This window comes from Streptomyces sp. NPDC021080 (genome assembly GCF_044333225.1).
Lineage (GTDB): Bacteria > Actinomycetota > Actinomycetes > Streptomycetales > Streptomycetaceae > Streptomyces.
In genome coordinates, this window is record NZ_JBIRQM010000019.1 from 114,494 (window position 1) to 171,481 (window position 56,988).

The following is a 56,988-nucleotide window of genomic DNA, read 5'->3' on the forward strand; positions in this document are numbered from 1 at the left end:
CGGTGCCACCTACCGGGAAATGGGGCGGTACGAGGAATCTCTGACTGACCTCAACCGCACCATCGAACTCGACCCCCAAGACAGCTGGTACTTCTCCCAGCGCGGCATCATCTACCGGCAACTGAGCCGGTACGAGGAAGCCCTGACCGACCTCAACCGCGCCATTGAACTCAAACCCGACCACGAATGGGCCATCAGCCAACGCGGCGCCACCTACGGGGAAATGGGCCGGTACGAGGAAGCCCTGACCGACTTCAACCGTGCCATTGAACTCAAACCCGACTACGAATGGGCCATCAGCCAACGCGGCATCATCTACCGGCTACTGAGCCGGTACGAGGAAGCCCTGACCGACTTCAACCGCGCCATTGAACTCAAACCCGACTACGAATGGGCCATCGCCCAACGCTGCATCATCTACCGGCAACTAAGCTGGCATGAGGAAGCCTTGACTGACCTCAACCGCGCCATCGAACTCGACCCCCAAGACAGCTGGAAATTCGCCCAGCGTGGCGTCACCTACCGGGAAATGGGGCGGTATGAGGAATCTCTGACTGACCTCAACCGCGCCATCGAACTCGACCCCGAAGACAGCTGGAACATCTCCCAACGTGGCATCACCTACCAGAAAGTGAACCGGTACGAGGAAGCTCTCGCTGACCTCAACCGCGCCATCGAACTCGACCCTCAAGACGGCTGGAATTTCCACCAAATAGGGATCCTTCGCCATCTGATGGGTGACCCAATTTGGCAGCCTCCCATTGATCGCGCCATCGAACTGTTTACTCTCGATGCACTTGGTACGGGGCCTGTAGCAGTTAATGCGAAGGGTAACCTATTCATTTCCTCGTGTGTCATGTTGCGGCTGGATGCCGCAGATCGACACCTAACAGATTTTCTAAATGGTCCAATATCCAGCGAATTCGTGAAAGAGGCACTCAGGGACCTGGAAGAGCTTCGAGCCGTGATCCCGTCCCTCGAAGAATCCACCGTGATATTTCGAAATCGACTCCTGGCTGCCGCTCAAGCGATAGCCGCCAACACCACATTCCCGAGTCTTCCACGTTGAGTCAGTGCTGGGCTTCATCATGGCCCACCGGCGACTGACCGACTGGCCACGTGCTAGCGGTGCTGTGGGCCGCCGTGGAGCAGTCGGAACCGACGACGGCGACCGCCGGGGAGGCGTCGTTGCTCGATGCTCTTAGCTTCCCAAGCTAAGGGTTCCGGCCATCGTCACGGTCCGGCCGTGGCCGCTTGCTCTGGTCGACGAAAAGCCCGCGATTGCGTGGCTGGGGCCGGTGGGGGTGCAGCGAGGCATACGCGTGCGTGTTCGGCCGGCGCACCCGCCGTCGTGGCTGACTGTCGTCGGCTGAGCTTCGTGCCACTGCCATGCCACAAGCAGGGGTCAGCCACGGTCAACAGGAGTGTCTGGCAGTCGAGTTTCCGGCAACCTGACGAGGTATCGAAGCCCCAGCTCAGCGGCACGATCCGCCCGCCTCTCTCCTAATGCGGTGGTCAACGCGCCCGCGCCCTTCGCGTGCCAGGCCCGGCGGGAAGCCGCAGGGAACACCGGCAGCCGCAGCAAGTGGGTTGCCACCACCGGAACAGCGAAAACGCACGTCGCCAGGATTCCCCAACCGGGGAGGGCGGTGGGCCGAGGTGGTGCCGTTGGTCGGAGGTCAATAGGCCAGATCGAGGTAGCTCTGCACTACAAGCCCGAAAGCAACGAAGAAGAGGCCAACCGCCTGTTCCCGCAAACCGCGAATCGTTGCCCCCTTTGACTCTTCGTCGCGAGCGGTGAGGCGAGCCTGGAGGTCGTCGCCGATCTTCTGGTCTTCCCGCTCTCGCGCTTTCGTCTCTCGCCCCAGGTCGTACTGCACGTCCTGGGCCAGTCTGAAGACACGATTCAGACGTTCCTCGACCGCGGCCTTGAAGGCGTCGGCATCCTGCGCAGGGTCAGCCAAGGGCCCGAACGTGACGATGCCCCGAGCGCTTCCCGTGAAGTTGATCTCCATGGCCGTGCCGAGACCATAAACGACTGCCGGTCGTGGGCGTCCGAGGATGCGACGGCAAAGGCTTTTGAAGCCGGTCCAAAGTCGTCGGACTACTCCGAGCACGGTCGCCAGAACAGTGGCGAAGAAGCGCTCGCCCTCAGCTGCGACGTCCTTGAACGTGTTGGATAGGCCAACGGCCGCCATAAACAGACCGCCAACCTGCGCCGCGATGCTGACAAGCGTTGCCGCAGTTTTGAACACCTGGCCATCATCGATCTTGCACGATGATCAAATGTGCTGATTGCGCAAACTGCTGAAGAGGTAGAGCTGATGGGGCTGAGACTGGTCGGCCGATGGACTCCTTGCGGCCAGTTGCTTGGGTACTTTGACGATGAGACGCCAACCCCGTAGGGCGACGCACCACAGTCGCACCAGGCTGAGCGGGAGACAGTGGGGACTCACGGTGAAAGCAGTCGCGTCCGACGAGGTGGCAGCCCAACGTTTGCCCAGTTCAACGCCCGAACCAGCAGTCAGTGATCGCAGCTTCCCAAGCTGATGGTGAGCGACAGGCGAACCAGGGCGCCGGCAAGCTCTCTCACTACGCCCGCGGCCCGTGGGCATCCCTACGGTTGGCCACGACATGCCGCGCGATCGTGGACAAGCCCAGCTCACGATCCTCGTCAATCACAAGCCAACCCTTGTCCACGAGCGATTGCAGCACTGGGTGAATTTCTTCACCCAGATCCTTCGCTAGGTCGTCATCCGTGGGGGAGAGGCCATCGTGGACGAGGCTCGCCATGTGGAACACGACGGCTTCCTCTCCCGCGGTGATGTTGAAGTCCATGACGTGAAGGTATGCGAGCCCCTTGGCCGCAACACGTCGAGAGCCCTGTCCTCACGGGCCGGCCGTCACTGCTTGCTCTGGTCGACGGCACCGACAGCGTGGCTGAGGCCCGTGGGGGTGCAGCGAGGCCACGCGCGCGTGGTCGGTCCATGCACCGCCGTCGTGGCTGACTGGTTTCGGCTGAGGTTCAGGCGGGGCGGGTCGAGGTGTCGCCGGCGGTCGAGCGCGCCACGGCTGGGCCGTCCCTGGGCCGTCCGAGGCTGGTCAAGGCCGACCAATGGCGACCGACAGTGACAAGCGAGCTACAGGGGCCAACAACAGAGCCCCAGGTCACAGCCCCCCGACCGAACGCGTTTCCCCCGAGGGGTAGCCGTCAGGCAAGATGGGGTGCTTCTTTCCGCACGGCTCCCCAGGGACCGGCACCTCCTCAAGCTCCGGTGGCTAGGCTCGGGTTTGCGAGCGAAGACACCCGACTCGTAGGGAACCACCGAGTTCGCCTTGCACCTGTGGTTTTGGCTCTGGCCTAGCTCTGATCGAGCAACTCACGGCACAGCGGGCCGAACTTCTCGACGCATTGCTCGGAATCGTTGTTCGCTTGCAAAGCCCTGCCCCACGCCGCATCCCGAAGCTCGGGGGGACCGCTGTGCGCTGCATGCAAGGCGTTCTTCCAAGCTCCGATACGGAAGTAGGCATTCATGGCAGCGTCCGCTATGGGCTCCGGCCCCTCCAACGTCACCAAGGTTGCCGCCTCCTCCAGCTGTCCGCATGCAGCCTTCAACTCATCGAATCCTTGGTAGACGTCACTGGCGTCTGTGCGAGCGGCTTCATGGGCCGTGTTGGCGGCGCGGAGCGCCGCTCCGGCCCGGATAAGGAACAGGCTGTATGCGTCCCTACGCAATTGACGACGCCACTGCTCGTGCTGGTTTCGCCTCTGGTCCCGTCCCGTGACACGCGCGGCACCTATGGTCCCCAGGACGCCGATGAGTCCTCCAACGACTGCACCCGCAAGGGTGTAGATCCCTTCGCTCATATGCACCATTGAAGCTGCAGCAGCCAAGGTTTGCTGCATGACCCCCGAACACGGCCTATACGGCCGCCTTGAGCGAACCGGCAGGAGTATGCCCTGAGCTTCGGTGTGAAACTCGCCCTCGGCGCGGTGTCGCGCCGGGGAAAGATCGTGGCGTGTGTGCCTACTGCCCCTTGCTGTGAGTGTCTAACTGCGTGACAACGCTGACAGACAGCGGCGGACATCCACGCACACCTGCGGACCATCACAGCAGGTGAGAGGCACAACGACCCAAGGTCGAGCGCCCACCCAAGTTGCTTCGGGACGAAGAGGTCCGACCGCATGCCGTCCGTGCAGTAGTCGGCTGTCTGCCTCGTATCCGTCCTGAAAGCCGGGCCGTCTCTGGACCGTCGGAGGGCGGCCCACGGTGACCAACAACGACCGGGGACGGCCGCTCGAGCGCAGGTCACCGGCGCCACGGCGGGGATCGTCCGAGGGGCGCCCGGCGCCGAATAAGTTCCTGCGCAACAAGCGCCAGGAGTGGGACGAGCCCCGCTCTTAGGTGACCGCCTGCAAGCTGCGGAAAGCCCTGCCCATGCTGTAGACGCGGAGTGGGGCGGGAGCGGCTTCAAGAGCCGACGGCCCGTGGGAGCCAACCGAGGCGTCCGACGACGGACGAGCACGGACCGCCGCGGACAGTGGCAGCGCTCCGCAGCAGGTCAGCCCGGGCTCCCCGACCCTCCTTCCTCAGCCCCCCGTTAGCCCCGCCTTAAAGGCACCATAAGGATCTCTGTCAGCCGCCTCCAGCAGGCGATTTCGCGGTTTCTTGGGGCTAGTTTTCTGATCACCCCCCACGGGATCCCCGCACGGAGCGTCGTGCGGGGCTCGCCCCACGCCCCAGGACCGTTCGAGGAGTTCCCCATGTCCGCACGCCGCAAGGCTGCAGGCGTCGCCGTCCTCGGCATCGCCCCGCTCGCCCTGTCCGCGCTGGCCGCGGTGCCGGCCTCGGCGCACGGCTCGATGGGGGACCCGGTGAGCCGGGTGTCCCAGTGTTATGCGGAGGGCCCGGAGAACCCCAGGTCGGATGCCTGCAAGGCGGCCGTCGCGGCGGGCGGCACCCAGGCGCTCTACGACTGGAACGGCATCCGCATCGGTGACGCGAACGGGCGGCACCAGGAGCTGATCCCGGACGGCAAGCTGTGCAGTGCCGGGAACGCCGAGTTCAAGGGGCTCGACCTGGCGCGCTCCGACTGGCCCGCGACGAGCGTGAGCAGTGGCCCGTACACCTTCAAGTACCGGGTGACGGCGCCCCACAAGGGCACGTTCAAGGTCTACATCACGAAGTCGGGCTACGACCCGTCGCAGCCGCCGGCCTGGGGCGACCTCGACCTGACGCACCCGGTCGCGACGGCCACCGACCCGGTGGCCTCGGGCGGCTTCTACACGTTCTCGGGCACCCTCCCGAAGCGCTCCGGCAAGCAGTTGCTGTACGCGGTCTGGCAGCGCTCGGACAGCCCGGAGGCCTTCTACTCCTGCTCCGATGTCGCGTTCGGCGGCGCGGGCGGCGAGAAGGGCGCGGGCGGCAGCGCTCCCGCGCCGAGCGCCTCGGCTCCTTCCGAGAAGCAGATCGAGGACGGCAGCGACAAGTCGACCGTGGAACACCACGGCCACGGTGACGACGACGCCGGCACCTCGGCGGAGCCGGCCGCGAGCGCGGACACCGCCGGGACGGCCGAGGACAGCGAGTCGGCCGGACCGGCCGGGGAGACCCAGGCCACCGCCGGTACCGCGAAGTCCGCCGGATCCGCGGACTCCTCGGGGAACCTTCCGGAAGCCGCCGGTTCCCCGCAGGGTCTCGCCGAGACCGGCCAGGACTCCTCCACCTCGTACGTCGCGATCGGCGGTGCCGCCGCACTGGCGCTCGGTGCCGCGGCGCTGTTCGCCTCGGTGCGCCGGCGGGCGACGCCGGGCGGTGGCGGGCGGCGCGGGCGCTAGGGCCTGGGAACCGACGACTCCGGGGGCTGACCGGCGGCTCAGGCCGGACAGCCCCCGGCGGCGTGATCCGCCGTTCGCGTTCCGCAGACACGCGGAACACGGACGGACGGACGATCACGCCGGCGTGCTCGGGCGGACGACCATGGACGAGTCGTCCGCCGAGCCGGTCAGCTGAACACGGACGCGCAGGTGGTGGTGGACGCGTGCGCCGGGTCGAGCGCGTTCGCCACCTCGTGGTACGCGATCCGGTCGAAGATCCCGATGGCCACGTGCTCGGAGAGGTCGAGCCCGCAGAGGTTCTGCAGCAGGACGTTGTGGACGTCGGAGCCGCTCAGGAACTCCGACTGGTACGGCGTGACCACCTCGTCGTACTTGGTGGCGATGACCGTGTAGTGGACACCGGGGACGGTGTCGCCGCCCGCGTTGAGTTTGGTCAGGAACGCGGAGCCGGCGATCTGGTCCGCGAGTCCCGGGGTCGCCGCGGACAGCAGGTCCTTGGCCCCCGGGAAGTACGGGAGCAGGTTGGTGAGTCCGTTGAGGGTCGTGCCGTGGTTGTCGGGGGCGATGCCGACGAGGGCGTTCACCTTGGCCGCTCCACCGAGGAACTTGAGGTAGTAGCGGGGCATCATGCCGCCCTGCGAGTGACCCACCAGGTCGACCTTGGCGGCGCCGGTCGCGGCGAGCACCTTGTCGACGAACACCTGGAGCTGCCCGGCCGACTTGTCGATGGGGCCGAGGCCGTTGAAGAGCGGGACGCCGGGCAGCTGCCCGTAGTCGAGGGAGAAGACGCAGTACCCGCGGCTGGTCAGGTAGGGGGCGAGGGCCAGCCAGTTGTCGACGGAGTTCCCGAAGGTGCCGTGGACGAGCACGACGGGGCGCGGGTGCGTGGAGGAGGGCTTGCAGGAGTAGTTGTTCCAGCCACTGCTGGGGGCGGAATCAGCTTGTGCTGTGGCGGCGGGGAGGACTGCGACCGTGGCGGTCAGGAGCAGCGCGGCCAGGGGTCTGAGCACTCGCTTCCAGGGCAGCATCGAGTGATCTCCTTGCGGCTCAAGGGAGTTGTGGGGGTGTACGCCCTGTGATCCGGATCACGAGGATGCTGTTCACTCCTCAAGTTACGGTCGAGTAGCAGATGTGTGAAGTTACGCGTCAGTAAAAACTTCCAGTGCTAACCAGGGCAGTCGTGACCGGTGACGGAACGTCACCAGGTGGGTCTGATGGGACCGTAGGGCGCGATGCTCGCCAAAAGCGTGCGCAACGCGCGCATTTCACTCTCTCCCAGCACTTCGGCCCATGCCCCCACGGCATCCGCGGCCGCCTCCTCCGCCGCCCGGGTGCAGGCCCACCCGAGTTCGGTGAGCACGACGAGCCGGGCCCGCGCGTCCCCGGGGTGCGGCCGCCGCTCGACGTACCCCTTGCGGACGAGCTCCTCGACGAGCTGACTGGCGGCCTGCTTGGTGACGCCCAGATGCGCGGCGATCTCGGTGGCCGTCGCCCCGTCCGGCGCGAGCCGCGCGAAGGTGAAGCCGTGCGCGGGCCGGACCCCCTCGAACCCGCGGGCGACGACGCCCTCGTGGATGCGTTGCGTCAGCTCACCGGCGGCGGCGAGCAGGGCGGCGGACAGGGCGATGGCCTCGGAGTTCTGCACGCACGCATTGAAACACCCTTGACTATTCGGTCAAGCTGCTTGACCATCGTTGCGAAGCAAGTAGTCAAGCAGCTTGACCATATTCCGAGCGCTTGGCCGGCCCCATCGACCCTGGAGGCACCCGTGCCCGTCGTCCGTTCGTCCGAAGCCGTCACCCACGAGGTCCACGGCGCCCGTTTCGTCTCGTACGCCGCTCCCCGCAGCGGCAGCAAGGAGTTGTGCGCCTGGCGCGCGGAGATCCCCGCGGGGCATCGGGCTCCCGTGCACACCGTCAACCGCGAGGAGATCTTCCTCCTCCTCTCCGGCGAACTGCTGGTCACGCTCGACGGCCACACCGAGCGGATCACCGCGGGCGACACCGTGATCATTACCCCGGGCGCGACCCTCGGTATAGAGAATCCGACCCGGGAGAGCGCGCTCTCCTGGGTCACCACGTCCATCGGCCTCCAGGCGGAACTGGCCGACGGCTCGACCCTCACACCGCCCTGGGCGAACTAGGGGTGCCCTGAGCCCGCCCGGAAAGAACGTCCCGCGGCCGACGTGCCTCACGGCGAGGATCAGCGTGCGGCAGACCTCCTCCAGGGAACGCAGCCGGGTGCCGGGTTCCTCGGCCGCGGAGAACAGGGCGTGGCGGCGCCAGGATGGGTCCAACTCTCCTTGGAGGAAGGGGTGTTCGGCAGGTCCGGACGCCGAAAGCCGTCAGCCGACCTGGGCACTGAAAGCCGTCGGCCGGTCCGGGCGCCGAAAGCCGTCAGCCGGTCCGGGCGCTGAAAGCCGTCGGCCGGTCCGGGCGCTGAGGGCCGTCAGTCGATCCGGGCTCCGAAGGCCCCGGACTCGGATGCGTCCGGCTACTCGGATCCGGCTCCGGACCCTGGCCCGTCCGACCGCTCGGACCCGGACCCGGACACGTCCGACCGCTCGGCCCCGGGCGCCTCCCGGGGGCCGGGCGTCCGCCCGGCCCCCGTCGCGTCCTGTCCCGGCCGGGCCACCGCCGGCCGCTCCGGCTGCGACGGGGCCGGGGCCGGCGGCTGTCCCGACTGGGCCCGTTCCAGGAAGCGCAGCAGCTCCACCGGGAAGGGCAGGACGAGGGTGGAGTTCTTCTCGGCCGCGACGGCCACCACCGTCTGCAGCAGGCGCAGTTGGAGCGCGGCCGGCTGTTCCGACATCACCCCGGCGGCCTCGGCGAGCTTCTTGGAGGCCTGGAGTTCCGCGTCCGCGTTGATGACCCGGGCCCTGCGCTCGCGGTCGGCCTCGGCCTGGCGGGCCATGGACCGCTTCATCGTCTCCGGCAGCGACACGTCCTTGATCTCGACCCGGTCGATCTGCACGCCCCAGCCGATCGCCGGGCTGTCGATCATCAACTCCAGCCCCTGGTTGAGCTTTTCGCGGCTGGAGAGCAGGTCGTCCAGATCGCTCTTGCCGATGATCGACCGCAGCGAGGTCTGCGCCATCTGCGAGACCGCGAAGCGGTAGTCCTCGACCTGGATGACCGCGTCGGCCGCGTCCACCACCCGGAAGTAGACGACCGCGTCGACGCGGACGGTGACGTTGTCCCGGGTGATGCCCTCCTGCGCGGGAACCGGCATGGTGACGATCTGCATGTTGACCTTGCGCAACCGGTCCACGAAGGGAACGACCATGGTGAAGCCGGGGCGGCGCACCTCGGGGCGCAGCTTGCCGAGCCGCAGCACCACGCCCCGTTCGTACTGTTTGACGACGCGGGCGGCGGCCATCGTGTAGACCGCTCCGACGGACACGGCGGAGACTCCCGCCGCCACCAGTTCCTCGACCATCACGGCCCCCCAGGGTCCGACGTGGCGCACCGGGCGTGTACAGCGTGCGCTTCGAAGGTAGCCCCGTCACCGGTACAAGAGCGAGCCCCCGCACGCCGGTTGCGTGCGGGGGCTCGCCCGCTGATCCGCCTGCCATGGGTCCGGTCGCGCGGAATCCCGTGGGGGGTGCCGGCTCCGCGGGTCGACGAGTCGCCTAAGGGCCGGTCCGTCGCGCGACCGGACGGTCAGCCGACGCTCACGCCGTAGTAGCTGAGCGCCTCGGTGACCGGCTGGAAGAAGGTCGTGCCGCCGGAGGTGCAGTTGCCGCTGCCGCCGGAGGTCAGACCGTAGGCCACGCTGCCGCCGTACAGGGGGCCGCCGCTGTCCCCGCCCTCGGCGCAGACCGTGGTCTGGATCATGCCGTAGACGACGTCACCGCTGCCGTAGTTGACCGTGGCGTTCAGGGCGGTGACCCTGCCGCTGTGCGTACCGGTGGTCGAGCCGCGCCGGTAGACCGTCGTGCCCACGCTGGGCGTGGCCGCGCTGCTGATCGTCTGGCTGCCGACCGCGCTCGGGTGCGCGACCGAGGAGTTGGTGTAGCGGACCAGCGCGAAGTCGTTGGTCGGGAAGCTGTAGCTGACGTTCGTGCCCAGCGTCGTGGTGTGACCCGAGTTGGAGTACCAGGTGGAGGCGACCTCACCGCAGTGGCCGGCGGTCAGGAAGTAGTAGGTGCTCCCGCTGTGCACGTTGAAGCCGAGCGAACAGCGGTAGGAACCGCCGTAGATGGCGTCGCCGCCGGTGATCAGTTTCTTGAAGGTGCCCGGCGTGTGCTTGATGGTGAGCGCGGCCGCGTTGCCGCCCGCGTCCCGCTCGATCTTCGCGATCTCCGCCTTCGAGACCGTGCTGTCGACGGTGACGACCACACGGTTCGTCTTGGCGTCGACCGCCCAGGCGGTGCCCGCGACATCGGACTTGAGCACCGACTGCCGGACGCTGCTCAGCTGGGTCGCGCTGAACGTCTGGGCGTCGGACGCGTTCGCGCTGGGGACCGCGAACGCTGCGGCGGCGACGAGTCCGGTGGTCACGGCGATCAGCCGGCTCCGTCTCGCGATGCCACCGCGGGGGGTTGTGCGCTTGATCCTCACGTTTCATTCCTCCGAAGGGAAGTAAGGGGCCCCATGTCGTGGGGTCGGGGCCCGTGAGGCGCAGCCGGGAGCCGCCCCGTCCGGATTCCGAACAAGGCATGCCCCTGACAAGCGCTGAGGGGGAGTATTCGGCTGCACGACCGACAGGCGCAAGGGTGCCTTTCGGCCGTGCAGCGTTCAACTTGCCCTCATATGAGGGAGGTTGATCATCGGATCACTGGAGGCGCCTGCTTCCCCTCACGCCTTCGGGAGTCCCGGAGACCTCAGGCCAGTCGGCGCTCCCCCGCGGCGACGGCCACGCGCAGCGCATTTCCGGGCGGCGGGAGGGGGCAGACGAAATGGTCGGCGAACGCGCACGGCGGAAGCACGGTCCGGTTGAAGTCCACCGTCGTGCGCCCCTCGGCGTCGGGCGCCGCCGGGCGCAGGAACCGGAAGCGGTAACTGCCGTCCCCGCTGGTGGCGTCGGCGAAGACGGCCCACAGCGAGCCGTCGCTCTCGACCGACACCTGGAGGGTGAGGTCCTGCCCGTCCAGGGTGAAGGCGAGGACTCCGCCGAGGGGCAGCCCGCGGGTCACTCCGTCGGCGTTCTCGACGCGCACGGTACGGCTCTCGCCGTACGGGGTGAACTGTCCGGGCACCGACCAGCGCGCGTCGTACGGGGTCGCCTCGATGCCCGCGAAGGCCTTCCGCGCGGGCGCCTCGGGGTCGTAGCGGCGCACTCCCCAGATCCCCTCGCGCACCAGGACGACGAACCGCCGCTCCCCGCGCCCGACCCGGGCATCGCCGGCCGGTCCGTAGTCGGCGTCCAGCACAATGTCGCCGGTGAAGGGCTTGCCGTCGACCGTGAGACCTTCCTCGGCCACCGCCGTCAGGGCCACCCCGTCGCCCTTGACGGCCCAGTGCCCGGGGATGTCCGGAAGTCGCCCTTCCGGATAGTCCTCGATCCAGTGGGTCGCGGTGAGGGCGAGCGGGCCGTACGGCGCGGACACCGTCGCCACGCGGTGCTCCTGCCAGTGCTTCCAGTCCTCGGATGCGTCCGTCGTCATGTGATCAACCCTTCCATACGGGCTCGATCATGCCGGGGTGCGAGCGCGACGTGGTGCCCGTGTGTCCGGTGCGGAACGCTCCGGCTCCCGCGCCTCACACCCCGCAGTCGCAGCACGAGCAGCACTCACAGCATTCGCAGCACTGGCATGCCTCGCAGCAACTGCAGTCGCAGTCGCAGTCGTTCAGACATCCTTCGCGCTTCTTGCGCGACCACGGACCCTCGTACTCGTCGGCGCAGCACATCTTGCAGGTGCAGCACAGTCCGATGGCGGCGGCGCAGCCGGCCCAGAACCCGCGCCTGCCGGGGGTGGGGGGCTGGAAGGACGGCCCGCCGCCGAAGGGGTTGCCACCACCGGTGTACGGATTCCCGCCGTGCTGAGGCGGCGGCCCGAAGGAGCCCTCGGGCCCGAGCAGGACCGCGGAGCCCGGCAGTCCGAGGAGATCACCGGCCCCGGGAGAGCCGAGAGAGCCGTGCGGTCCGTCCAGTGCGCGCGGTTCGTTCAGTGTGTGCGGAGCGTGCGGTCCGTGCGCTCCGCCCGCCGTGTGCCCGCATCCCGACGTCCCGAAGGCACGGTCCACCGAGCGGCCCAGCTCATGGACGAGCAGCACGTGCGCCAGCCTGCTGTCGGTGAACTCGGCCTCCCGCAGGGCGAGCCGTATGCCGTGCACGGCGTCGTCGGCGAGCCGCCGGGCCTCGATGAGCGAGGTCCCGGTGGCGGAAAGGGGGTTCCAGGCTCCTGACGCGGCGTCGGTCTCCCTGTCCTCCACGGCGTCCAGCAGATGGGCGAGCCGTCCGAAGAGGCGCCCGGCCTCGGCCAGCGGAGCGGCGTTGCCGGGGCGGCCCGCGAGGACGGCGGTGTGCGCGAAGGCGGCGGCGGTGGCGGTCTCGGTGGGTTCCGTCACGGTGAGCAACGGCGTCCCGGGTCCGGCCAGCGCCTCGATCCCGACCTGCCGGTCCACCGCGTCGACGAGCACGGCCGTGTCGAAGCCGACCGCGGATCCCGTACGCGCCCCCGCCCTGCCCCAGCTCGCGGCCACCCGGCGCGCGGCGAGCGCGACCGGCCTGCGCGCGAGGAGGCCGTCCCCGTCGGCGACGTGGTCGCGCACCTTGGCCGAGGCGAGGACCAGCGAGACGGCGGCGGCGAGCCGCGCGCCCTCGCCCTGGGCGACGGAGGCGGTCCGCATGCCGCGCAGCGGACAGGGGCCGGCGGTGCGCCGCCATCCCGTCGCCTTCTCGGCCTGAGCCTCCGTCAGAACCGATATCAGCAGGCCGTCGTAGTTGGTGACCACCCGCGCGAACTGGCCGTGGTCCCCGCGCAGCGCGAGGCACAGCCCGCACAGATGCGCCATCCACTGCGTCTTGAGCCCTTCACCGAGACGGTGGCTGCAGGGCCTCACGATTCCGAACACGACACTCCCCCGTGACCCGTACGACATTGAGGTCGGGCATCGTATCGACCCCTCCCGTTCACCCGTACGCTCCGCCCGTCACCCGGTCGCCGAAAGAAATCATATTTCACTCTCAGTCAGCAGCCTTACCCCGTACGACCCTTGGGGGGCGCGGGCTCTCGACGGATCCGCTGTGCACCAGTACCGTCACGAAACCCCCACGCGGCGTCTATCCACTTGGCGCGACATCCGCATCATGGACGACCATGGGGATGCGGAAGCACGAAAGACCGCTGTGAGAGGAGGCGTCCATGGGATCGGTGCGCAAGGCGAGTGCCTGGCTTGGCCTCGTCGACGACAACGATGACGAGCGTTACTACGACGACGACTACGCCGAGGGTCAGGACTCCGGCGACGCGTGGGTCACCGACCCGCGCGTGAAGGTTGCTTCCGAGACGGCGGAGGAGAAGGGCCGCCGGATCGGCACGGTCACCCCGGACAGCTTCCGGGACGCACGCGGTATCGGCGAACTCTTCCGGGACGGCATCCCGGTCATCATCAACCTCACGTCCATGGAGGCCTCCGACGCCAAGCGCGTGGTGGACTTCGCGGCCGGCCTGACCTTCGGCCTGCGCGGCACCATCGAGCGGGTGGCGACCCGGGTCTTCCTGCTGACCCCGGCACACACGGAGATCATCAGCGGCGAGGCCGCGAGCCGTCAGACGGACGGCTTCTTCAACCAGAGCTGAGGCAGGGCCGCTCGCCGGCCCTGCCTTGCCGGGGCTTCACCCACGGGCCCTTCACCTGAAGGCGTCGAGCCCGGTGAGCGCCTTGCCCAGCACGAGCTGGTGCATCTCGACGGTGCCCTCGTAGGTGAGCACCGACTCCAGGTTCGTGGCGTGCCGCATCACGGGGTACTCCAGCGAGATCCCGTTGGCACCGAGGATGGTGCGCGAGGTCCGGCAGATCTCGATGGCCTCCCGTACGTTGTTGAGCTTGCCGAAGCTGATCTGCTCGGGACGCAGGCGTCCCGCGTCCATGCGGCGGCCCAGGTGGTGGGCGAGCAGGATCCCCTTGTGCAGTTCGACGGCCATGTCGGCGAGTTTGGCCTGGGTGAGCTGGAAGCCGCCGATGGGGCGCCCGAACTGCTCACGCGTGCGCGCGTAGGCGAGGGCGGACTCGAAGCTGGACCGCGCCGCGCCCATGGCGCCCCACACGATTCCGTACCGCGCGTGCGAGAGGCAGCCGAGCGGGCCCTTCAGGCCGACGACGTCGGGCAGGACGGCGTCGGCCGGCAGCCGCACGTCGTCGAGGACGAGCTCACTGGTCACGCTCGCGCGCAGGGACCACTTGTGCTTGATCTCGGGGGCGGAGAACCCGGGTACGTCGGTGGGCACGACGAATCCGCGGATGCCGTCGTCGGTCTGCGCCCAGACGACGGCGACACCGGCGACGGAGCCGTTGGTGATCCACATCTTGCGGCCGTTCAGGACCCAGTCCCCGCCGTCGCGCTTGGCGTGCGTGCGCATGGAGGCGGGGTCGGAGCCGTGGTCGGGCTCGGTCAGTCCGAAGCATCCGATGACCTCGCCGGAGGCCATCCGGGGCAGCCAGGTCTGCTTCTGCTCCTCGCTGCCGAACCGGTGGATGGCGTACATCGCGAGCGAGCCCTGCACCGAGACGAGCGAGCGGATGCCGGAGTCGGCCGCCTCGAGCTCCAGGCAGGCGAGGCCGTACTGCACGGCGCTGGCGCCCGCGCACCCGTACCCCTGGAGCGACATGCCGAGGGCGCCGATCCCGCCGAGTTCGCGTGCCAGTTCCCGGATGCCGGGCAGCTCGCCCTTCTCGTACCAGTCGGCGACGTACGGCAGGACGCGGTCCGCGGCCCAGGCCCGCACGGTGTCGCGGACGGCCAGGTCCTCCGCGTCCAGCAGGTCGTCGATCCCGAGCGGGTCGGCGGGGTCGAAGGACGGCAGCTTCGAGGACGCGGACATACGACAGCCTCCGGCAGGGTGATAACTAGCACCGCTAGTCAATGATCTCGGCCCGACGTTACGACGCGGTGTCCCGCAAGTCCAGGGCACGTCCGCCCACCGCCCGGCCCGCGGGAGTGTCCCGCCCGTCCGGGACATGTCCGCACGCCGCCCGGCCTGCGGACCGGGAGACCTGGGTCCCTATGCGGAGACGCGGGTCTCGGCGGTCCCGGCGACGTCCCTGGGAGTCGGGATGCCGACGGGGCCGGCCGCGGGAACCGGGGTCGCGGCGGGGGCCGGGAGGCCGGCCGGACCGGTCGCCGGAGCCGGGAGGCCGGCGGTGCCCGTCGCGGGGACCTGGCTCGCGGCCGTGTCCGTCGCGGGGTTCCCGCACTCCATGACCCGCGGCAGCCGCAGCGCCATCACGGCGCCCAGCAGCAACAGGCCCGCGCTCACCAGCAGCGTCACATGCAGCCCGTGCACGAAGGAGTCCCGGGCGGCGTGCCGCAGGGCGCCACCGGACGCGCCACCGAGCCGGTCGGCGACCTGGTACGCCTCGCCCAGCGAGTGCCCCGCCGCCGCCGAATCGGCCGCCGGGACCCCGGGGACGGACGCCAGTCCGGGCGCGTACGCCGCGTTCATCACGCTCCCCAGCAGCGCGATCCCTATCCCCGCACCCAGCTGGTACGAGGTCTCTCCGATCGCCGCCGCACCGCCCGACTGCGCCTGCGGCGCCTCGCTCAGCATGGACTCGTACGCCCCGAAGAGCGTGGTCTCCAGGCCGAAGCCGAGCAGCACGAAGCCGAAGAGCAGCAGCCCGGCGTTGTCGTTCGGGCCCATCGCGGTGAGCGTCACCACGGCGGCCGCGGTGAGACAGAACCCGAAGGAGACCATCGCGCGCGGCCCGAACCTGCGCAGCAGCCTCGCCCCCGCGAGACCGGCGGCCATCGCCGCGACGGTGAGCGGCAGCAGCCGCAGGCCGGTCTGGAGCGGCGACAGACCGAGCACGAGCTGCAGGTACTGCGCGGCGATCAGTTCGAGGCCCACCAGGGCGAGCATCGCGAGAACGATGCATCCCACGGACGTGCTGAACGCCGGACGCGCGAACATGCGCAGGTCGACCAGGGGGTGCGCGCGCCGCCGCTGCCGCCGTACGAAGGCGGCCATCAGCACGGCGCCGATGAGCAGGGAGCCGAGAGTGAGGGGGCTGAAGGGCGCCTCGCCGCCGCCCAGGCGCTTGACCCCGAGGACGAGTCCGAACAGGCCGACGGCGGCCATGAGCGCCCCCACCACGTCCCAGGGACCGTCGCGGTCGCCGCGGGACTCGGGCAGCAGCAGCCGTCCGACCGGCAGGCTGACGATCATCAGCGGGATGTTGACGAGGAAGACCGATCCCCACCAGAAGTGTTCGAGGAGGAAGCCGCCGAGCAGCGGTCCGACCGCCGCGCCGACGGCGGCGACGGCGCTCCAGATGCCGATCGCGAGCGCTCGCTCGCGCCGGTCGGGGAAGACCTCGCGCAGGATCGACAGCGTGGCGGGCATGATCATCGCGCCGCCGACGCCGAGCAGGGCCCGGGCGCCTATCAGGAGCTGCGCGTTCCCGGAGAAGGCCGCGATGCCGGAGGCGACGCCGAAGAGGGTGTAACCGAGGAGGAGGACCCGCCGGCGGCCGATCCGGTCGCCGAGCGTGCCGAAGAGGATGAGCAGCGAGGCGCAGACGAGCGGGTAGACGTCGACGATCCAGAGCAGTTCCATCGCGCCGGGCTTGAGGTCCTCGGTGACCGCGGGCACCGCGACATGGAGCACGGTGGCGTCGAGGGCGACCAGCAGCAGGCTGACGCACAGAACGACGAGGACGACCCAGCGGTTGGCACCGGCTCCGGCCTCCCGACGGCATCGCGCTGCGGCCGTGGTCGTCCCGGACATGTACGTACCTCCAGAGATCCCTCGCGTTCTGCGGATCCGCAGGGTGGGGACTCCCTGGGGCTGCGGCCCTGGGAGGGGAATCCCGGGCCCACGCAGCAAAGGCGAGTGAGCCGCCAGCGTACGCGAGTTCCCGCCGGGTACACGTGGCGGACCTCTCACGTTCGCCGACCAGGCATGTGGCGTACGCCACGCCGTACGCATACCGACACGCCGTACGCGACCGGCCGGTTCCGCCCTCTGCCGATAATCGAGCCCGTGACCGATCCGGAGAGTCCCGCCGCGGCGCCCTGCGCGGGTGCCCTGCGCCGAGCCGCGCCCGCCCTGCTGGGGTACGCGGCGGTGCGCGCCCTGGGCCTCGTCGTCCTCGCTCTGTGGAGCGCGGCGAACGGCGGGAGCGCCCACCGGCTGCTGTCGGAGCGCTGGGACTCGCTCTGGTACACCAGGGTCGCCGGGCTCGGGTACGGCTACGAGGTCCGTCTCCCGAACGGTGACGTGCACGCGAACCTCGCGTTCTTCCCGCTGCTGCCCTGGCTGGAGCGGATCGTCCACGCCCTGACGCCGCTGTCGTACGCGGACGCCGGTCTGCTGGTCGCCGCCGTCGCCTCGCTCGCCGCCGCGTGGGGGATCTTCGCGGTCGCCGACCATGTCCACGGCCGCCGGGCCGGGGTGTGCGCGGCGCTGGTGTGGGCGGTGCTTCCGGTCGGCGTCGTGCAGTCGATGGCGTACAGCGAGTCGCTGTTCACGGCGCTCGCCGCGTGGTCGCTGTACGCGGTACTGACCGGCCGCTGGGTGACCGGGGGCCTGCTCGCGGTGTTCGCCGGGCTCACGCGGCCGGTGGGGATCGCCGTGGCCGCGGCCCTGTGGGTGGCGGCGATTACGTCGTTCGTGGGAGAACGCCGTAACGGCGGGAGCACGCCCCGGACGGACGGCGCACGTCCGTGGCGGCGCGCCCTCGCCATGATCATCGCGCCGCTCGGCGCCGCCGGTTACGTGCTGTGGGTGGGACACCGGACGGGCCGGGGCCCGCTCGGCTATCTCGATGTCCAGGCGGGCTGGCGCAACGGCTTCGACGGCGGCTACGCCTTCGGGCGGTTCGTGGCCGAGAAGTTCACCTCGTTCCCGTCCGCCCCGGCCGGTGCCGCTCTGGCCGCCGGGGTCGCGCTGATCCTGTGGCTCTACGTGACATGCGTACGCCAGGGACAGCCGCCGGCCCTCCTGGTCTACACGGGGATCGTCGTCGCGCTCGCCCTGGGCGCGTCGAGCTACTTCGGCTCGAAGCCACGCCTGCTGATGCCCGCCTTCCCCCTCCTGTTCCCGCTCGCCGTGGCTCTGGCCCGGCTGCGTCCCGCCAGGTCAGCGCTGGTCCTCGGGGGCGTCGCGGTGGCCTCGGCGGTGTACGGGGCCTTCTGGCTGAACGGCTCCGGGCCTCCCTGACGGGCCCGCTGGCACCCCGCGCGGGACAGGTGAGCGGGCAAAGAATTCCACACCATCGTTCGGTGAACGAATATAAAAGTGCCATAAACTCGAGGCCTGTCCGTGGTCAATGGAATTGAAGGCTCCGCAGTCCCGGGATTAGCGATTCATTGGAAATGAACATGATCCTGAGAGGAATCCCACATCACATCGTCATCACAAACCGAGTGAATCGGCCTGGAACGCAGCTCACTCGCTGTAACGTCGATTGAGTGCGTACCGAACGAAACCTCACCCGTCTGGACCGGGTCTTCGCCCGGCTGGACCGTGAGCCGGAACGACCGGCCCACATCGATGTGCCGAAGATGAGTCGGCACAGGGTTGTCCTCTTCGCGGCGACCCTGGCCTTCTACCTGGCGATCGTGTGGGCCGTGGCGATCACGTCGTGGCTGGTCCGGTTCGACTGGCAGGTCATGTTCTTCCGGCCCTACCAGCAGTGGCCGGAGATCCACGCGTTCCTCGACTACTACGTGGTGCTGGGCCAGCGCGGCCCCACCGCGGTGATGGTCGCCGCGTGGCTGGGCTGGCGCTCCTGGCGGCAGCACACGCTGCGCCCGCTGCTCACCCTGGGCGCGTCCCTGCTGCTGCTCAACATCACCGTCGGGGCCGCGAAGCTCGGCATGGGCCGTCTCGGCCCGCACTACGCCATCACCATCGGCTCGAACGAGATGGGCCTGGGCGGCGATATATTTCCTTCGGGCCACACCGCCAACGCCGTCGTGACCTGGGGAATCCTGGCCTATCTGGCGTCGACCCCGAGAGCCAGACGCTGGCTCTCGGCGCTGTCCGCCGTGACCTCGCTCGGCGTCGGGCTCACCACCGTGTACCTGGGTACGCACTGGCTGAGCGATGTCCTGCTGGGCTGGGCCGCGGGCCTGCTGATCCTGCTGGCGCTGCCCTGGTGCGAGCCGCTGATCGCCCGCTCCGAGGCCGGGATCTTCGCGCTGCGCGACCTGTGGCGCGACCGTCGCGGCCGCACCGCGCCCGTACCCGCTCCCGCCCCCGTGCCGGTTCTCGCCCCGGCCATGTCCGCGCGGGCCGCCGCGGTGGAGGGCGAACTGCCGGCCCGCGAGACCGTCGCGTCCCGTCCGCCCAGACCCCCCGTCCATCTGGCCCCGGGCCCGCACACCGCCCGCTCGGAGCGCACCCCGGTGACACCGGTGGGCAGCCGCCGCCCGCCGCACCCGGACCGTCCGGCGCGTGCGGCGGCCGGTGCCGCGTCGGCCCGCCCGCTGGCGGGCGGCTGAGAACCGCGGGGCCGGTACGCACACCCTCGCCCCGCACAGCGAAGGCCCCCGGCTCGACGAGCCGGGGGCCTTCGCGCATCGCCGGGCCGCGCTCGCCCGTGGTGCGGCGGGCCGGGCCCGAACGGGCCGCCGTCCGCCGCGGCCGGGCGTTCAGCCCTTCCAGCAGCGCGTCACCGTACCGTCCGTGACCTCGAAGTTCAGCCGCCCCACCAGGTACTCCATGGTGATGATCGCGCCCGGCGGCAACGAGCGGACCGTCGGCCAGCCGTGCTCGTACGCCTGCTCCTGCGCACGGCTCACCTCCAGGCCGACATAGCTCTCCGGACTTTCCTGCGGCTCTGCGGGCGAGGGGGGAATGGGTGCCATGACCGCCACGTTAGGCGGCACGCCCCGGCGGTGGAAGCCCGATCGGCGACGAAGCGTCACCTGTCCCCCGCCGGTCACGCTTCTGTCACAGGATCACGACACGTGTTTCGCCGAACTCCATCACCCGTATGAGGGGTTGCTTCCGCGTTCCGCACGCCTTCGAACGTAATTCGGAGCAGTCGTGCGAGTACCTGGAATAGACCCTCGAAATGTGCGCCGCGGTGCTTCGGCACACGCTCGGCGGCCTTTTCCATTCCGGTCCGCCCCGATTCCGCCACGCGCCGCGGAAGCTGACGCCGCATAGGAAATACACGCTTCGGCCACAGAACCCCCGCACGGCCGGCGCCGGTGCCCGGGACTTCCGCTACTTCACGCGGGCCGCGGCCGGCGACCCCTCGGGCCCCGGTTCCGCGGGCCCCGGATCCTCGGCCCCCGGCCTCTGCAGCGCCCTGGACAACCGGTCCCGGGCCGTCCTCATCGCGTCGCCGAGTTCGGCGGGCTCGAGGACCTCGAACTCAAAGCCCGTCATCATCACGTGGATGACCATGACGTCGAGGCTCGGCGCGCCGGTACGCAGGACACAGCTGTCGCCGCCCTCGGCCTCCAGGGTCCCGGCGGAGGGCGAGATCCGCGCGGCGGCCTCCTCCAGCGGCACCAGCAGCCGGACGACGGCGTGCGTGGCGTACGCGCCGGTGGAGACACCCCTGGAGACGTATTCGGCCAGGTTCTCGGCCGGTGGCGTCCGGGGTGTGAAGCGCGGTCCGTGCGGCGGCCGGGGCGCGATGCGGTCGGCGCGGAACGTGCGCCAGTCGTCGCGCTCGACGTCCCAGGCGACCAGGTACCAGCGGTGCTCGGTGCACACCAGCCGGTACGGCTCGACGGTCCGGCGCGTGGCGGACCCCCCGTGATCGCGGTACTCGAAGCGCAGCCGCTCGCTGTCACGGCAGGCGTTGGCCAGTTCGGTGAGGACGGCCGGGTCCACGGCGGAGGGCTGCGGACCGCGCAGCATCGGCACCGTGAAGGCGTTCAGCGCGCCGACCCTGCGCCGCAGCCGACTCGGCAGGACCTGTTCCAGCTTGGCGAGCGCGCGCACCGAGGACTCGCCGATGCCCTCGACACCCTGCCCGGCCGCCGTCCGCAGCCCGACGGCCACCGCTACGGCCTCGTCGTCGTCCAGGAGCAGCGGCGGCAGCTCGGCCCCCGCGCCGAGCTGGTAGCCGCCGCCCGTGCCCGGGGTGGCGTTGACGGGATAGCCCAGCTCGCGCAGCCGCTCCACGTCACGGCGGACGGTGCGCGCGGTGACGCCGAGGCGCCCCGCGAGGTCCGCGCCGGACCATTCGCGATGGGCCTGCAGCAGTGAGAGCAGGCGCAGCAGTCGTGCGGATGTCTCCAACATGCCGCCGAGTCTTCCAGCGCTTGCGGACAGCGGCTGTCCGCAAGCGCCGACGGACGGCCGCTGTCCGCGAGGAAACGTTCCTCAGGAGCATCTCGCGGGCACCTCAGGGGCACGGGGCTCACGGACGGTAGGCGATCTGCGGTACGTCGAAGCAGTTCGTGTTCATGTCGCCCTGGGTGACCCAGCCCCTGCCGTCGCGCCAGCGGGCGACCGAGAGGCAGGTCCGGCGCGTCTTCGGCGGCTCGGGCAGCCGCTCGAAGGCGACCGGGATCAGCAGCCCGCCCGCGGTGTAGGGCTTGCCCCGGTTCATGAACGCGTCGACGCAGCCCCGGGTGACGCCCGACGGGGCGCAGGACTTCGCCGCGTCCGTGAACCACCGCGCCGCCGCCCATCCCTCCAGCTGCCACTGGGAGTGGGTCGACAGCCCCTTGGTCGCGTCGCGGAACTCCCGTACGGCCCGGTCGCCGACGTCCTCGTAGTTGCGGCTCGAACCCGTGGCCCACAGCGCGTTGCGGCAGCGGGGCGCGCCCTTGTAGTCCTCGGGCACGGTGGACGTCCAGTTCTGGACGTTGGTCACCTTGGCCAGGACATGGGCGCCGACGTCGTCCATGGCCTTGCAGAGCTGGGCGTTGCCATGGGTGTCGAGGGCGTCGAAGACGAGGTCGGCGCCCTGGGCCTTCAGGTCGGCCGCGGCGGCGCGGAAGTCGGGCAGCGCGAAGTCGACCTGTTCGGCGACGACCCGGTAGCCCTCGGTCCTGAGCCCCTGGGTGACGAGCCGGGCGTAGGCGGCGGAGGCAGACTGGTTGTAGGAGACGACGGCGGCGGTGCGGGCGCCGTGGACGCGCTCGAAGTAGCGGTAGACCTCGGTGCCGCCGTAGAGCTCGCCGTTCCAGCCGGGCGTGCCCTCGCGCGGCGCGAGGCTGCCGTAGATCCCGTACAGGTGCGGATAGGTGTCGTACGCGGCGCCGATGGGCTGGCCGCCGATGTCGGGCACGCCCGCGTGGGACACCTGGGGGGCGCCCGCGTAGTCGAGCGCGGTCGTGGCGACGAGGGCGACGACCTTGTCCTCGTCGATCAGCCGGTGCACGCAGGTGCTGTTGCCGACGCCGCTCCCGCCGTCGTCGCACAGCCGCACCTCGACCCGCCGTCCGTCGATGCCTCCGTGGGCGTCGAGCCGGTCGAAGAAGGCCTTCGCCCCGTCCCGCGGTCCGGTGAAGGCGGAGGCTCCGACGGGGCTGGTGGCGCTGGTGATGACGCCGACGCGGATCGGCGCGGCGGATTCCCGGGGCGTGGGCGTGCCACGGTTCTCGAAGGCGCTCTCCGGCAGCCGGCTGCCGCAGGCCGTACCGAGCAGGAGCAGCAGGCCCGCGACGGCGGCGCCGGTCGCTGTGCGCCGCACCGCGGGTCAGCAGCCCGGGACGGGGCTCGACGACCCGTTGCCGCTCAGCTGGACCAGCGCGCAGAGCGTGTTGACGGAGACCTTCCAGGTGCCGTTCTGTTCGACGGCCGTGCCGGAGGCGTTCGGCAGGGCGGTCGCGCCCTTCAGGGTCAGCGTGTACGTCACGTCGGCCTCGGTAGGCGAGGTGAACTCGATCTTGTTCACCGTGGCCTTCACCTGCTGACCGCGCTGGTCGCCGTTGAAGCCCTGCAGCACCGGGGCCATCTGGTCGCCGTTCTCCAGGACGGCCTGCTTCTCCTTCGTGGAGACGGCCGGGTCGAAGAACTTCTCCCAGTTCTGCTTGATCTCCTTCTGGGCCGCCGCGGGGTCGGCCGGAGCCGTGGCGGACGGCGTACTGGTGGACTGCTGTGCCGGAGGTGTGGACGACGCGGAACTCCCGCCGCCGTTGTCGCTGCACGCCGTGAGCGCCGCGGCGAGGACGAGCACCGCCGCCACCGCCACTCCCCTGACGCGTCCCCGCCCGCGATCGCTCCTGACGTTCCCCCGCCTGAGGTCGCTCCCGAGAACCATCTGGCTCACCACCGGGTGTCGGTCCGGGCCAAAAGCGCCCGGTGCTTTCAGGGTCAGCTTCCAGAAGGCATAGTGCAAGCCATCGGCTGACATGGACAGATACCCGACGTGTGGGAGTCCGGATGCGGACAGCTCGGCTGCGGAGCGTGCACCCCGTCCTGTGGGCCGGCTGGGCCGCCCTGGCCGCGGGGGCGGTGCTGTGCGTCATCGGCTGGTACGGCGTCTCGGGCGAGCGGTACGCGGAACGCCAGCTCCCCTACCTGGCCTCCTGCACGGTGCCCGGTGCCGCGCTGATCATCGCCGGCACGGTACTCCTCGCCCACGGCAGGAACGCCTCGGCGGCGGCCCGCGTCGAGGAGCTGTACGGGCTGCTGGTGGCCGCCGGGTCCCGCGACGCGGCGGAACCGGGACCGGCCGGCGCACCGCCCGCGGCCGTGGGCGGCGGCCTCCTCATGGTGCCCGGCGGCACCCTGTACCACCGCGCGGACTGCCCCCTGGTCACCGGCAAACCGGAGACCGTACCGGCCGACTCCCGCGTCCTCGCGAGCGGGGACCTCGGGCCGTGCCCGATCTGCGAACCCGACGCCGAGGACGACCCCGCCCCGGGCGGGCCGCCCTCCCCCGCCTCCGCCGGCCCGCCTCTCGTCGAACGGCCGTCCACGCTCGGCCGCCCGTCCCCGCCCGCCCCAGGACCTCCGTCCCCGCCCGACAGCCCGCCCGACCCCGAACCTCCGTCCACCGGTCCTGACGAGTGATGTCCTCGCTGACGTACGACCTCACGCTCGCCGGTCTCTCGATCGGCTCCGCCGCCGCGCTCACCGGGATCGGGCTGATCGTCACCTACCGGGCCACCGGTGTGCTCAACTTCGCGCACGGGGCGATCGCGATGGTGTGCGCGTACCTGCTGCGCCAGTTCACGGTCGAGTGGGGCTGGCCGCTCGCCCTCGGTGCCTCGGTGACCCTGCTGCTGGTGGCCCCGGCCGTCGGGATGGCCCTGGAGCGCTTCGTGTTCCGGCCGCTGTCCCTGCGCGGCGGCGACCCTGCGCAGACGCTGGTCGCGAGCATCGGGGTCTTCGTGCTGCTGGTCGGCGGGGCGGCGCTCGTGTGGGGCACGGGTGCGCGGGCGGACGCGCCGACGCTGGTGTCGGCGGATCCGTGGGGGCAGCTGGCGGTGGTGGTCGCGCTGGCCGCGGGTGTGGGCGCGGTGACCCGCTGGACCCGCTTCGGCACGGAGCTGCGGGCCGTCGTCGACGACCGCCCGCTGGCGGTGCTCGGCGGCATCGACGCGGACCGGGTGGCCGCGGCGGGCTGGGCCTTCGGCTCCTTCACGGCGGGTCTGACGGGCGTGCTCCTCGCGCCGTACGTGCGGCTCGACCCGTACGGCCTGCCGCTGCTCGTCATCGAGGTGATGGCGGTCGCGGTGGCGGCCCGGATGCGCAGCCTGCCCGTCGCCGTCGTGGTCGCGCTCGGCATCGGCGTCGCCCAGAGCCAGCTGACCCGGCTGCACCCCTCGGGCTGGGCGGAGCCGCTGCTCCTGGCGGTCGGCGCCAACCTCTTCGTGGTCGCGCTGCTCGTCGCCGCGCTCGTCCTGCCCGGCATCGGCGCCCGGGACGCGCTCCCGCGCCCGGCGACGGTCCGCGCGACGGCACCGCCCGGAGCCTGGGCCGTGGCCGTCGTGCTGTTCCTGCTGCCACTGGGGTTCGCGGGCTCGGACCTGCACACGTCGGTGCAGGTGCCCGCCCTGGGCGTCGTCCTGCTGTCGCTGGTCGTGGTCACCGGCCGCGGCGGCCAGATCTCGCTGGGGCAGGCCACGTACGCCGGTCTCGGCGCCCTGTTCACGGCGTTGCTGGCCGCGGGCCGGTTCCCGGGGCTGCCGCGGCTGCCGGAACTGGCCGCGCTGGCGGTGGCCGTGCTCCTGGTCGCCCCGCTCGGTGTGCTGACCGGGTGGCCGGCCATCGGGCGGCACGGCCTGGCGCTCGCGGTGGCCACGTTCGCGGTGGGCGTGGGCGTCAGCCGGTTCGTCTTCGAGCAGCCGTACGCGGTGACCGGACTGTCCCTGGGCCGCCCGGGCGGATTCGGCGGCGACCGCGCGTACTACGTGCTCGAACTCCTGCTGCTGGCCGCCGCCCTGCTCGCCGCGCACACGCTGCGCCGGGGCCGGACGGGCCGCGCCCTGGCCGCCATGCGGGACCACGAGGCGGGCGCGTCGGCGGCGGGCGTCCGGGTCCCGGCCCTGAAACTGACCGCGTTCGTGGTGGGGGCCGCGCTGGCCGCGCTGGGCGGCGGCATGCTCGGGATGGGCCTGCGCGCCTTCGACCCGACCGCGTTCGACCCGGTCCGCAGTCTGCTCTGGTTCGCGGCGGTCGTCGTGCTCGGCGCCGACAGCGTCCTCGGCGCGCTCGTCGCCGCGGCTCTGCTGGTCGGCCTCGACGCGGGGGCCCGCGGCGGGGTGGCGGCCGCCGTGATCGGCCTGCTCGCCGTCCTCGTCGGCCGCTTCCCCGAGGGACCCTACGAGGCCCTGCGCACGGCGGTGTCCCGGCTCCGCCCCGAGCGCCGGGCGGCCCTGACGCCCGTGGGCGCCCGTGCCCGCCGGTATCTCCGTACCGCCGGCGGCGGGCTGCCCGGAACGGTCGGGGCGCCCGCCGCCGGACGCCGGTCCGGCTCCGCGGCCCTGCGCACGACGGCTCCGGGGCACGGCTCCACGGCCTCCCGCACCGTCCCACCGACCGGTGGGCCCGTGGCGGCCGCACCGGCCGCCCCCGGCCGGGGAACCGGCCCCCGCCCGGCCCCCACCGCACGGGCCGGCCCTCACGGCGAAGCCGGACCGCGCCCGCGTCCCGCCGCACCGGCCGCCCCCGGCCCGCACCCGGCGGCCACCGCGCCGGTCGGCGCCGGCCGGGGAAGCGGGCCCCGCCGAGGGGCCGGTGCGAGAAGGCGGGCGGGTGGCGGAGGCGACCGCCGGGGCGGGGCGGGCGGGGAGGCGATGGCCGCCCGGGGGCTGCGCGTCGCCTACGGCGGGTTCACTGCTCTCGACGGGGCGGCGCTCGACGTCCCGGCGGGCCGGATCACCGCGGTCGTGGGGCCCAACGGGGCCGGCAAGAGCACCCTCTTCCACTGTCTCGCGGGGACGCTGCGCCCCTCGGGCGGGCAGGTGCTGTTCGCGGGGCGCGACATCACCCGGCTGGCGGCGCACGCGCGGACGCGGCTGGGGATCGCGCGGACCTTCCAGCAGCTGGCGGTCTTCCCGTCGCTGACCGTGGCCGAGAACGTGCGCGTGGGCGCCGAGCAGGGCCGGGCCTCCGGCCCGGGGGCGACGGAGCGGGCGTTGCGGCTGCTCGGTCTCGACGGGCCGGTGCGGTCCCTGCCCGCGGCGGGGCTGCCGACCGGAACGCTCCGGCGCGTGGAACTGGCCAGGGCGCTCGCCGGGAACCCGGGGGTGCTGCTGCTCGACGAACCCGCGGCCGGCCTCGACACCGGCGAGGTGACCGCGCTGGCCCGGGTGCTGCGGGCGCTCGCCGCGGACGGCATGGCCCTCCTGGTCGTCGAGCACGACCTCGATCTGGTGGCCGACCTGGCGCACACCGTCCACGTCATGGCGGCGGGACGGATCGTCGCCTCGGGGCCCGCCGACCGCGTCCTGGACACGGGGGCCGGCGGATGAGCATCGCCCTGCGCGACGCGCGCGTACGCTACGGCCCCCTGGAGGCCCTGCACGGCGTGAGCCTGGTCGCCCCGGACCCCGGCCTCACCGTGCTGCTGGGCCGCAACGGCTCCGGCCGTACGACCGTGCTGCGCGCCCTCGCCGGGGCCGTGCCGCTGTCGGCCGGTGCCGTCGTCTGGGACGGCGCCGACGTGACGCGGCTGCCCGCGTTCGAGCGGGCCCGGCGCGGGCTGTGCCTGATCCCGGAGCGCCGGGCCGTGTTCGGTTCGCTGACCGTCCGCGAGAACCTGGAGCTCGGGTCGGCCGGCCTCGCGGCCGCCCTGGGGGCCTACCCGCAGCTGGAACCGCTCCTGCCCCGCCGCGCGGGCACCCTCTCCGGCGGTGAACAGCGCATGCTGGCCCTCTCCCGCGCCCTGTCGTCCCGCGCGCGCGTGGTGCTCGTCGACGAACCCGCCCAGGGCATGTCACCGGCGGTCGCGGCCCGGACGTACGCGCTGCTCGGCGCTCTCGGCACGTGCGTGGTGATCGCCGAGCAGCGGCTGCCGCCGGCGCTGCGCGCGCGGGCGGGCCGGACGACGTACGTCCATGAGCTGCGCCGTGGCGCGGTCGTGTTCAGCGGAGAAGCCACCGAGACGGCGGTACGAAGCGGTGGGCCGCCGGGTGCGAGCGGTGGCCCGCCGGGTTCAGGGGCGGGCCGAACAGGGCGGGAGCCCCGGTCCGGGAGGCGCCCGTCGCCTTCGGGATGACGAGCTTGACGCCCTTGGGCAGCCGGTTCGGGCTGCCGCCGATCTTCTTCTTGTTGACGTTGTAGAGCGTCTGCCAGCCGCCTTGCACCCGGTACTTGCGGGCGATCGACGCGAGCGTCTCGCCGGTCTTCACCACGTGGAAGGGGCCCTGCAGGCCGTACGACCGGGAGCACTGGGGCCAAGCCCCCCAGCCCTGTTCGGCCAGGACCTTCTCGGCGACCTTGATCTGCTGGGCGCGGGTGGCGAGATCGGCGCGGGGGGCGTAGGCGAGGCCGCCGAACCGGACCCAGGTGGGCTGCCAGAACTGGAGGCCGCCGTAGAAGCCGTTCCCGGTGTTCGCGTGCCAGCGGCCGCCGCTCTCGCACTGGGCGAGGCAGGTCCAGGGCCACCCGTCGTTCGCGCAGTCGTAGGCCCCCTTGACCTCTCCGGGACCGGGGAGCGGGGGCGGCGCCGCGGCCTGTGCGTCGGCGGGAACGAGGGCGGCCAGTACGGCGGCGACCGCGGCCGCGTACCGCACGCGTCCGCCCGGCAGCCGGGACACGGTGTGCGTGGTCGGCGGAATCCGCCTGGTCGGCATGAAGGACATCGCGCCACGCTAAGCAGCGCGTCCCGCTCACCCGCCGAGCCCGCGCCCGGCGCGCCCAGGGCCCCACCCGGTCGGACGACCGGGTGGGGCCTTGTGCCCGGGACGAGGGGGAGCGTGGCTCAGATGTCGAGCCGCTGCCCGGGCACGATCAGGTCGGGATCACCGCCGATCACGGTCTCGTTGGCGGCGTAGATCTTCCGCCAGGTGGTCCCGTGCCGTGCGGCGATGCCGCTCAGGGTGTCGCCCTCGCGGACGGTGTAGTCGCCCCGGGACGAGCCGCGGCCGACGTGGCCCGCGGAGCGGGCCGGCGTCTTCGCCGGTTCCCGCTTCGCCGGGGCGGACCGCCGGACCGGCTCGCTCGCCGGTTTCGAGGCCGGCTCGGTGCTCGCCGATCCCCCGGTCCGTCCCGCGCCCGAGGAGCCGGGCGCGTTCCCGTAGGCCCCGGCGCGGGCCGAGCAGGTGGGCCAGGCGCCCCACCCCTGTGCGCTCTGGACCTTGGTCGCGATGGCTATCTGCCCGCTCCTGGACGCCTTGTCGGCGGTGGGCGCGTACGCCGTGCCGCCGTAGGCGCGCCAGGTGCCGGCGGAGAACTGGAGCCCCCCGTAGTAGCCGTTGCCGGTGTTGATGTGCCAGTTGCCGCCGCTCTCGCACTGGGCGATGCGGTCCCACACTCCGTTGTCGGCCGCGGCGGCGTCGCCGCTCGCGGCGAGCAGTCCGAGCGGGGCGAGAAGTGCCGCCCCGGCGAGGACCGCCGTCGTACGTGTCTTGTTCGCCGTACGAGCCTTGTGACTGTTCTCGTGGGTGCTATCGGCACATGCGGACATGTATTTCCCTCTCGAAACACCCGGGGTCCCCCAGGAGGGAACGCGACGACCTGCGCGTTGGACGCGGCCGTCGCGCTCCGACCCGCCCGCCGGCGGCGTGCTGTGATCCGAGGAGGATCGGCCGGCGGACGTACCCGAGCGGTGCTCGTTGCACACGGCGGAGGAATCTATGGAGCCGGGCGCCCCGATATCAACCAACTCCTTGTCATTCGAGGCCAGTTAGCCGTTACCGCAGGTACCGTCGATTTTCGGCCACCCATTTCATTGGGTGATTTCCGGATTTGTCGACCCTCACCTTTCGCGATCTGTGACCCACTTCACCCATTCAACTTCCGCGGTACTCCTACAAGTTGACTGGGAGTAACCAATTCCGGGGGTGCCTTCACCCTGGGCGTCGGATGGTTCGATTCCGTTCGCTCCCGGGCGTGACTCCGGCCACAGATCACCCGTTGACATCTTCATGAGCCGGGAACCACCGGTTCATGGGCCGGGAGCCACCCGGCACCGCCACGCACCGCATCCCGAGGAGCCACCGTGCCGCGCATGCTCGACGTCAGCGACGACGTACGCGCCGAGATCGGCGACGAAGAAGCCGACCGGCTGCTCGCCGGAGAGAACGCCCCCGGCAGTTACGACTGCACGTCGTGCCGCACCCCGGGCGACTCGGAACAGGAGCGCACCAGCACCGTCCTGTTCATCGGCGACGAGACCGCCGTCCTCGCCTTCGCCCACGCCACCTGCCTGCCCTCGCAGGTCGTCCAGGTCACCGAGGAACAACTCCAGGGCGCCGTCCGCTCGATCCACCCCGACGGCGCGCCCGCCGACCTCGCCCCCGAGCAGGCCGTGCTCGGGGTCACCAGCGGACTCGTCCTGATCAACGGCGAGTTGCACCCGGCGCTCGTCGTCGAGCCGACCGGGCCGATCGTGCGGCCCGGCTCGACCGACATCGGCGACGACTTCCTGCCCCTGCTGATCGAGCAGGGCTTCATGCCCGCGACCGAGCTGAGCTCGGTGCCGCCGGTCCTGTACGGCTGGTCCGTGCTGCTCGCGGCGGGCCAGCTGCACGCCGTGCTGCAGCCGGGCAGCGGCGGCGGCTCGCCGGTCGCCTGGTGGCAGGCCCACCAGGCGCTCCAGGTCACCGACAGCTGGCGCGCCGCCGCCAACAAGCTCCAGCAGGTGCTCCTGTTCGCGGCGCCGGTCGGCTCGATCGGCCGTCAGCCCCGGGAGGACCTGCTGCGCGACGCGCTCGACAAGGCGGCGGCCAACGGCAAGCTGGTCGCGGCGGCGATGCCGCTCGCCGGTACCTGAGAGCGGCCGGACGGGGCGCGGCGGGGAACCGCGGGCAGCCGGCCGGCGCCGGCCAGGGGTGCCCGTGCGGTTCCCCGCGCCCCCGCGCGCGCCGCTCACTCCTGACGGCCCGCGAAATGACCGTTCCGGCCGCATCTGTTGGGCCGCGGGGTCGTTGGCACGTACGTGCACACCTACGACGTCCCCGGCCACCGGCCCTTCCAGCCGGTCCCTCCCTCTGGCTCCCCCCACCGTCCGAGCAGAGAGGTGGCGGCGTCGCGACCGGTGCATGACCCTCATCAGGGCGGTTCATCCGCCACGCCGATCTACGACGCGCTCTACGCCGAGTGGATCAGATCGTTCAGGACCCTGCCCGGTGACCGGCACGGTGAGGAGAACCTGGAGTTCAAGGCCTTCGGGCTCCTCGGGCGCGGCCCGAACTCGTTCAGCTCCTCGGGCACGTACAGCTCGTACAGCGCGGGGGCGCAGACCGCCCGGCAGATCACCGCACAGCACGGGCACACCGCGATGACGACGGCCGGCTGGCAGCCCGTCACCCGTCAGCACGGCGCCGGGACGCACCACGTCCCGGCCGCGCTGCCGCCCGCCCCGCGCCGGGGCCTGTGAGCGGCGAGGTCCGTGAGCGGTGACGCGTGAGGGGCGGCTCCCCCGGGGAGCCGCCCCTCACGCGTCGCCCGTGGGCGTTACTTCTTCTTGTTCGTGCCGCGCTTCTCGCGCACCCGCACCGAGATGTGGATCGGGGTGCCCGCGAAGCCGAACTCCTCGCGCAGCCGGCGCTCGATGAAGCGGCGGTAGCCGTGCTCGATGAAGCCGGAGGCGAAGAGCACGAACCGCGGGGGCTTGGTGCCCGCCTGCGTGCCGAACAGGATGCGGGGCTGCTTGCCGCCGCGGACCGGGTGCGGGTGGGCGGCGACCAGCTCGCCGAGGAAGGCGTTCAGCCGGCCGGTCGGGACACGGGTCTCCCAGCCGTCCAGGGCCGTCTCGATCGCCGGGACGAGCTTCTCCATGTGCCGGCCCGTGCGGGCCGAGACGTTCACCCGGGGCGCCCAGGCAACCTGGGCGAGCTCGGTCTCGATCTCCCGCTCCAGGTAGTAGCGGCGCTCCTCGTCGAGGGTGTCCCACTTGTTGAAGGCGAGGACGATGGCGCGGCCGGCGTCGACGGCCATGGTGACGATGCGCTGGTCCTGCACCGAGATGGTCTCGGCCGCGTCGATCAGGATGACCGCGACCTCGGCCTTCTCGACGGCGGCGGCGGTGCGCAGCGAGGCGTAGTAGTCGGCGCCCTGCTGGAGGTGGACGCGCTTGCGGATGCCCGCCGTGTCGACGAACTTCCAGGTGATGCCGCCGAGTTCGATGAGCTCGTCGACGGGGTCACGGGTGGTGCCCGCGATCTCGTTGACGACCACGCGGTCCTCGTTCGCCACCTTGTTCAGCAGCGAGGACTTGCCGACGTTCGGGCGGCCGATGAGGGCGATGCGGCGGGGACCGCCGACCGCGGTGCCGAAGGTCTGCGCCGGGGCCTCGGGCAGCGCCTCCAGGACGGCGTCGAGCATGTCGCCGGTGCCGCGGCCGTGCAGCGCGGAGACCGGGTGCGGCTCGCCGAGACCGAGGGCCCACAGGTACGAGGCGTCGGACTCGCCGCTCATGCCGTCGACCTTGTTGGCGCACAGGACGACGGGCTTGCCGGCCTTGCGCAGGAGGCGTACGACCGCCTCGTCGGTGTCGGTCGCGCCGACCTTGGCGTCGACGACGAAGACGACCGCGTCGGCGGCCTCGATCGCGTACTCGGCCTGGGCGGCGACGGACGCGTCGATGCCGAGGACGTCCTGCTCCCAGCCGCCGGTGTCGACGAGCTTGAAACGGCGGCCCGCCCACTCGGCCTCGTAGGTCACGCGGTCGCGGGTGACGCCGGGCTTGTCCTCGACGACGGCCTCGCGGCGGCCGATGATGCGGTTGACCAGGGTCGACTTGCCGACGTTCGGGCGGCCGACGACGGCGAGGACGGGCAGCGGGCCGTGGCCCGCCTCCTCGATCGCGCCCTCGACGGCCTCGATGTCGAAGCCCTCTTCCGCGGCGAGCTCCATGAACTCCGCGTACTCGGCATCGCCAAGCGCCCCGTGATCGTGCTCTGCCGAGCCGTCGGGCTGGATGTGGTCGTTCATGAAGTCCGTACCTCGTCGTTCATTCGTGGTGATCGGTGGATCACCCGAAACCAGGTGATCCACTACTAAGTGTCGCCTAACGCCCGGCCGGGCGCCCGGCGTTTTCCCGCCGCCCGGTCAGATGTCTGGCGTGGTCCAGGTGGGCGCTGAGCTGCTTCTGGATGCGGCCGGTGGCCTCGTCCAGCGCCTGTCGCGTGCGTCGGCCGCTGCCGTCGCCCGCTTCGAAGGGGTCGCCGAAGACGACGTCGACCCTGCTGCGCAACGGTGGCAGCGCCTTGGTCAGCCGGCTGGTGCGCTCGGTGCTTCCCAGCACCGCGACCGGGACGATCGGGGCTCCGCTGCGCACCGCGAAGTACGCGAGCCCGGCCCGCAGCGAGGCGAAGTCGCCCTCGCCCCGGGTGCCCTCGGGGAAGATCCCGAGGACTCCGCCGGCCGACAGGACGCCGAGGGCGTCGGTGATGGCCGCCCGGTCGGCGATCTCCCGGTCGACCTTGAGCTGGCCGATGCCCAGCAGGAACGGGTCGAGCGGGCCGACGAACGCTTCCTTCTTGATCAGGAAGTGCGTGGGCCTGGGCGCGACGCCCATGACCATCGGCCCGTCGATGTTGTGCGCGTGGTTCACGGCCAGGATCGCCGGGCCGGTCGCGGGGACCTTCCAGGCGCCGAGCACGCGCGGCTTCCACAGCCCGTACATCAGGCCGACGCCGATGCGGCGTCCGACCTCGGCGCCTCTGGCGGAGGGTGCGGTCACTTGGCGGCCCGCTTCTCCTCGACGAGGGTGACGACACACTCGATGACCTGCTGGAGCGTGAGGTCGGAGGTGTCCACCTCGACCGCGTCGTCCGCCTTGGCGAGGGGGGAGGTCTTACGGCTGGAGTCCGCCGCGTCGCGCTTGACCAGGGCCTCACGGGTCGCGTCTATGTCCGCGTTCTTCAGCTCACCGCTGCGCCGGGCGGCACGCGCCTCCGGGGAGGCGGTGAGGAAGATCTTCAGGTCGGCGCCGGGCAGCACGGTGGTGCCGATGTCCCGGCCCTCGACGACGATGCCGACCGGCGCGGACCCGGCGAGGACGCGCTGCAGCTCGGTGATGCGGGCACGCACCTCGGGGACGGCGCTGACCGCGCTGACCTTGGAGGTGACCTCCTGCGTACGGATCGGGCCGGCGACGTCGGTCCCGTCGACCGTGATGGTCGGCTCGGCCGGGTCGGTGCCGGAGACGATCTCCGGCTTGCCGGCCACGGCGGCGATCGCGGAGGGGTCCGTGATGTCGATGTCGTTGCTGACCATCCACCACGTGATGGCGCGGTACTGGGCCCCGGTGTCCAGGTAGCTCAGACCGAGCTTGGCGGCCACGGCCTTCGAGGTGCTCGACTTGCCCGTGCCGGAGGGGCCGTCGATGGCGACAATCACAGCCGGAGCGGTACGGGCGGCGCCGTTTTCCACGGTGGGAACACCTTCCTGGTGCGGGGTGGAGGTCTCTGCGGGGCGCGAGCGCGCCCCGCACAAGGTTACCGGCCCCGCGGACCCCGTATTACTGGCCCGTCCCGGCGGCGGTGACGGCGGCCGTTCCCGGCGGCCGGGACGGCGGCGGTGGCCCTCCCCGCCGCGGGACCGGACGCCCCGCCCCGGCGCCGGTCTCACGCCGGTCTCACTGGCGCAGTGCCCAGCCCCGCTCCCGCAGGGCCGCGCCGAGCACCGGCACCGCCTTCGGCTCCACCATCAGCTGCACCAGACCGGCCTGCTGGCCGGTCGCGTGCTCGATGCGTACGTCCTCGATGTTGACCCCGGCCATCCCCGCGTCGGCGAAGATGCGGGCGAGCTGGCCGGGCTGGTCGTCGATGAGGACGGCCACGACCTCGTAGACGCGCGGCGCGGAGCCGTGCTTGCCGGGGACGCGGACCTGGCCCGCGTTGCCGCGCCGCAGGACGTCCTCGATCCCGCCGGCGCCCTCGCGGCGCTTGGCCTCGTCCGAGGACTGAAGGGCGCGCAGGGCCTGGACCGTCTCGTCGAGGTCGGCGGAGACGTCCGCGAGGAGGTCCGCGACGGGGCCCGGGTTCGCGGAGAGGATGTCGATCCACATCCGGGGGTCGGAGGCCGCGATCCGGGTCACGTCGCGGATGCCCTGCCCGCACAGCCGTACCGCCGTCTCCTCCGCGTGCTCCAGGCGCGCGGCGACCATGCTGGACACCAGGTGCGGCATGTGCGAGACGAGCGCCACGGCGCGGTCGTGGGCGTCCGCGTCCATCACGACGGGCACGGCACGGCAGTGCGAGACCAGCTCCAGGGCGAGGTTCAGGACCTCGGTGTCCGTGTCCCGGGTCGGGGTGAGCACCCAGGGCCGTCCCTCGAACAGATCGCCGCTGGCGGCCAGCGGGCCGGACTTCTCGCGGCCCGACATGGGGTGCGTGCCGATGTACGAGGTGAGGTCGAGGCCGAGCGCCTCCAGCTCGCGGCGGGGGCCGCCCTTGACGCTGGCGACGTCGAGGTAGCCGCGGGCGAGGCCGCGCCGCATGGCGTCCGCGAGGGTCGCGGCGACGTGGGCCGGCGGTGCGGCGACGATCGCGAGGTCGACCGGCCCCTCGGGGGCCTCGTCCGTGCCGGCGCCGAGCGCGGCCGCCGTACGGGCCTGCTCCGGGTCGTGGTCGGTGAGGTGGACGACGACGCCGCGGGCGGCGAGCGCGAGGGCCGCGGACGTGCCGATCAGCCCGGTTCCGATGACGAGCGCGGTCCTCACTGGGCGATGTCCTTACGGAGTGCGCCCGCGGCGCCGAGGTAGACGTGGACGACGTCGGCGCGCGGCCGGTCGGACTCGATGTGCGCGAGGACACGGACGACTCGGGGCATCGCACCCTCGATGTCCAGTTCCTGCGCGCAGATCAGCGGGACGTCGACGATGCCGAGCTTGCGGGCCGCCGCGGCCGGGAAGTCGCTGTGCAGATCGGGCGTCGCCGTGAACCAGATGCTGATCAGGTCGTCCGTGGTGAGCGCGTTGCGCTCCAGGATGGCGGTGAGCAGCTCGCTGACCTGCTCGTCCATGTGCCCGGCCTCGTCCCGTTCCAGTTGGACGGCGCCCCGGACCGCTCGTACCGCCACGGTGATGCTCCTCGCTGATCTGTGTGCACGTCGTGTCACACCAGCGTAGCCAGCCCTCCGCGGGCGGGTGCGCGGCGCCCGCCAGACGAGACGGGGGCCGCGCACCGGATCCGGCCGGATCCGGCCGCCCGGCGGCGTCGGTGTCACCCGAATCGCCCCATTCCGCGGTTTGGTGGGAGAACGCGCCTGTGCGCCTCTGGACTCGGGCGGACGCGTCCGCTCTCATGGCAGGAGACCCGCCCCCGGGGGAGGACCGGATGAAGCGACCAGGACCCCTGCTCACCCTTCTCGCGGGGCTGGTGTTCGCCGTGGTCCTGCTGGTGGTCAACGCGACGACGGGGACGAAGAACACGTCGAACCCGTACCGGCAGGCGTCACCGGGCGTCTCGGCCACCGCGCCGACCGCCTCCGCCTCGCCGTCGCCGAGCCCCTCGCCGTCCCGCAGCGCCGTTCCCAACGCCGACTACGCGGGCCGCACCGACGACAACACCTCGGCGGTCGCGATCTCCCTGCGGGGCGGCAGGGCGATCGCGTACTTCTGCGACGGGCACGACAAGGAGTCCTGGCTGAAGGGTGCCGTCGAGGACGACGGCACGATGAAGCTCACGGGCACGAACGGCGACGAGCTGAACGGAACCCTCCGGGACCACAAGCTGATCCGCGGCACCGCCGACGTCGGCGGGCAGCGGTACGCCTTCACGGCCGACCGGGCCGTCAGGCCCTCCGGCCTGTACCGGGCGACGGCCACCGTGCGCGGCGCGAAGATCGACGGCGGCTGGATCGTGCTGCCCGGCGGAAAGCAGGTCGGCGTCGTCGAGCGCGACGGCACGCCTTCGGCGGCACCGGAGATCGACCCGGAGACCGGTGCCGTGACGATCGACGGCCAGAAGATCATCGCCCGCCCCGTCACCCCCTGACCTCCTCCTCCACAGGGAGCCGTTGATGACCGTGGACCCGAACGCCGCCACCCAGGGCTTTCCCTCTCCCCCACCCGGCCCGGGCCGTCCGGGCGCGGCCCGCTATCTGGTCCCGGCCCTGGTCGCGGCGGCCGTCGCGGTCGGCCTCGGCGTCTACGGCAAGGTCCACGACCCCACGGGAACGGCCTTCGACCTCGCCGGCTTCAGCAGCACGGGCGCCGTGAAGTCCTGGCTGGCGACGACGGCGTTCTTCTTCGCCCTCGTCCAGCTCGTCTCGGCGCTGATGCTGTACGGGAAGCTGCCGGGCCCGGGGTGGTCGGCGGCGCTGCACCGGTGGTCGGGACGGATCGCGTTCCTGGTGACGGTGCCGGTCGCGGTGCACTGTCTGTACGCGTTGGGCTATCAGACGTACAGCACACGTGTCATGTGGCACTCGCTCCTGGGGTGCTTCTTCTTCGGTGCCTTCAGTGCCAAGATGCTGCTGCTCCGCTCGGAGCGCCTGCCCGGCTGGCTGCTGCCCGTCATCGGCGGCCTCGTCTTCGCCGTGCTCACCGCCGTCTGGCTGACGTCCGCCTTCTGGTTTTTCCGTACGTTCGGAGTGACGACATGACCCACCGCTCGACGCGGCGCACGGTGATCCTCGCCACGGGGGCGTCCGCGCTGCTCGCGGGGTGCAGCCAGTACGGCAGCGGCAGCAGTTCCTCGGACGCGTCCCCGAAGGCCTCCAGCGGCCAGGAGCTCGCCACGACGAGCGACATCCCGGTCGGCGGAGGCACGGTCTTCAAGGACCAGAAGGTCGTCGTCACCCAGCCGACGAAGGGCGACTTCAAGGCCTTCTCGGCGATCTGCACGCACGCGGGCTGCACGGTGAACAAGGTCGCGGACGGCACCATCGACTGCCCGTGCCACGGGAGCAGGTTCAGCGTCGAGGACGGGGCGGTCAAGGCCGGTCCCGCGCCGCGCCCGCTGCCCGCGGAGAAGATCACGGTGCAGGGAAACTCGATCCGTCTGGCGTGAGCGGGCCCGTACGCTCCGGACATGCGCTCCGAACCTCCCGTGCCCCAGACGGCCCCGATGCCCCCGGCGTCCCCGGCACCGCCGGTACCGTCCGCGTCCTCCGCCGCGCCCGCGCCGGCGATCTCCGCGGCCGGACTTCGCCTGGTGCGGGACCACACGGTCTACTCCTGCGTGATGGGCTCACGCGCCTTCGGGCTGGCCACGGACGGCAGTGACACGGACGTCCGGGGCGTCTTCCTCGCCCCGACCGCGCTGTTCTGGCGCTTCGAGAAACCGCCGACGCATGTCGAGGGCCCGGCGCCGGAGCAGTTCAGCTGGGAACTGGAGCGGTTCTGCGCGCTCGCGCTGCGCGCCAACCCGAACATCCTGGAGTGCCTGCACTCCCCGCTCGTCGAGGACGTGGACGACACCGGACGCGAGCTCCTCGCCCTGCGCCGGGCGTTCCTCTCCCGCCAGGCGCACGAGACCTTCACCCGCTACGCCCTGGGCCAGCGCAAGAAGCTGGAGGCCGACGTCCGTACGCACGGCGCCCCGCGCTGGAAACACGCCATGCACCTGCTGCGCCTGCTGACGAGCTCGCGCGATCTGCTGCGCACCGGGTCGCTGACGATCGACGTGGCGGACCAGCGCGAGCCGCTGCTCGCGGTGAAGCGGGGCGAGGTGTCCTGGAGCGAGGTCGAGCGCCGGATGGTCCGGCTGGCGGCGGAGACCGACGAGGCGGCCGTCCGCAGCCCGCTCCCGCCCGAGCCCGACCACGCGCGCGTGGAGGACTTCCTCGTCCGGGTCCGCCGGGCCTCAGCGCTCCGGGACACCACCGGCGGCCGGTAGCCCTCCCGGGACGCCCTCCGCCGCCCGGACACCGTCCCGCCCTCCCCGGACCCCGTCCAGACGGACCCTGACGACGAAGGCGTGCAGGGCGTCGTACGCGGAGGGGGCGTCCGGCAGCGCCGAGGCCTCCTGCGCCTCGTCGAGGAGGGCGTGCAGACGCTCCACGTCCTCCGCCACGCGTGCGCGCGCGATGTCGGCGGCTCCGTGCTCGCGCTCCGCCTTCACGGCGATCAGGTCCGGGAGATACGCGGGGGACGCGATCTGCCCGGCCAGCGTGGGCAGATCGGCCTGGACCTCGCCGGTGCGCATGAGGTGGATGCCGGTGAGCAGCACCCGGAACGTGTAGAGCAGCGGCTTGAGTTCGCCGCTCTTCTCGAAGAGCCGCCACTGCGTGGCCGCGAACCCGCGGTAGTGGTGGGCGTGATGGCGGGTGACGACCCCGGGGGCGAGCGAGATCAGCTCACGGTGTTCCTCGCCGGTGTGCACGACCAGCGGCGACAACAGCTGTTCCAGCACATAGCCGTTGCGCCGCAGCATCAGCCGGACGAACTTGCGCAGGTCGTGGGTGACCAGGTCCATCTCGGTGCCGTTCTCCCACCACATGCGCGACCGGGTCTCCTCCGGCTCGCGCAGCCCGACCAGGTCGGCCGTCGGCAGCACATGGACACCGCGCAGGTCGACGTCGGAGTCGCGGGAGGGAAAGCCGTACAGGTGCGCCCCGGAGACGGTGGCGAAGAGCACGGGGTCGGGCTGTTCGCCCACCACGCTCGCGAGGTCGGCGCCGGTGCCGAGGACGTCTGTCATGGATCAAGCATCCCAGAGCGCCCCCAGCGCCATGAGGTCGCTGTGGTACTCGATGCGGTCGGCCCAGTCGCCGGGCCAGACCTCCGAGCCGTGATGGGCGCCCGCGAACGCGCCGGTCAGGCAGGCGATCGAGTCGGAGTCGCCCGAGGTGCAGGCGGCCCGGCGCAGCGCGGTGACGGGCTCGTCGACGAACATCAGGAAGCACAGCAGGCCGGTGGCGAACGCCTCCTCGGCGATCCAGCCCTCGCCGGTGGCGAGACAGGGGTCGTCTTCGGGGGAGGCGGTGCGCACGGCCTGGCGGAGGTTCTCCAGGACCGCGATGCACTCGTCCCAGCCGCGGGATATGTACTGCTCGGGGCCGGCGTCGTGGCAGAAGGTCCACAGGTCGCCGAGCCAGCGGGAGTGGTAGCGGTACCGGTTCTCGTGCGCGTACGCGAGCAGCAGGCCGATCAGTTCCGCGGGCTCGGCGCCCTGGGAGAGCAGCCGGACGGTGTACGCGGTGAGGTCCGAGGCGGCGAGCGCGGTGGGATGGCCGTGGGTGAGCGCGGCCTGGAGCTGGGCGGCGCCCGCGCGCTGTTCGTCGCTGAGTCCGCGGGCGAGTCCGACGGGCGCCACGCGCATGTTGGCGCCGCAGCCCTTGGAACCGGTCTGGCTGGCCTCCTGCCAGCGGCGCCGCTCGTCCTTGAGGAGGTTGCAGGCGACCAGGCAGGTCCGGCCGGGGGCCCGGTTGTTCTCGGGCGACTGGTACCAGTTCACGAACTCCTCGCGCACCGGCCGTTCCATCCACAGCGGGCCGAGCAGTCCGCGGTCCATGGCGGTGCGCAGTCCGTTCGCCAGCGCCAGGGTCATCTGGGTGTCGTCGGTGACGATCGCGGGGCGGGGCAGCGCCATCTGCCGCCAGGGGCCGCACTTCTCGAGGATGGCGGGCACGGTGCTGAACTCGGTGGGGAACCCGAGCGCGTCGCCGAGGGCGAGGCCGATGAGGGAACCGGTGGCGGCGCGTTTGGTGAGGGTCGTGCTGGTCATCGGGGCCGTCCTTACGAGGTGGGACGCAGCAGGGGTGGGTGCAGAACCTTGGCGCCGCCCGCGCGGTACAGGGCGGCGGGTTTGCCGCGGCCGCCGGTGAGGCGGGCGGCACCGGGGACCTGTTCGACGAATCCCGGCGTGGCGAGGACCTTGCGCCGGAAGTTGGGCCGGTCGAGCGCCGTGCCCCACACCGTCTCGTAGACGTGCTGCAGCTCTCCGAGGGTGAACTCGGGCGGGCAGAAGGACGTGGCGAGACAGGAGTACTCCAGTTTGGCGCCCACGCGCTCGTGGGCGTCGGTGAGGATCCGGTCGTGGTCGAAGGCGAGCGGGCCGAGTTCGTCGAACGGCAGCCACATGGCCTGCGCCGCGTCACCGCCGCCGTGCGGTTCGGGAGGGTCGGGCAGCAGCGCGGCGAAGGCGACGGAGACGACCCGCATACGGGGGTCGCGGTCGGGTTCGCTGTAGGTGCGCAACTGCTCCAGGTGGAGCCCCGTCAGGTCCGACAGGCCGGTCTCCTCGGCGAGTTCACGCCGGGCCGCCTCCTCGGCGGACTCGCGCGGCAGCACGAAGCCGCCGGGCAGGGCCCAGCGGCCGGCGTAGGGTTCCGTTCCCCGCTCGACGAGCAGTACCTGGAGTGCGCCCGCGCGCACGGTCAGGACGGCCAGGTCGACGGTGACGGCGAAGGGCTCGAAGGCGTACTTGTCGTAGCCCTCGGGTGCCGCACCCCCGGGCGCGCGGCTCTCGCCTGTCGCCACCCCCACGCCCCTCTCTTTATGGTCATCTTGACCATGGTCACTACGACTATAAAGGGAGCGGTGGATGTCAACAAGGTTCTCGGTCGGGGAAGTTGCGGTCGCTTGCGCCGAGGCGGAAACGAATCGGCCGGCCCCGGAGACGTTCCGGGACCGGCCGTGTCAGCGTGCTTCCGGGGTCAGAGACCGACCTCGGCCATGAGCATGCCGACCTCGGTGTTCGACAGGCGGCGCAGCCAGCCCGACTTCTGGTCGCCCAGGGTGATCGGGCCGAAGGAGACGCGCACCAGCTTGTCGACCGGGAAGCCGGCCTCGGCGAGCATGCGGCGCACGATGTGCTTGCGGCCCTCGTGCAGGGTCACCTCGACGAGGTAGTTCTTGCCGGTCTGCTCGACGACGCGGAAGTGGTCCGCCTTCGCGTACCCGTCCTCCAGCTGGATGCCGTCCTTGAGCCGCTTGCCCAGGTCGCGCGGGATCGGGCCCACGATGTGCGCGAGGTAGACCTTCTTCACGCCGTACTTGGGGTGGGTCAGCCGGTGCGCCAGCTCGCCGTGGTTGGTGAGCAGGATGACGCCCTCGGTCTCGGTGTCGAGCCGGCCCACGTGGAAGAGCCGCGTCTCGCGGTTCGTCACGTAGTCGCCGAGGCACTGGCGGCCCTCGTTGTCCTCCATCGTGGAGACGACACCGGCGGGCTTGTTCAGCGAGAAGAACTGGTACGACTGCGTCGCGACCGTCAGGCCGTCGACCTTGATCTCGTCCTTCTCCGGGTCGACGCGCAGACCCTGCTCCAGGACGATCTGGCCGTTGACCTCGACCCTGGCCTGGTCGACCAGCTCCTCGCAGGCACGCCGGGAGCCGTAGCCCGCACGCGCGAGGATCTTCTGCAGGCGCTCGCCCTCCTCCTCGGCACCCGGGAAGGTCTTGGGCAGCTTGATCTCCGGCTTGCCCGCGTACCGGTCGCGGTTGCGCTCCTCGGTCCGGGTCTCGTACTCGCGGGAGCGCGCGGGCTCCGTGCGGCCGCCGCGCTGCTGGCCCTGCTTGGGGCCGCCCTTGGCGCCGCCGCGCGCCGAGGCGCCGCGCCCGGACTTCGGGCCCTCGTGCGTGCCGCCGGGGCCTACGTCGTAGCGACGCTCCTCGGGACGGGGCTTGCTGGGACGCTTCGGCTGGTCGTCACGCCCCGCGCCCGAACCCGCCGCCGAGCCCCTCGGCTGGAAGCCGCTGCTTCCACCGCGCGAACCGCCGCCGCTTCCGCCGCGCGAACCGCCGCCGCTTCCGCCGCGCGAACCGCCGCTGCTTCCACCGCGCGAGCCGCCGCCGCTTCCGCGGGGCGCGCCACCGCCCCCTCGGGGGGCGCCGCTGCCGCGCGAACCGCCGCTTCCGCCGGTTCCGCGCGGGTTGCCGCGCCCGCTGTTCCTGCCACTGCCGCTGCCACTGCTTCGCATCAAAGTTCCGTCGTCGTCGTGTCGTCTGCGTCTGCATCCGGTGCGTCCGGATCGAACGACGGGACCCCTTCCAGCGTCTCTGCCTCGATCGCGTCCGCCTCGGGGAGGAAGGGCGCGAGCTCCGGGAGCTCGTCCAGGCCGCGCAGGCCCATTCGCTCCAGGAAGTAGTTCGTCGTCGTGTACAGGATCGCACCTGTTTCGGGTTCCGTGCCCGCCTCCTCGACCAGACCGCGCTGGAGGAGGGTGCGCATCACGCCGTCGCAGTTGACTCCGCGGACCGCCGAGACCCGCGACCGGCTCACCGGCTGGCGGTACGCGACGACGGCCAGGGTCTCCAGAGCCGCCTGGGTGAGCCGGGCCTGCTGACCGTCCAGGACGAAGCGTTCGACGGCGCTCGCGTAGGCGGGACGCGAGTAGAAGCGCCAGCCGCCCGCGATCAGCCTGAGCTCGAATCCGCGGCCCTGGACGGTGTACTCGTCGGCCAGGGCGTGCAGCGCGTCCGCGATCTGCCGCTTGGGCCGCTCCAGGATCCTGGCCAGGTGTTCCTCGGTGGCCGGCTCGTCCACGACCATCAGGACGGCCTCCAGGGCGGCCCCGAGATCGAGGTCGGCGACGGTGGGCGGCCCCGCGGAGGTGCCGGTGGTCTCCTCGCTCACGCCTTCTCCTTCTCGCTCCCGCGCCCTGCCCCGTCCTTCGCCGCTTCCGCCGGCCGGTCGAACTCGTCGGTCACCCTCGGCGTCCCTTCGCCTTCCCCGCCCGTCCAGCGCACCATGAGGTCACCGAGGGCCTCCTCCTGGTCGAGGGCGACGGCCTTCTCCCGGTAGAGCTCCAGCAGGGCCAGGAAGCGGGCGACCACGGTGAGGGTGTCGTCGGTGTCCTCGACGAGGGAGCGGAAACTGGCTTCGCCGCGTTCCCGCAGCCGCGCCACCACGATCCCGGCCTGTTCCTGCACGCTGACGAGCGGCGCGTGGATGTGGTCGACGTACACCTGCGGCTTGGGCTTGGGCTGCATGGCCTTGACGGCGAGCTTCGCGAAGCCCTCGGGCCCGATGCTGATGACGACCTCGGGCAGCAGTTCGGCGTACTGCGCCTCCAGGCCGACGGTACGGGGGTAGCGGCGGGCCTCCTCCGCCAGGCGCGTGTTGAAGATGTCCGCGATCTGTTTGTACGCGCGGTACTGCAGCAGCCGCGCGAACAGCAGGTCCCGCGCCTCCAGCAGGGCCAGATCGGCCTCGTCCTCGACCTCGGCGGCCGGCAGCAGCCGCGCCGCCTTCAGGTCGAGCAGTGTCGCCGCGACGACCAGGAACTCGGTCGTCTGGTCGAGGTCCCAGTCCGGGCCCATCGCCCGGATGTGCGCCATGAACTCGTCGGTGACCTTGGACAGCGCCACTTCGGTGACGTCGAGCTTGTGCTTGGAGATCAGCTGGAGCAGCAGATCGAAGGGCCCCTCGAAGTTCGAGAGCCGCACCTTGAAGACGCCGCCGTCCCCGGAGCCACCGGGAGCGCCTTCGGGATCCTCCCCGGGAGTCCCGGCCGGGGGTGCGGGAGCGGCCGGCGCGCCGGAGCCCGGTTCCGGGTGCGGGTCCGCGGATGCCGCAGGACCGCCCTGGGGCGCCTCGGGAGGTGCGACCGGCCCGTGGGGGCGCGCGGGCCGCGCGGGGCCTTCCACGGGCGCCTCGAAGGGCTCCGCGGAGGTGTTCGGGGGCTCGACGGTCCGTGCGGGCCCCGTACCCGCCGCGGCGGTCTCCCGGACCGGCCCCTGTGCCCGGACTCCCTCGCCCGGTCCCGGCACCCGCACCGCCGGCCGCACGGACGCAGCGGCGGCCTCGCCGGAGGTCCCGGAGGATCCGGCGGCCGCCATCGGGGGTCCGGGGGGACGCGTGGACGGCTCCGCGCCCGCTCCAGGCGCCCCGGCGGCCGCCACCGACGGTCCGGGGGGACGCCCGGGCGGCTCCGCGGTCGCTTCGGGCACCCCGGCGGGTGCCTCCGACGGTTCGGTCGAAGACTCGGGCTGCTCAGTGGTCTCGGGCGGAGCCGGTACCGCTCCGGGGCCGCGCCCCAGCGCACGCCGACGGCCGCCGGAGGCGGCTGACGGAGGCGGGACGTTCGCGGTCATAGCCGTCGAAGGCTACCGCTACCGCCCGCGCAGTCGCCGTACGAGAATGCTCGCGTCCCCGCGGGACTCCAGGTCCGCGAGGACCACGGCGACCGCCTCGCGGACGATCCGCCCGCGGTCGACGGCGAGCCCGTGTTCGCCGCGGAGCACCAGGCGCGCGTGCTCGAGGTCCATCAGTTCCTCGGCGGACACGTACACCGTGATCTTCTCGTCGTGCCGTTCCCGCCCGCTGGGCCGGCGGTTCGCGGCGCGCCCGCGCTTGCGGGACGACTGCACGGACGTGGAGGCGGCGGCAGAACCTTCCTGCGCCGGCCGGCCGCGCCCCGAACGGTCCGGGGCGCCGCCCCGGCTGCGCGACTCCCCCGCGTCGGACGGATCCGCGTCGGCGGCGACATGCTCGTCGCCCTCGCCGTCACCGCCCTGGACGGGCACCGCCTGGGGCGTGTCCTCCCCGGCCGCCGCGTCGCTCTCGCCGGCCGGAGCCGGCACCCGGGCCTCGCCGTTGGTCCGGCGGTTGGGGGTGGATGCCTGGAGCGCCATGCCCCCGGTGGTACGGAACAGTTCGTCGGCCCCCGGCAGACTCACTCGGCGTGACACCGGGCGAGCACCTCCCTGGCGAGCTGGCGATAGGCGGCGGCGCCGACGGAGTTGGAGGCGTACGTGGTGATCGGCTCGCCGGCGACCGTGGTCTCCGGGAAGCGGACGGTCCGGCCGATCACGGTGTGGTAGACGTGATCGTCGAAGGCCTCGACGACGCGCGCGAGCACCTCACGGCTGTGCACCGTGCGGGAGTCGTACATCGTGGCGAGGATGCCGTCGAGCTCCAGTTCCGGGTTCAGCCGTTCCTGGACCTTCTCGATCGTCTCGGTGAGCAGCGCGACACCGCGCAGCGCGAAGAACTCGCACTCCAGCGGCACGATCACCTTGTGGGCGGCCGTCAGCGCGTTCACGGTGAGCAGGCCGAGCGAGGGCTGGCAGTCGATCACGATGTAGTCGTAGTCGGCCATCAGCGGCTTCAGGGCGCGCTGCAGCGTGGACTCGCGGGCGACCTCGCTCACCAGCTGCACCTCGGCGGCGGACAGGTCGATGTTGCTGGGCAGCAGGTCCATGTTCGGGACCGCCGTCTTCAGCAGGACCTCGTCGGCCGCCATGCCCCGCTCCATGAGCAGGTTGTAGACGGTGAGGTCGAGCTCCATCGGGTTGACGCCGAGTCCCACGGACAGCGCGCCCTGCGGGTCGAAGTCGACGAGCAGCACCCGGCGTCCGTACTCCGCGAGCGCGGCCCCCAGGTTGATGGTCGACGTGGTCTTGCCGACGCCGCCCTTCTGGTTGCACATCGCGATGATCGTCGCGGGGCCGTGACTGGTCAGCGGACCCGGGATCGGGAAGTAGGGCAGCGGGCGCCCCGTCGGGCCGATGCGCTCACGGCGCTGACGGGCCGCGTCGGGCGCGAGCGTGGCCGCGTACTCCGGATCGGGCTCGTACTCGGCGTCGGGGTCGTAGAAGTGCCCTTCGGGCAGTTCGTCGTAGTCGGCGAAGTGGGTGTGGTTCTCGCCACTTCCGTTGCCGGCCATGGCGTTCACGTGATGGCCATCCATGCTCGGGTGTGCTGTCGGAGTCGTCCGGGGACTCTGGTGGGCTGCGAAGGTGCGGACAGCGACGGAGCCGACAGCCTCGAGCCCCGTGGTGTCCTGGCTCCGCGCCGGCATTCCTGGTTGACCACCCCCGGGAGTAAATGTCGACTCATTCACAAGTCGTCTTACCTCCTTGGTGACCAGGAAACTTCTCGATAGGTCAGCGTGGCACCATGCCGACGGTTGGCGACTCTATGGCGTGTCACCGCTCCGCAGCAACACAATCCGCCGGACCCGACCCGATGTGTCGGCAACCGAACACCCCTCTGTCAAGGGCGTAAGGCCGTCGCACGGCAGGTTTCACCGGTGTGCGAATCGGTTGAAGAGTTACGTTCGTGGCGAGTTGAACGAGTGTCGCAAAGTGACCCGACACACACCCGGCCGGACCTTGTCGGGCAAGGTCCGGCCTGGTGAGCAGTGTTGACGAGCCGTGTTGACGTATCGCCTTTTGTCAGCGCCGAGTCAGCCGCGAATGTCGACTCCCGCGTACGCCGGGGAACTCAGCCGAGCAGGCTCTCCAGCGCGACGTGCTCGAGCCCGTGGGCCTCGGCGACCTCGCGGTAAACAACCTTGCCGTCATGCGTGTTGAGACCCTTGGCCAGCGCGTTGTCACGGCGCAGCGCCTCGGTCCAGCCGCGGTTGGCGAGCTCCACGATGTACGGCAGCGTGGCGTTGGTCAGCGCGTACGTGGAGGTGTTGGGGACCGCGCCGGGCATGTTGGCGACGCAGTAGAAGACCGAGTTGTGGACCGGGAAGGTCGGCTCGGCGTGCGTGGTGGGACGCGAGTCCTCGAAGCAGCCGCCCTGGTCGATCGCGATGTCGACAAGGACACTCCCCGGCTTCATCCGCGAGACGAGCTCGTTGGTGACCAGCTTCGGGGCCTTGGCGCCGGGGATCAGCACGGCGCCGATCACGAGGTCGGCCTCGAGGCAGGCCTTCTCCAGCTCGAAGGAGTTGGACATGACGGCCTTGACCTTCGTACCGAAGATCTTGTCGGCCTCGCGCAGCTTGTTGATGTCGCGGTCGAGCAGCGTCACCTCGAAGCCCATGCCGATGGCGATCTGGGCGGCGTTCCAGCCGGAGACGCCGCCGCCGATGACGACGGCCTTGGCCGGCAGGACGCCCGGGACGCCGCCGGGCAGGACGCCGCGGCCACCGTTGGCGCGCATCAGCTGGTAGGCGCCGACCTGCGGGGCGAGGCGGCCCGCGACCTCGGACATCGGGGCGAGCAGCGGCAGCGCGCGGCTGGGGAGCTCGACGGTCTCGTAGGCGATGGCCGTGGTGCCGGACTCCAGGAGGGCGTCCGTGCACTCCTTGGAAGCGGCCAGGTGCAGGTAGGTGAAGAGCGTCTGGTCCTTGCGGAGGCGGTGGTACTCCTCCGCGATGGGCTCCTTGACCTTCAGCAGCAGGTCGGCGGTGGCCCAGACCTCGTCGGCGGTGCCGAGGATCTGCGCACCGGCGGCGACGTACTCCTCGTCCGTGATCGAGGAGCCGACACCGGCGTTCTGCTCGACGAAGACCTGGTGACCGTTGCGCACGAGCTCATGCACACCGGCGGGGGTGATGGCCACCCGGAACTCGTTGTTCTTGACCTCGCGGGGGATGCCGACCTTCACGTCGATCACGGTCCTTGACTCAGAGGGCTCTGGGGCTATGCATGCCGAGGCGATGCAAGCCAGGCAATGCATGTCATACCCGACGTACGGGAGCACACCGGGAGACACCACGGAAGAACGCGGCGGAGCCAGTCTAATGAAGGGATTCCCTCTGTCTAGCCTTTCAATGCATCAATCTTCAGTCGATGCACTGCGGATTTCGTAGGCGTTAGCGTCGCGTTCCAAGCCGGATGCGCTCTCCGGGAGCTCCTCTCCCAGCATGCGCCCGGCGGCCGCCCGGTGCAGCCGGGCGGCCGCCGGGTCGCCGAGCCGGTCCAGGGTGTCGGCCAGCCTGAGCTGCAGCGCGGCCTGCAGGCGCACGTCGTCCGCGCGGCGCGCCCACTCGACGGCCTCCTGGCAGGTGCGCAGCGACTCCTCGGGCCGTCCCGCGTACTCCTGGACGCGGGCCATCTCGCTCAACGCCCTTGCCTGGGAGGCGACATCGCCGTTCTTGCGGTGCCAGGCGACGGCGGCGCGCCAGTTGACCTGCGCCTCGCCGTAACGGCCCGCGTAGGTGTGCGCGCCGGCGATGCGCCCGTACAGCCGGGCGGCGTCCACGCGCTCGTCGCGCGCGAGCCGCTGGGCGAGCGCCCTGCCGAACCAGTCGGCGGCCCGGTCGTGGTCCCCCAGTTCCTGGTGGGCGCCGCCTACGGATTCCATCGCGCGGCCGGTCGCGTACGGGTCGTTCGCCTCGCGTCCGGCGTCGAGCGCGGCCCGGTAGCGGGCGAGGGCGTGGGTCCTGCGGCCGGTCTGCGCGTCCAGGTCGGCGAGGTTGAGCAGGGCGGCCGCCTTCTCGCGGGGCAGGTTCCGGCGCTCGGCGACGTCCAGGACGAGACGGTGGATGCCGTACAGGTCGGGCGCCGCGGCCCGGGTGCCGAAATGGGCGGCCATCGCCCGCACCAGGGCGGCCATCAGACGTCGGGCCAGGGTGTCCAGCTCCCCGTCGGCGGCCGCCGTCCGGGCCGAGGCGAGCAGCGCGGGCCTGCGGACGCGCAGCCACTCCTCGGCCGCCCGGGGGCTCGAGAAGCGCAGGGCGCGCGGCATCCCGGCGAGCTTCTCCCGGGCGGGCGAGCTGTCGGTCTCGGTGATGGCGCGGCAGGACACCAGCAGCCGTACGGTCCGCTCCAGCATCCGGGCACGGGCCAGCTGCACCTCGGCGGGCCGGTCGTGGGTGTCGACGAGCGCCCGGAGCAGGGGGTGGAAGCAGCCGGGGACCTCGTACTGCGGCAGCGGCGAGGGGATCGCCCGCAGCAGGCCGAGGCCGGTGAACTCGTCCAGCGTGGTGTGCGCCGCCTGGACCGAGCAGCCGGCCAGCGCGGAGGCGGTGTGCGGGTCGACGAGGCCCGCGGGAGCCAGCGAGAGCAGTCGCAGTATCCGCGCGGAGGTGCCCGGCAGGGAGCCGTACGAGAGCCGGAAGACGCGCTCCAGCAGTGTGCCGTCCTCGCCCTCGGTGCGCAGGTGTTTGGCGAGGTCGGCGACGGCGGCGGCGGGGCGCGCGGCGAGCCAGCCGCCGGCCAGCACCAGGGCGGTCGGCTGGCCCGCGCACAGTTCGACCAGTCCCTCGGCGGCGAGCGGGTCGACGGTGATGCGCACCGAGCCGGTGAAGTGGCCGAGGAGTTCGAGGGCGGACTTGGTGTCCAGGCCGCCCAGCGTGCAGGGGCGGACGTCCGCGATGCCGGTCAGCGGCCCGCCGGAGACGGCGACGACCAGGCAGTCCGGGGAGTCGGGCAGCAGCGCGTCGACCTGTTCGGCGTCGGCCGCGTCGTCGAGCAGGAGCACGGCCCGGCGGACCGCGAGGGCCTCGCGCAGCCGCTCGCCGAGGTCGTCGGCGCCGGCTCCGGGGGGTGCGGTCAGGCCGAGGGCGGTGAGCAGTTCGCGCGCGGTGGCCTCGGTGGGCACCGGTGTGCCGTCGGGGTCGGTGAGCCGGGCGCGCAGAATCCCGTCGGGGTAACTCTCGGCGACCTGTGCGGCGAGAGTGGCGGCGAGCGCGGTACGGCCCGAGCCGGGCTTGCCGGCGATCAGCAGCACCCGCGCGCGGGGAGCCTTGCGGCCGGCGATGGTGTCGAGCCCCGCGCGTTCGATGTCCGCCCGGAGTTCCTTCAACTCTCTTGTACGGCCCAGGAACTGACTCTCCGTAGGAGCGGACCCGGCAGCCGGGCGCTGCCGTCTGGACGTCACCTCGGTGCCGCCGCCGTCCACCGCCTGATCCGCCACGGGCCACGCTCCCGTTCCACTGCACGCGCCGGCCCGCCGGAACTCCGGTACGGGCGTTTTCCAGAGCCTAGTTCACGCTCTGCGACGATCCGGGAGGAGCGCGACGGAGACGTCCCCCGATCGGATCAGGTGATCGTAGGACCGGCGTCCCCGGATGGACGTATACGACCCGTCCGGGGCGGGACCGGTCGGACGGCACCGCCCAGAAGACACCGCCCCGAAGACGGGGTCAGCCCCCGAAGGGGCGCGCGGGCCAGGGCGCCCCGGCCGGGCGCAGGGCGTCGAGTCCGGCGCCCTGCCGGGCGGCGACGAGCGAGAGGACGCCCACGACCAGGCAGTTGTTGTGCAGGTCTCCGGCGAGCACACCCTCGACGAGTTCACCGAGGGGGACGCGGGCCAGTTCCATGTCGGCCTCCTCGTCCTCGACCTCGAACCGCTCGCCCTCGGCCCGGGAGAGGTCACGGGCCAGGAAGATCCGGATGGCTTCGTCGCAGCCGCCGGGCGTGGTGTAGACGTCGGTCAGCACCCGCCAGGTCTCCGCCTTGACGTGCGCCTCCTCGTACAGTTCGCGCTGGGCCGCGTGCAGCGGGTTCTCGCCGGGGACGTCGAGCAGGCCCGCCGGGATCTCCCACAGCTTGTGGCGCACCGGGTGGCGGTACTGGCGCAGGACCAGGACACGGTCCTCGTCGTCCAGGGCGAGCACGGCCACGGAGCCCGGGTGGACCTGGTAGTCGCGGCGGGCGACGGATCCGTCGGGCATGACCACGTCGTCGGTACGCACCGAGGTCTTGTTGCCCTTGAAGGGGGTCTCGGTCGCCCGGACCTCCCACTCCTCGGGGGTGTCCTTGATCGTCATGCCCTGTCCTCCCACACGCGCAAAAGAAGCCGGTCCGGTGACGGGACCGGGGCGCGCGCCCGGCGGGAGAACCCGCGGACCCGCACCCCGGTCACCGTACAACCCTGGTGTTACTTGCCCGTCTTGCGCGCCACCGCGGCCTTGACCAGGCCCGCGAAGAGCGGGTGCGGCCGGGTCGGACGCGAGCGCAGCTCGGGGTGCGCCTGGGTCGCGACCAGGTACGGGTGGACATCGCGCGGGTACTCGACGTACTCGACGAGCTTGCCGTCCGGGGAGGTGCCGGAGAACTGCAGACCCGCCTTCTTCTCCAGCTCGGCGCGGTAGGCGTTGTTCACCTCGTAGCGGTGGCGGTGGCGCTCCTCGACGTACTCCTTGCCGTCGTACACCTCGCGCACGATCGAGCCCTCGGCGAGCTTGGCCGGGTACATGCCCAGGCGCATGGTGCCGCCCATGTCGCCCTCGCCCGCCACGATGTCGAGCTGCTCGGCCATCGTGGAGATGACCGGGTGGCCGGTGCCGGAGTCGAACTCGGTGGAGTTGGCGTCGGGGATGTCGGCCAGGTTCCGCGCGGCCTCGATCACGATGCACTGCAGGCCCAGGCACAGGCCGAGCAGCGGGATCCGGTTCTCGCGGGCGTACTGGATCGCGCCGACCTTGCCCGACACACCGCGGTCGCCGAAGCCGCCGGGGATGCAGATCGCGTCGACGTCGCCGAGCTGCTTGGCCGCGCCCGAAGGCGTCTTGCAGTCGTCCGAGGTGACCCACTTGATCTTGACGCGGGCCTTGTTGGCGAACCCGCCGGCGCGCAGCGCCTCGGTGACCGAGAGGTAGGCGTCGGGCAGGTCGATGTACTTGCCGACGAGCGCCATGGTGATCTCGTGGACCGGGTTGTGGACGCGGTCGAGCAGGTCGTCCCAGGTCGCCCAGTCCACGTCGCGGAACGGCAGGTCCAGCTTGCGCACGACATAGGCGTCCAGGCCCTCGGTGTGCAGGACCTTCGGGATGTCGTAGATCGACTTGGCGTCGATCGCCGCGACCACGGCGGCCTCGTCCACGTCGCACATCAGCGAGATCTTGCGCTTGATGGCGGTGGGGACCTCGCGGTCGGCCCGCAGCACGATCGCGTCGGGCTGGATACCGATGTTGCGCAGCGCGGCCACCGAGTGCTGCGTCGGCTTGGTCTTCAGCTCGCCGGACGGGCCGATGTAGGGCAGCAGCGAGATGTGCACGACGAAGACGTTGTCGCGGCCGACCTCGTGCCGGACCTGGCGGACCGTCTCCAGGAAGGGCAGCGACTCGATGTCGCCGACCGTGCCGCCGACCTCGGTGATCACGACGTCGACGTCGTCGGTCGCCATGCGGCGGATGCGGTGCTTGATCTCGTTGGTGATGTGCGGGATGACCTGCACGGTGTCACCGAGGTACTCGCCGCGCCGCTCCTTGGCGATGACGGTGGAGTACACCTGACCGGTGGTCACGTTGGCCGAGCCGTCCAGGTCCACGTCGAGGAAACGCTCGTAGTGCCCGATGTCCAGGTCCGTCTCGGCGCCGTCGTTGGTGACGAACACCTCGCCGTGCTGGAACGGGTTCATGGTGCCCGGGTCGACGTTCAGGTACGGGTCGAGCTTCTGCATCGTGACGCGCAGACCCCGTGCCTTGAGCAGCGCGCCCAGGCTGGAGGCGGTCAGGCCCTTGCCGAGGGAGGACGCGACACCTCCGGTGACGAAGATGTGCTTGGTCGTCGTGGCTGTGCTGTTTCGAAAAGCACTGGGCGGCATGGCCAAGAGGGGGCTCCCGTGGTCGGTCTGGGGTGCGTGCCGGCGTGGGACCCGGAGATTTCCGGGGGTTGCCGTCGCTGCGGTTCGGGGGTTTCTCGCCCACCGGTCCACGGGCTACCAGGGTATCAGCGACCGGAGGAGGCCGCTTCCGGCCACGCTCCGCGCACACCTGTGCACACGGCCCGGCACACACCTCACACACCGCTCACCCGATCGGCTCAGCCGGGTTGCCCGGAGCGGCACGCGGATCTTCCACGTGCGTCGTATCCTGCTCGGACACTCGCTGCCGAGTCCCTCCGGCACACGGCACCATCCCGCACGCAACCGGAACAAAGAGGGCCTGTCAGTTCGTTTCGAGACGACAATCGCATCGCCCATCGCACCGACAACCGGCGTTTCGCAGCGACGCACGACGGACGTCCCCCATCATCGACGTTCCGCAGTTACCGAATCTGATTGCCTACTGTTCTGCAGTACCTACGTTCCCTTTTTTCTGCAGTACCTACGTTCCCTTTGACCGCAAGAGCGACCGCCCCGCGCAGGGGCGCCGTGGCCGTTCGACTGGAGATGCACGTGGCCGGGCGCATCGAGGACTACGCACTCATCGGAGACATGCAGACAGCCGCGCTGGTCTGCCGGGACGGCACAGTCGACTGGCTGTGCCTGCCCCGCTTCGACTCCCATGCCATCTTCGCGGGACTGCTCGGCACGGAGGATCACGGGTTCTGGCGGATCGGTCCCGCGCACGCGGCCGAGGACCAGCCCCCCGCGGCGTCGCGCCGCAGCTACCGCGGCGACTCGCTGATCCTCGAGTCCGAGTGGGACACACCGCGCGGCACGGTCCGGGTGACCGATTTCATGCCCCCGCGCGACGGCGCGCCGCAGCTGATCCGGATCGTCGAGGGCGTCAGCGGCCGGGTGCCGATGCGCTCCACGCTGCGCATGCGGTTCTCGTACGGCCGCGTCGTGCCCTGGGTACGCCGGCACGAGGGGCGCACCGTCGCGGTCGCCGGACCCGACTCGGTCTGGTTCGACACGGACTGCATGACCTACGGCAAGGACCTGACGACCTACGCCGACTTCACCGTGGCCCCGGGCGAGAGGGTCGCCTTCACCGTCTCGTGGGAACCCTCGCACAAGCAGCCGCCACCGCTGCCCGAGCCGGAGCAGTCCCTGGAGGCGACCGAGGGGTTCTGGCGCGACTGGGTCGACCAGTGCACGTACCACGGCCCCTACCGCGAGGCCGTCGTCCGCTCCCTGATCACGCTGAAGGCCCTGACGTACGCGCCCACGGGCGGCATCGTCGCCGCGCCCACCACCTCCCTCCCGGAGGAGATCGGCGGCGTACGCAACTGGGACTACCGCTACACCTGGCTGCGCGACGCGGCCATCACCCTCTCCTCGCTGCTGCGCACCGGCTACCGCGAGGAGGCCCGCGCCTGGCGCGAATGGCTGCTGCGCGCGGTCGCCGGCGACCCGGAGAACCTCCAGATCATGTACGGCATCGCGGGGGAACGGGAGTTGGGCGAGGCCGAGCTCGACTGGCTTCCCGGGTACGAGGGTTCGGCGCCCGTCCGGGTCGGCAACGGCGCCGCGCACCAGCTCCAGCTCGACGTCTACGGCGAGGTCACCGAGGCCCTGCACCTGGCCCACATGACGGGCCTGTCCCGCAACGACTACGCCTCGCTGCTCCAGTTGAAGCTGATCCGCTACCTGGAGACCCACTGGGACCAGCCGGACGAGGGGATCTGGGAAGTCCGGGGCCCGCGGCGGCACTTCGTGCACTCCAAGGTGATGGCCTGGGTCGCCGTCGACCGCACGATCAAGCTCGTCGAGTCCGGGGACGCCGACGGCCCGCTGGAGAAGTGGCGCGAACTGCGCGACGACATCCACCGGGACGTGTGCGAGAAGGGCTACGACCCGGAGCGCAACACCTTCACCCAGTCCTACGGCTCGAAGGAGCTCGACGCGGCGCTGCTGCTCATCCCGCAGATGGGCTTCCTGCCACCGGACGACAAGCGCGTGATCGGCACCATCGAGGCGATCCAGCGCGAGCTGTCCACCTCCGACGGCTTCATCCTGCGCTACCCGACCACCGGCGAACACGCGGGCGTGGACGGTCTCGAGGGCGACGAGGGCGCGTTCCTCGCCTGCTCGTTCTGGATGGCCGACGACCTCGCGATGATCGGCCGGGTCGACGAGGCCCGCAAGCTCTTCGAGCGGCTGCTGGCCCTGCGCAACGACCTCGGCCTGCTGGCCGAGGAGTGGGACCCGCGGCTGCAGCGCCAGGTCGGGAACTTCCCGCAGGCCTTCAGCCACGTTCCGCTGATCGACACGGCCCTGCGGCTGACGGCGAGCGGGGCGTACGGCGGCTGAGCCGGTCCGGATCGGTCGTACCGGGGCGCGGTCTCCCCGGCGCGACCGATCCGCCGTGCCCGCCTAGCCTGGAAGAACCCCTGTCCTCTCAAGGAAGGGGGCGGCTGTCATGGCTCCCCTTTCGAAGGCGGGCGCGGCCCTGGCCGCGTTCCGCGCCGATCTCTCCGGTGACGTGGTCACACCGGACGATCCGGGGTACGACGAGGCCCGCACGATCTTCAACGCGATGATCGACCGACGACCCGCCGTGATCGCCCGGTGCGAGGGCGAGGCCGACGTGACCCGCGCGGTGCGCTTCGCGCGCGAGCTGGATCTGCCGATCGCCGTACGCGGAGGCGGTCACGGCGTCTCCGGCATGTCGCTCAACGACGGCGGTCTCGTCATCGACCTCAGCCGGATGCACGCGGTCACCGTCCACCCCGGGTCCGAGACCGTCCGGGTCGAGGGCGGAGCGCTCATGACCCACCTCGACCGGGCCACCCAGCCCTACGGCCTCGCGACCACCGGCGGCCGCGCCTCGACGACCGGCGTCGGCGGTTACGTCCTCGGCGGCGGCAGCGGCTGGCTCGACAGGTCCTGCGGCCTGGCCGTCGACAATCTGCTCGGAGTCGAACTGGTGACCGCCGACGGTTCGCCGGTACGCGCCACCGACCAGGAGAACCCGGAGCTCTTCTGGGCCCTGCACGGCGGCGGCGGGAACTTCGGGGTCGCCACCGCCCTGACCCTCAAGCTGCACCCGCTGCCCGAGTTCTCCATGGCCATGGTCATGTACCAGCCCGACGACGGGCCCGACGTCGTGCGCGTCTACCGCGAGGTCATCGAGAACGGGCCGCCGGAAGCGAGCGGCGCCATCCTCTATCTGACCGGCCCACCCGAGGAGTTCATGCCCGGGCACCTGGTCGGCGAGCGGCTGTGCGCCGCCCTCGTGGCGTACGCGGGCGGCGAGGAGGACATGCGCAAGACCGCCCAGCCGCTGCTGGCGCTGCCGCACGAGGTCGAGATCGTCACCGCGATTCCCTACGCCGACCTCCAGTGCATGATCGACGACCCGCCCGGGTGGCGCAACTACTGGTCGGCGGAGTATCTGACCGGCGCGCCCGACGACTTCGTGGACGTCTTCTGCGCCCTCGGCGACGCCATGCCCGTCCCCACCGGCACCCAGCACGTGCTGTTCCCGCAGGGCGGCGCCATCGCCTCCGGGCCGTCCCGGTTCCCGGTCCCCTACCGCGACGCGCCCTGGGCCGTGCACCCCTTCGGGATCTGGGAGGACCCGGCCGACGACGAGCGGTGCGTGGAGTGGGTCAGGAAGGTACGCGAGGACGTCCGGCCGTGGAGCACCGGCGCGGTCTACCTGAACTTCATCGGGGACGAGGGCGCGGACCGCGTGACCGCCGGCCTCGGCGAGGACAACCTGCGGCGGCTCGCCGCGGTGAAGGCCGAGTACGACCCGGACAACGTCTTCCGCTTCAACCACAACATCACGCCGGTACCGGCCACCGTCTGACCTCGGCGCTCACCGGACACCGCCCGCGGCGGCCCCCGCCGTCGCCCGCGGACGGCCCTGAGATGCCTCCGCGAGCCGTGCGCGGGTAGCGTCCGCTCCATGGACAGCCGTTACGACACCCAGGGTGCCGGAATCACCGTGCAGCGGGCCCTCGAGCTGCCCGGACTGCGCAGCGGCCTGCCGGAGATCATCGCGGGGGCCGACCGGCTGCAGCGGACCGTGCGCTGGGTGCACGCGGGCGAGGTGCCGAACATCGCCTCGCTGCTCAAGGGCGGCGAGCTGCTGCTGACCACCGGATACGGTCTCGGCACCCGGCCCGCCGACCAGCGCGCGTTCGTCCGCACCCTCGCCGAGCGCGGGATCGCGGCGCTCGTCGTGGAGCTCGGCCCGCGCTTCGCCCGGCTCCCCGCCGCGCTCGTGGAGACCGCGCGGTCCACCGGCCTGCCGCTGGTCGCGCTGCACCGCGAGGTGCCCTTCGTGACGGTGACGGAGGAGGTCCACACCG

General features: G+C 71.5%; 50 protein-coding genes and 2 pseudogenes (1 of these 52 running past the window's edge). 18 read left to right on the top strand and 34 right to left on the bottom strand.

All coding sequences use genetic code 11. The features are described from left to right. Positions 1-1,069 (top strand): tetratricopeptide repeat protein (locus ACH4S8_RS36810; RefSeq protein ID WP_398402104.1); only part of this gene is annotated, 1,069 nt, incomplete at its 5' end. Between the two features lie 610 nt (positions 1,070-1,679). Here the strand turns inward: ACH4S8_RS36810 and ACH4S8_RS36815 are convergent. From ACH4S8_RS36815 to ACH4S8_RS36825, 3 genes are all read right to left on the bottom strand, one after another. Further along, entirely contained in the window at positions 1,680-2,255 is a 576-nt protein-coding gene (locus tag ACH4S8_RS36815) for a hypothetical protein (protein WP_398402106.1), read from the bottom strand. 337 nt (positions 2,256-2,592) lie between these two features. Continuing rightward, a complete protein-coding gene (locus tag ACH4S8_RS36820; RefSeq protein ID WP_398402108.1) occupies positions 2,593-2,838 on the bottom strand; it encodes a hypothetical protein in 246 nt (81 codons plus the stop codon). Positions 2,839-3,361: 523 nt separating this feature from the next. Beyond that, complete coding sequence (locus tag ACH4S8_RS36825) at positions 3,362-3,868, bottom strand: hypothetical protein (RefSeq protein WP_398402110.1); 507 nt, start codon at positions 3,866-3,868, stop codon at positions 3,362-3,364. An 897-nt stretch (positions 3,869-4,765) separates the two neighbouring features. Here ACH4S8_RS36825 and ACH4S8_RS36830 point away from each other — a divergent pair. After that, positions 4,766-5,839, top strand: coding sequence for a lytic polysaccharide monooxygenase (locus ACH4S8_RS36830; RefSeq protein WP_398402112.1), 1,074 nt, complete (start codon positions 4,766-4,768; stop codon positions 5,837-5,839). Positions 5,840-6,006: 167 nt separating this feature from the next. On the opposite strand, the gene ACH4S8_RS36835 is transcribed toward ACH4S8_RS36830, so the two are convergent. Further along, positions 6,007-6,867, bottom strand: coding sequence for an esterase/lipase family protein (locus ACH4S8_RS36835; RefSeq protein WP_398402114.1), 861 nt, complete (start codon positions 6,865-6,867; stop codon positions 6,007-6,009). A 170-nt stretch (positions 6,868-7,037) separates the two neighbouring features. Further along, positions 7,038-7,484: a MarR family winged helix-turn-helix transcriptional regulator gene (locus tag ACH4S8_RS36840; RefSeq protein ID WP_398402116.1), complete on the bottom strand. Its 447-nt coding sequence runs from the start codon at positions 7,482-7,484 to the stop codon at positions 7,038-7,040. 123 nt (positions 7,485-7,607) lie between these two features. Between ACH4S8_RS36840 and ACH4S8_RS36845 the strand changes: the two genes are divergently transcribed. Then, on the top strand, positions 7,608-7,982 hold the full coding sequence (locus tag ACH4S8_RS36845; protein WP_398402118.1) for a cupin domain-containing protein: 375 nt from the start codon (positions 7,608-7,610) through the stop codon (positions 7,980-7,982). Between the two features lie 350 nt (positions 7,983-8,332). Here ACH4S8_RS36845 and ACH4S8_RS36850 read toward each other — a convergent pair whose 3' ends face one another. The 4 genes from ACH4S8_RS36850 to ACH4S8_RS36865 all read right to left on the bottom strand — a co-directional run bounded on the left by ACH4S8_RS36850 (position 8,333) and on the right by ACH4S8_RS36865 (position 12,858). After that, on the bottom strand, positions 8,333-9,277 hold the full coding sequence (locus tag ACH4S8_RS36850) for a slipin family protein (protein ID WP_398402235.1): 945 nt from the start codon (positions 9,275-9,277) through the stop codon (positions 8,333-8,335). Between the two features lie 224 nt (positions 9,278-9,501). Next, positions 9,502-10,401 carry a S1 family peptidase gene (locus ACH4S8_RS36855; RefSeq protein ID WP_398402120.1) on the bottom strand — a complete coding sequence of 300 codons (900 nt, stop codon included), beginning with the start codon at positions 10,399-10,401 and terminating at the stop codon, positions 9,502-9,504. Positions 10,402-10,664: 263 nt separating this feature from the next. Then, a complete protein-coding gene (locus ACH4S8_RS36860) occupies positions 10,665-11,447 on the bottom strand; it encodes a DUF1684 domain-containing protein (RefSeq protein ID WP_398402122.1) in 783 nt (260 codons plus the stop codon). Between the two features lie 94 nt (positions 11,448-11,541). Further along, the gene (locus ACH4S8_RS36865; protein WP_398402124.1) at positions 11,542-12,858 is read right to left on the bottom strand and encodes a DUF5685 family protein; all 1,317 of its coding nucleotides are present in this window, start codon (positions 12,856-12,858) and stop codon (positions 11,542-11,544) included. Positions 12,859-13,148: 290 nt separating this feature from the next. Here ACH4S8_RS36865 and ACH4S8_RS36870 point away from each other — a divergent pair, with 290 nt between their 5' ends. Beyond that, complete coding sequence (locus ACH4S8_RS36870; RefSeq protein WP_398402126.1) at positions 13,149-13,586, top strand: cell division protein SepF; 438 nt, start codon at positions 13,149-13,151, stop codon at positions 13,584-13,586. A 51-nt stretch (positions 13,587-13,637) separates the two neighbouring features. On the opposite strand, the gene ACH4S8_RS36875 is transcribed toward ACH4S8_RS36870, so the two are convergent. Further along, positions 13,638-14,828 carry an acyl-CoA dehydrogenase family protein gene (locus ACH4S8_RS36875; RefSeq protein WP_398402128.1) on the bottom strand — a complete coding sequence of 397 codons (1,191 nt, stop codon included), beginning with the start codon at positions 14,826-14,828 and terminating at the stop codon, positions 13,638-13,640. 180 nt (positions 14,829-15,008) lie between these two features. Continuing rightward, complete coding sequence (locus ACH4S8_RS36880) at positions 15,009-16,733, bottom strand: MFS transporter (RefSeq protein ID WP_398402130.1); 1,725 nt, start codon at positions 16,731-16,733, stop codon at positions 15,009-15,011. Between the two features lie 255 nt (positions 16,734-16,988). Between ACH4S8_RS36880 and ACH4S8_RS36885 the strand changes: the two genes are divergently transcribed. Both ACH4S8_RS36885 and ACH4S8_RS36890 read left to right on the top strand, forming a co-directional pair. Continuing rightward, positions 16,989-18,167 carry a glycosyltransferase family 39 protein gene (locus ACH4S8_RS36885; protein WP_398402132.1) on the top strand — a complete coding sequence of 393 codons (1,179 nt, stop codon included), beginning with the start codon at positions 16,989-16,991 and terminating at the stop codon, positions 18,165-18,167. Between the two features lie 251 nt (positions 18,168-18,418). Continuing rightward, complete coding sequence (locus tag ACH4S8_RS36890) at positions 18,419-19,453, top strand: phosphatase PAP2 family protein (RefSeq protein ID WP_398402134.1); 1,035 nt, start codon at positions 18,419-18,421, stop codon at positions 19,451-19,453. A gap of 150 nt (positions 19,454-19,603) precedes the next feature. Here the strand turns inward: ACH4S8_RS36890 and ACH4S8_RS36895 are convergent, their stop codons facing one another. The 4 genes from ACH4S8_RS36895 to ACH4S8_RS36910 form a co-directional block, all read right to left on the bottom strand. Further along, on the bottom strand, positions 19,604-19,819 hold the full coding sequence (locus ACH4S8_RS36895; protein WP_398402136.1) for an I78 family peptidase inhibitor: 216 nt from the start codon (positions 19,817-19,819) through the stop codon (positions 19,604-19,606). A gap of 364 nt (positions 19,820-20,183) precedes the next feature. Further along, positions 20,184-21,215, bottom strand: coding sequence for a helix-turn-helix transcriptional regulator (locus ACH4S8_RS36900; RefSeq protein ID WP_398402138.1), 1,032 nt, complete (start codon positions 21,213-21,215; stop codon positions 20,184-20,186). A 118-nt stretch (positions 21,216-21,333) separates the two neighbouring features. Next, complete coding sequence (locus ACH4S8_RS36905) at positions 21,334-22,614, bottom strand: ABC transporter substrate-binding protein (RefSeq protein WP_398402140.1); 1,281 nt, start codon at positions 22,612-22,614, stop codon at positions 21,334-21,336. Positions 22,615-22,620: 6 nt separating this feature from the next. Next, positions 22,621-23,184 carry a hypothetical protein gene (locus ACH4S8_RS36910; protein WP_398402142.1) on the bottom strand — a complete coding sequence of 188 codons (564 nt, stop codon included), beginning with the start codon at positions 23,182-23,184 and terminating at the stop codon, positions 22,621-22,623. A 122-nt stretch (positions 23,185-23,306) separates the two neighbouring features. On the opposite strand from ACH4S8_RS36910, the pseudogene ACH4S8_RS36915 reads away from it, so the two are divergent. The 3 genes and pseudogenes from ACH4S8_RS36915 to ACH4S8_RS36925 form a co-directional block, all read left to right on the top strand. Then, a pseudogene (locus tag ACH4S8_RS36915) lies at positions 23,307-23,780 on the top strand (hypothetical protein); the annotation flags it as partial. Positions 23,781-23,938: 158 nt separating this feature from the next. After that, entirely contained in the window at positions 23,939-26,845 is a 2,907-nt protein-coding gene (locus ACH4S8_RS36920) for an ATP-binding cassette domain-containing protein (RefSeq protein ID WP_398402144.1), read from the top strand. Beyond that, positions 26,842-27,591 (top strand): ABC transporter ATP-binding protein, encoded by a 750-nt coding sequence (locus ACH4S8_RS36925; protein ID WP_398402146.1) that lies wholly within the window; start codon positions 26,842-26,844, stop codon positions 27,589-27,591. Before ACH4S8_RS36920 ends, ACH4S8_RS36925 begins: the two co-directional genes overlap by 4 nt. Before the next feature lie 52 nt (positions 27,592-27,643). Here the strand turns inward: ACH4S8_RS36925 and ACH4S8_RS36930 are convergent. Both ACH4S8_RS36930 and ACH4S8_RS36935 read right to left on the bottom strand, forming a co-directional pair. Then, a pseudogene (locus ACH4S8_RS36930) lies at positions 27,644-28,177 on the bottom strand (transglycosylase family protein); the annotation flags it as partial. A 119-nt stretch (positions 28,178-28,296) separates the two neighbouring features. Next, entirely contained in the window at positions 28,297-29,001 is a 705-nt protein-coding gene (locus ACH4S8_RS36935; protein ID WP_398402148.1) for a transglycosylase family protein, read from the bottom strand. A gap of 534 nt (positions 29,002-29,535) precedes the next feature. Between ACH4S8_RS36935 and ACH4S8_RS36940 the strand changes: the two genes are divergently transcribed. Together ACH4S8_RS36940 and ACH4S8_RS36945 are read left to right on the top strand one after the other, a co-directional pair. Then, entirely contained in the window at positions 29,536-30,309 is a 774-nt protein-coding gene (locus tag ACH4S8_RS36940) for a hypothetical protein (protein WP_398402150.1), read from the top strand. 264 nt (positions 30,310-30,573) lie between these two features. Then, positions 30,574-30,915, top strand: coding sequence for a hypothetical protein (locus ACH4S8_RS36945; protein ID WP_398402152.1), 342 nt, complete (start codon positions 30,574-30,576; stop codon positions 30,913-30,915). Between the two features lie 77 nt (positions 30,916-30,992). Here the strand turns inward: ACH4S8_RS36945 and der are convergent, their stop codons facing one another. The 5 genes from der to aroH form a co-directional block, all read right to left on the bottom strand. Then, a complete protein-coding gene (der, locus tag ACH4S8_RS36950; RefSeq protein WP_398402154.1) occupies positions 30,993-32,471 on the bottom strand; it encodes a ribosome biogenesis GTPase Der in 1,479 nt (492 codons plus the stop codon). 76 nt (positions 32,472-32,547) lie between these two features. Then, positions 32,548-33,261 carry a lysophospholipid acyltransferase family protein gene (locus ACH4S8_RS36955; RefSeq protein WP_398402156.1) on the bottom strand — a complete coding sequence of 238 codons (714 nt, stop codon included), beginning with the start codon at positions 33,259-33,261 and terminating at the stop codon, positions 32,548-32,550. Next, positions 33,219-33,914 carry a (d)CMP kinase gene (cmk, locus tag ACH4S8_RS36960; protein ID WP_398402158.1) on the bottom strand — a complete coding sequence of 232 codons (696 nt, stop codon included), beginning with the start codon at positions 33,912-33,914 and terminating at the stop codon, positions 33,219-33,221. Before cmk ends, ACH4S8_RS36955 begins: the two co-directional genes overlap by 43 nt. Before the next feature lie 205 nt (positions 33,915-34,119). After that, positions 34,120-35,205 carry a prephenate dehydrogenase gene (locus ACH4S8_RS36965; RefSeq protein WP_398402160.1) on the bottom strand — a complete coding sequence of 362 codons (1,086 nt, stop codon included), beginning with the start codon at positions 35,203-35,205 and terminating at the stop codon, positions 34,120-34,122. After that, positions 35,202-35,564, bottom strand: coding sequence for a chorismate mutase (gene aroH, locus ACH4S8_RS36970; RefSeq protein WP_037628600.1), 363 nt, complete (start codon positions 35,562-35,564; stop codon positions 35,202-35,204). The genes ACH4S8_RS36965 and aroH overlap by 4 nt, the downstream gene beginning before the upstream one ends. A 257-nt stretch (positions 35,565-35,821) precedes the next feature. Here aroH and ACH4S8_RS36975 point away from each other — a divergent pair, with 257 nt between their 5' ends. From ACH4S8_RS36975 to ACH4S8_RS36990, 4 genes are read left to right on the top strand one after another with little or no spacing between them, the layout of a single operon-like run. Then, a complete protein-coding gene (locus ACH4S8_RS36975) occupies positions 35,822-36,481 on the top strand; it encodes a hypothetical protein (protein ID WP_398402163.1) in 660 nt (219 codons plus the stop codon). A gap of 25 nt (positions 36,482-36,506) precedes the next feature. After that, complete coding sequence (locus tag ACH4S8_RS36980; RefSeq protein WP_398402165.1) at positions 36,507-37,091, top strand: DUF6529 family protein; 585 nt, start codon at positions 36,507-36,509, stop codon at positions 37,089-37,091. After that, positions 37,088-37,498 carry a Rieske (2Fe-2S) protein gene (locus ACH4S8_RS36985; RefSeq protein ID WP_398402167.1) on the top strand — a complete coding sequence of 137 codons (411 nt, stop codon included), beginning with the start codon at positions 37,088-37,090 and terminating at the stop codon, positions 37,496-37,498. The genes ACH4S8_RS36980 and ACH4S8_RS36985 overlap by 4 nt, the downstream gene beginning before the upstream one ends. A gap of 21 nt (positions 37,499-37,519) precedes the next feature. Further along, a complete protein-coding gene (locus tag ACH4S8_RS36990) occupies positions 37,520-38,326 on the top strand; it encodes a DNA polymerase beta superfamily protein (RefSeq protein WP_398402169.1) in 807 nt (268 codons plus the stop codon). On the opposite strand, the gene ACH4S8_RS36995 is transcribed toward ACH4S8_RS36990, so the two are convergent. From ACH4S8_RS36995 to ACH4S8_RS37050, 12 genes are all read right to left on the bottom strand, one after another. Next, positions 38,294-39,130, bottom strand: coding sequence for a DNA polymerase beta superfamily protein (locus tag ACH4S8_RS36995; protein ID WP_398402171.1), 837 nt, complete (start codon positions 39,128-39,130; stop codon positions 38,294-38,296). The two genes, ACH4S8_RS36990 and ACH4S8_RS36995, sit on opposite strands and share 33 nt — an antisense overlap. A gap of 3 nt (positions 39,131-39,133) precedes the next feature. Continuing rightward, positions 39,134-40,156, bottom strand: coding sequence for an ADP-ribosylglycohydrolase family protein (locus ACH4S8_RS37000; protein ID WP_398402173.1), 1,023 nt, complete (start codon positions 40,154-40,156; stop codon positions 39,134-39,136). An 11-nt stretch (positions 40,157-40,167) separates the two neighbouring features. Next, complete coding sequence (locus ACH4S8_RS37005) at positions 40,168-40,917, bottom strand: NUDIX hydrolase (RefSeq protein ID WP_398402175.1); 750 nt, start codon at positions 40,915-40,917, stop codon at positions 40,168-40,170. A gap of 170 nt (positions 40,918-41,087) precedes the next feature. Next, a complete protein-coding gene (locus tag ACH4S8_RS37010) occupies positions 41,088-42,350 on the bottom strand; it encodes a pseudouridine synthase (protein ID WP_398402177.1) in 1,263 nt (420 codons plus the stop codon). Then, positions 42,350-43,006 (bottom strand): SMC-Scp complex subunit ScpB, encoded by a 657-nt coding sequence (gene scpB / locus ACH4S8_RS37015; protein ID WP_398402180.1) that lies wholly within the window; start codon positions 43,004-43,006, stop codon positions 42,350-42,352. The genes ACH4S8_RS37010 and scpB overlap by 1 nt, the downstream gene beginning before the upstream one ends. Then, positions 43,003-44,019, bottom strand: coding sequence for a segregation and condensation protein A (locus ACH4S8_RS37020; protein ID WP_398402237.1), 1,017 nt, complete (start codon positions 44,017-44,019; stop codon positions 43,003-43,005). Before ACH4S8_RS37020 ends, scpB begins: the two co-directional genes overlap by 4 nt. 465 nt (positions 44,020-44,484) lie before the next feature. Next, entirely contained in the window at positions 44,485-45,063 is a 579-nt protein-coding gene (locus ACH4S8_RS37025) for a hypothetical protein (protein WP_398402182.1), read from the bottom strand. Next, positions 45,048-46,175 (bottom strand): ParA family protein, encoded by a 1,128-nt coding sequence (locus ACH4S8_RS37030; protein ID WP_398402184.1) that lies wholly within the window; start codon positions 46,173-46,175, stop codon positions 45,048-45,050. Before ACH4S8_RS37030 ends, ACH4S8_RS37025 begins: the two co-directional genes overlap by 16 nt. A gap of 425 nt (positions 46,176-46,600) precedes the next feature. Then, a complete protein-coding gene (gene ald, locus ACH4S8_RS37035; protein ID WP_398402186.1) occupies positions 46,601-47,725 on the bottom strand; it encodes an alanine dehydrogenase in 1,125 nt (374 codons plus the stop codon). 162 nt (positions 47,726-47,887) lie between these two features. Further along, on the bottom strand, positions 47,888-49,969 hold the full coding sequence (locus ACH4S8_RS37040) for a tetratricopeptide repeat protein (RefSeq protein ID WP_398402188.1): 2,082 nt from the start codon (positions 49,967-49,969) through the stop codon (positions 47,888-47,890). A gap of 229 nt (positions 49,970-50,198) precedes the next feature. Then, a complete protein-coding gene (locus tag ACH4S8_RS37045; RefSeq protein WP_398402190.1) occupies positions 50,199-50,825 on the bottom strand; it encodes an NUDIX domain-containing protein in 627 nt (208 codons plus the stop codon). A gap of 110 nt (positions 50,826-50,935) precedes the next feature. Further along, positions 50,936-52,603 carry a CTP synthase gene (locus ACH4S8_RS37050; RefSeq protein WP_398402192.1) on the bottom strand — a complete coding sequence of 556 codons (1,668 nt, stop codon included), beginning with the start codon at positions 52,601-52,603 and terminating at the stop codon, positions 50,936-50,938. Between the two features lie 573 nt (positions 52,604-53,176). Between ACH4S8_RS37050 and ACH4S8_RS37055 the strand changes: the two genes are divergently transcribed. From ACH4S8_RS37055 to ACH4S8_RS37065, 3 genes are all read left to right on the top strand, one after another. Then, complete coding sequence (locus tag ACH4S8_RS37055) at positions 53,177-54,979, top strand: glycoside hydrolase family 15 protein (RefSeq protein ID WP_398402239.1); 1,803 nt, start codon at positions 53,177-53,179, stop codon at positions 54,977-54,979. 109 nt (positions 54,980-55,088) lie between these two features. Next, on the top strand, positions 55,089-56,483 hold the full coding sequence (locus ACH4S8_RS37060; RefSeq protein WP_398402194.1) for an FAD-binding oxidoreductase: 1,395 nt from the start codon (positions 55,089-55,091) through the stop codon (positions 56,481-56,483). Positions 56,484-56,582: 99 nt separating this feature from the next. Further along, positions 56,583-56,988, top strand: the 5' portion of a protein-coding gene (locus tag ACH4S8_RS37065) for a PucR family transcriptional regulator (protein ID WP_398402196.1). It continues 1,223 nt past the right edge of the window; only the first 406 of its 1,629 coding nucleotides appear in the window; it begins with the start codon at positions 56,583-56,585; its stop codon lies off the right edge, out of view.

What these genes read in the sequence shown, in the direction of transcription:
- ACH4S8_RS36820 (WP_398402108.1), bottom strand. Translation starts at nt 2,838, where the DNA reads ATGGACTTCAACATCACCGCGGGAGAGGAAGCCGTCGTGTTCCACATG.
- ACH4S8_RS36825 (WP_398402110.1), bottom strand. Translation starts at nt 3,868, where the DNA reads ATGAGCGAAGGGATCTACACCCTTGCGGGTGCAGTCGTTGGAGGACTC.
- ACH4S8_RS36830 (WP_398402112.1), top strand. Translation starts at nt 4,766, where the DNA reads ATGTCCGCACGCCGCAAGGCTGCAGGCGTCGCCGTCCTCGGCATCGCC.
- ACH4S8_RS36835 (WP_398402114.1), bottom strand. Translation starts at nt 6,867, where the DNA reads ATGCTGCCCTGGAAGCGAGTGCTCAGACCCCTGGCCGCGCTGCTCCTG.
- ACH4S8_RS36850 (WP_398402235.1), bottom strand. Translation starts at nt 9,277, where the DNA reads ATGGTCGAGGAACTGGTGGCGGCGGGAGTCTCCGCCGTGTCCGTCGGA.
- ACH4S8_RS36860 (WP_398402122.1), bottom strand. Translation starts at nt 11,447, where the DNA reads ATGACGACGGACGCATCCGAGGACTGGAAGCACTGGCAGGAGCACCGC.
- ACH4S8_RS36870 (WP_398402126.1), top strand. Translation starts at nt 13,149, where the DNA reads ATGGGATCGGTGCGCAAGGCGAGTGCCTGGCTTGGCCTCGTCGACGAC.
- ACH4S8_RS36875 (WP_398402128.1), bottom strand. Translation starts at nt 14,828, where the DNA reads ATGTCCGCGTCCTCGAAGCTGCCGTCCTTCGACCCCGCCGACCCGCTC.
- ACH4S8_RS36880 (WP_398402130.1), bottom strand. Translation starts at nt 16,733, where the DNA reads ATGTCCGGGACGACCACGGCCGCAGCGCGATGCCGTCGGGAGGCCGGA.
- ACH4S8_RS36895 (WP_398402136.1), bottom strand. Translation starts at nt 19,819, where the DNA reads ATGGCACCCATTCCCCCCTCGCCCGCAGAGCCGCAGGAAAGTCCGGAG.
- ACH4S8_RS36900 (WP_398402138.1), bottom strand. Translation starts at nt 21,215, where the DNA reads ATGTTGGAGACATCCGCACGACTGCTGCGCCTGCTCTCACTGCTGCAG.
- ACH4S8_RS36910 (WP_398402142.1), bottom strand. Translation starts at nt 23,184, where the DNA reads ATGGTTCTCGGGAGCGACCTCAGGCGGGGGAACGTCAGGAGCGATCGC.
- ACH4S8_RS36920 (WP_398402144.1), top strand. Translation starts at nt 23,939, where the DNA reads ATGTCCTCGCTGACGTACGACCTCACGCTCGCCGGTCTCTCGATCGGC.
- ACH4S8_RS36925 (WP_398402146.1), top strand. Translation starts at nt 26,842, where the DNA reads ATGAGCATCGCCCTGCGCGACGCGCGCGTACGCTACGGCCCCCTGGAG.
- ACH4S8_RS36935 (WP_398402148.1), bottom strand. Translation starts at nt 29,001, where the DNA reads ATGTCCGCATGTGCCGATAGCACCCACGAGAACAGTCACAAGGCTCGT.
- der (WP_398402154.1), bottom strand. Translation starts at nt 32,471, where the DNA reads ATGAACGACCACATCCAGCCCGACGGCTCGGCAGAGCACGATCACGGG.
- ACH4S8_RS36975 (WP_398402163.1), top strand. Translation starts at nt 35,822, where the DNA reads ATGAAGCGACCAGGACCCCTGCTCACCCTTCTCGCGGGGCTGGTGTTC.
- ACH4S8_RS36980 (WP_398402165.1), top strand. Translation starts at nt 36,507, where the DNA reads ATGACCGTGGACCCGAACGCCGCCACCCAGGGCTTTCCCTCTCCCCCA.
- ACH4S8_RS36985 (WP_398402167.1), top strand. Translation starts at nt 37,088, where the DNA reads ATGACCCACCGCTCGACGCGGCGCACGGTGATCCTCGCCACGGGGGCG.
- ACH4S8_RS36990 (WP_398402169.1), top strand. Translation starts at nt 37,520, where the DNA reads ATGCGCTCCGAACCTCCCGTGCCCCAGACGGCCCCGATGCCCCCGGCG.
- ACH4S8_RS36995 (WP_398402171.1), bottom strand. Translation starts at nt 39,130, where the DNA reads ATGACAGACGTCCTCGGCACCGGCGCCGACCTCGCGAGCGTGGTGGGC.
- ACH4S8_RS37000 (WP_398402173.1), bottom strand. Translation starts at nt 40,156, where the DNA reads ATGACCAGCACGACCCTCACCAAACGCGCCGCCACCGGTTCCCTCATC.
- ACH4S8_RS37010 (WP_398402177.1), bottom strand. Translation starts at nt 42,350, where the DNA reads ATGCGAAGCAGTGGCAGCGGCAGTGGCAGGAACAGCGGGCGCGGCAAC.
- ACH4S8_RS37030 (WP_398402184.1), bottom strand. Translation starts at nt 46,175, where the DNA reads ATGCCGGCGCGGAGCCAGGACACCACGGGGCTCGAGGCTGTCGGCTCC.
- ACH4S8_RS37045 (WP_398402190.1), bottom strand. Translation starts at nt 50,825, where the DNA reads ATGACGATCAAGGACACCCCCGAGGAGTGGGAGGTCCGGGCGACCGAG.
- ACH4S8_RS37050 (WP_398402192.1), bottom strand. Translation starts at nt 52,603, where the DNA reads ATGCCGCCCAGTGCTTTTCGAAACAGCACAGCCACGACGACCAAGCAC.
- ACH4S8_RS37060 (WP_398402194.1), top strand. Translation starts at nt 55,089, where the DNA reads ATGGCTCCCCTTTCGAAGGCGGGCGCGGCCCTGGCCGCGTTCCGCGCC.